This is a genomic window from Paraburkholderia sp. GAS448 (genome assembly GCF_050435685.1).
In the GTDB taxonomy this organism is placed as follows: domain Bacteria; phylum Pseudomonadota; class Gammaproteobacteria; order Burkholderiales; family Burkholderiaceae; genus Paraburkholderia.
The window spans coordinates 1-57,222 of the sequence record NZ_JBNDKT010000037.1; the positions used below are offsets into that span (position 1 = coordinate 1).

The 57,222-nt window shown below is 63.9% G+C and carries 49 protein-coding genes and 1 tRNA gene (1 of these 50 only partly in view); 26 read left to right on the plus strand and 24 right to left on the minus strand.

Annotated elements, in window-relative coordinates; genetic code table 11:
- Positions 1-267: 267 nt before the first annotated feature.
- Entirely contained in the window at positions 268-444 is a 177-nt protein-coding gene (locus P3T23_RS38505) for a hypothetical protein (protein WP_429321290.1), read from the minus strand.
- Between the two features lie 297 nt (positions 445-741).
- Between P3T23_RS38505 and P3T23_RS38510 the strand changes: the two genes are divergently transcribed.
- Together P3T23_RS38510 and P3T23_RS38515 are read left to right on the plus strand one after the other, a co-directional pair.
- On the plus strand, positions 742-1,335 hold the full coding sequence (locus P3T23_RS38510) for a TetR family transcriptional regulator C-terminal domain-containing protein (protein ID WP_429321291.1): 594 nt from the start codon (positions 742-744) through the stop codon (positions 1,333-1,335).
- Complete coding sequence (locus P3T23_RS38515; RefSeq protein ID WP_429321292.1) at positions 1,332-2,261, plus strand: haloalkane dehalogenase; 930 nt, start codon at positions 1,332-1,334, stop codon at positions 2,259-2,261. The genes P3T23_RS38510 and P3T23_RS38515 overlap by 4 nt, the downstream gene beginning before the upstream one ends.
- Before the next feature lie 131 nt (positions 2,262-2,392).
- Here P3T23_RS38515 and P3T23_RS38520 read toward each other — a convergent pair whose 3' ends face one another.
- Both P3T23_RS38520 and P3T23_RS38525 read right to left on the minus strand, forming a co-directional pair.
- Positions 2,393-2,632, minus strand: a complete 240-nt coding sequence (locus tag P3T23_RS38520; RefSeq protein WP_429321293.1) for a hypothetical protein — start codon at positions 2,630-2,632, stop codon at positions 2,393-2,395.
- Positions 2,633-2,890: 258 nt separating this feature from the next.
- The gene (locus P3T23_RS38525; RefSeq protein ID WP_429321294.1) at positions 2,891-3,064 is read right to left on the minus strand and encodes a hypothetical protein; all 174 of its coding nucleotides are present in this window, start codon (positions 3,062-3,064) and stop codon (positions 2,891-2,893) included.
- A 205-nt stretch (positions 3,065-3,269) separates the two neighbouring features.
- Here P3T23_RS38525 and P3T23_RS38530 point away from each other — a divergent pair, with 205 nt between their 5' ends.
- Positions 3,270-3,440: a hypothetical protein gene (locus P3T23_RS38530; protein WP_429321295.1), complete on the plus strand. Its 171-nt coding sequence runs from the start codon at positions 3,270-3,272 to the stop codon at positions 3,438-3,440.
- Positions 3,441-3,490: 50 nt separating this feature from the next.
- Here the strand turns inward: P3T23_RS38530 and P3T23_RS38535 are convergent, their stop codons facing one another.
- The 5 genes from P3T23_RS38535 to P3T23_RS38555 all read right to left on the minus strand — a co-directional run bounded on the left by P3T23_RS38535 (position 3,491) and on the right by P3T23_RS38555 (position 8,003).
- A complete protein-coding gene (locus P3T23_RS38535) occupies positions 3,491-4,837 on the minus strand; it encodes an MATE family efflux transporter (RefSeq protein WP_429321296.1) in 1,347 nt (448 codons plus the stop codon).
- The gene (locus P3T23_RS38540; protein ID WP_429321297.1) at positions 4,834-5,142 is read right to left on the minus strand and encodes a DUF2288 domain-containing protein; all 309 of its coding nucleotides are present in this window, start codon (positions 5,140-5,142) and stop codon (positions 4,834-4,836) included. The genes P3T23_RS38535 and P3T23_RS38540 overlap by 4 nt, the downstream gene beginning before the upstream one ends.
- Before the next feature lie 641 nt (positions 5,143-5,783).
- A complete protein-coding gene (locus P3T23_RS38545) occupies positions 5,784-6,095 on the minus strand; it encodes a hypothetical protein (RefSeq protein ID WP_429321298.1) in 312 nt (103 codons plus the stop codon).
- Between the two features lie 147 nt (positions 6,096-6,242).
- Positions 6,243-6,947 (minus strand): peptidoglycan DD-metalloendopeptidase family protein, encoded by a 705-nt coding sequence (locus tag P3T23_RS38550; protein WP_429321299.1) that lies wholly within the window; start codon positions 6,945-6,947, stop codon positions 6,243-6,245.
- Between the two features lie 147 nt (positions 6,948-7,094).
- A complete protein-coding gene (locus tag P3T23_RS38555) occupies positions 7,095-8,003 on the minus strand; it encodes an aldose epimerase (RefSeq protein WP_429321300.1) in 909 nt (302 codons plus the stop codon).
- A 565-nt stretch (positions 8,004-8,568) separates the two neighbouring features.
- Here P3T23_RS38555 and P3T23_RS38560 point away from each other — a divergent pair.
- Positions 8,569-9,399, plus strand: coding sequence for an undecaprenyl-diphosphate phosphatase (locus P3T23_RS38560; protein WP_429321301.1), 831 nt, complete (start codon positions 8,569-8,571; stop codon positions 9,397-9,399).
- 142 nt (positions 9,400-9,541) lie between these two features.
- A tRNA-Arg gene (locus tag P3T23_RS38565) sits at positions 9,542-9,616 on the plus strand.
- Positions 9,617-9,900: 284 nt separating this feature from the next.
- Here P3T23_RS38565 and P3T23_RS38570 read toward each other — a convergent pair.
- Entirely contained in the window at positions 9,901-11,481 is a 1,581-nt protein-coding gene (locus P3T23_RS38570) for an acid phosphatase (protein WP_429321302.1), read from the minus strand.
- A gap of 235 nt (positions 11,482-11,716) precedes the next feature.
- Here P3T23_RS38570 and P3T23_RS38575 point away from each other — a divergent pair, with 235 nt between their 5' ends.
- The 3 genes from P3T23_RS38575 to P3T23_RS38585 all read left to right on the plus strand — a co-directional run bounded on the left by P3T23_RS38575 (position 11,717) and on the right by P3T23_RS38585 (position 14,186).
- Positions 11,717-13,111 carry a cytochrome-c peroxidase gene (locus tag P3T23_RS38575; protein WP_429321303.1) on the plus strand — a complete coding sequence of 465 codons (1,395 nt, stop codon included), beginning with the start codon at positions 11,717-11,719 and terminating at the stop codon, positions 13,109-13,111.
- Between the two features lie 168 nt (positions 13,112-13,279).
- Entirely contained in the window at positions 13,280-13,666 is a 387-nt protein-coding gene (locus tag P3T23_RS38580) for a hypothetical protein (protein WP_429321304.1), read from the plus strand.
- Positions 13,667-13,736: 70 nt separating this feature from the next.
- Entirely contained in the window at positions 13,737-14,186 is a 450-nt protein-coding gene (locus P3T23_RS38585; RefSeq protein WP_429321305.1) for an NUDIX hydrolase, read from the plus strand.
- 64 nt (positions 14,187-14,250) lie between these two features.
- On the opposite strand, the gene P3T23_RS38590 is transcribed toward P3T23_RS38585, so the two are convergent.
- On the minus strand, positions 14,251-15,150 hold the full coding sequence (locus P3T23_RS38590) for a transporter substrate-binding domain-containing protein (RefSeq protein WP_429321306.1): 900 nt from the start codon (positions 15,148-15,150) through the stop codon (positions 14,251-14,253).
- A gap of 145 nt (positions 15,151-15,295) precedes the next feature.
- Entirely contained in the window at positions 15,296-17,005 is a 1,710-nt protein-coding gene (locus P3T23_RS38595; protein ID WP_429321307.1) for a glutamine--tRNA ligase/YqeY domain fusion protein, read from the minus strand.
- A 631-nt stretch (positions 17,006-17,636) separates the two neighbouring features.
- Here P3T23_RS38595 and ggt point away from each other — a divergent pair.
- Positions 17,637-19,388 carry a gamma-glutamyltransferase gene (gene ggt / locus P3T23_RS38600; protein ID WP_429321308.1) on the plus strand — a complete coding sequence of 584 codons (1,752 nt, stop codon included), beginning with the start codon at positions 17,637-17,639 and terminating at the stop codon, positions 19,386-19,388.
- A gap of 23 nt (positions 19,389-19,411) precedes the next feature.
- Entirely contained in the window at positions 19,412-19,975 is a 564-nt protein-coding gene (locus P3T23_RS38605) for an RBBP9/YdeN family alpha/beta hydrolase (RefSeq protein ID WP_429321309.1), read from the plus strand.
- A 147-nt stretch (positions 19,976-20,122) separates the two neighbouring features.
- Here P3T23_RS38605 and P3T23_RS38610 read toward each other — a convergent pair whose 3' ends face one another.
- Positions 20,123-21,343: a CaiB/BaiF CoA transferase family protein gene (locus tag P3T23_RS38610; protein ID WP_429321310.1), complete on the minus strand. Its 1,221-nt coding sequence runs from the start codon at positions 21,341-21,343 to the stop codon at positions 20,123-20,125.
- Positions 21,344-21,664: 321 nt separating this feature from the next.
- On the opposite strand from P3T23_RS38610, the gene alaS reads away from it, so the two are divergent.
- Entirely contained in the window at positions 21,665-24,289 is a 2,625-nt protein-coding gene (gene alaS, locus P3T23_RS38615; protein WP_429321311.1) for an alanine--tRNA ligase, read from the plus strand.
- Between the two features lie 113 nt (positions 24,290-24,402).
- On the opposite strand, the gene P3T23_RS38620 is transcribed toward alaS, so the two are convergent.
- Positions 24,403-25,326 carry a LysR family transcriptional regulator gene (locus tag P3T23_RS38620; protein WP_429321312.1) on the minus strand — a complete coding sequence of 308 codons (924 nt, stop codon included), beginning with the start codon at positions 25,324-25,326 and terminating at the stop codon, positions 24,403-24,405.
- A 121-nt stretch (positions 25,327-25,447) separates the two neighbouring features.
- Between P3T23_RS38620 and P3T23_RS38625 the strand changes: the two genes are divergently transcribed.
- The 8 genes from P3T23_RS38625 (at position 25,448) to P3T23_RS38660 (ending at position 32,716) form a co-directional block, all read left to right on the plus strand.
- The gene (locus P3T23_RS38625; protein WP_429321351.1) at positions 25,448-26,803 is read left to right on the plus strand and encodes a YbfB/YjiJ family MFS transporter; all 1,356 of its coding nucleotides are present in this window, start codon (positions 25,448-25,450) and stop codon (positions 26,801-26,803) included.
- A 53-nt stretch (positions 26,804-26,856) separates the two neighbouring features.
- A complete protein-coding gene (locus P3T23_RS38630) occupies positions 26,857-27,888 on the plus strand; it encodes a threonine aldolase family protein (protein ID WP_429321313.1) in 1,032 nt (343 codons plus the stop codon).
- A 45-nt stretch (positions 27,889-27,933) separates the two neighbouring features.
- Positions 27,934-28,464, plus strand: coding sequence for an NUDIX domain-containing protein (locus tag P3T23_RS38635; protein WP_429321314.1), 531 nt, complete (start codon positions 27,934-27,936; stop codon positions 28,462-28,464).
- 107 nt (positions 28,465-28,571) lie between these two features.
- Complete coding sequence (locus P3T23_RS38640) at positions 28,572-29,015, plus strand: acyl-CoA thioesterase (protein ID WP_429321315.1); 444 nt, start codon at positions 28,572-28,574, stop codon at positions 29,013-29,015.
- Positions 29,016-29,018: 3 nt separating this feature from the next.
- Positions 29,019-29,957, plus strand: coding sequence for a branched-chain amino acid ABC transporter permease (locus P3T23_RS38645; protein WP_429321316.1), 939 nt, complete (start codon positions 29,019-29,021; stop codon positions 29,955-29,957).
- Positions 29,950-31,257 (plus strand): branched-chain amino acid ABC transporter permease, encoded by a 1,308-nt coding sequence (locus P3T23_RS38650; protein ID WP_429321317.1) that lies wholly within the window; start codon positions 29,950-29,952, stop codon positions 31,255-31,257. The genes P3T23_RS38645 and P3T23_RS38650 overlap by 8 nt, the downstream gene beginning before the upstream one ends.
- Positions 31,254-32,006 carry an ABC transporter ATP-binding protein gene (locus tag P3T23_RS38655; RefSeq protein WP_429321318.1) on the plus strand — a complete coding sequence of 251 codons (753 nt, stop codon included), beginning with the start codon at positions 31,254-31,256 and terminating at the stop codon, positions 32,004-32,006. Before P3T23_RS38650 ends, P3T23_RS38655 begins: the two co-directional genes overlap by 4 nt.
- A complete protein-coding gene (locus tag P3T23_RS38660) occupies positions 32,003-32,716 on the plus strand; it encodes an ABC transporter ATP-binding protein (protein ID WP_429321319.1) in 714 nt (237 codons plus the stop codon). Before P3T23_RS38655 ends, P3T23_RS38660 begins: the two co-directional genes overlap by 4 nt.
- A 45-nt stretch (positions 32,717-32,761) precedes the next feature.
- Here the strand turns inward: P3T23_RS38660 and iolB are convergent, their stop codons facing one another.
- The 7 genes from iolB to P3T23_RS38695 form a co-directional block, all read right to left on the minus strand.
- Positions 32,762-33,568, minus strand: a complete 807-nt coding sequence (iolB, locus tag P3T23_RS38665; RefSeq protein ID WP_429321320.1) for a 5-deoxy-glucuronate isomerase — start codon at positions 33,566-33,568, stop codon at positions 32,762-32,764.
- Positions 33,565-34,479: a myo-inosose-2 dehydratase gene (iolE, locus tag P3T23_RS38670; protein ID WP_429321321.1), complete on the minus strand. Its 915-nt coding sequence runs from the start codon at positions 34,477-34,479 to the stop codon at positions 33,565-33,567. The genes iolB and iolE overlap by 4 nt, the downstream gene beginning before the upstream one ends.
- A 10-nt stretch (positions 34,480-34,489) precedes the next feature.
- Positions 34,490-36,472 (minus strand): 3D-(3,5/4)-trihydroxycyclohexane-1,2-dione acylhydrolase (decyclizing), encoded by a 1,983-nt coding sequence (gene iolD, locus P3T23_RS38675; protein WP_429321322.1) that lies wholly within the window; start codon positions 36,470-36,472, stop codon positions 34,490-34,492.
- Positions 36,469-38,505, minus strand: coding sequence for a bifunctional 5-dehydro-2-deoxygluconokinase/5-dehydro-2-deoxyphosphogluconate aldolase (locus P3T23_RS38680; protein ID WP_429321323.1), 2,037 nt, complete (start codon positions 38,503-38,505; stop codon positions 36,469-36,471). Before P3T23_RS38680 ends, iolD begins: the two co-directional genes overlap by 4 nt.
- Before the next feature lie 47 nt (positions 38,506-38,552).
- Entirely contained in the window at positions 38,553-39,389 is an 837-nt protein-coding gene (locus P3T23_RS38685; RefSeq protein ID WP_429321352.1) for an ATP-binding cassette domain-containing protein, read from the minus strand.
- Between the two features lie 23 nt (positions 39,390-39,412).
- Complete coding sequence (locus tag P3T23_RS38690; RefSeq protein ID WP_429321324.1) at positions 39,413-40,603, minus strand: ABC transporter permease; 1,191 nt, start codon at positions 40,601-40,603, stop codon at positions 39,413-39,415.
- Positions 40,604-40,812: 209 nt separating this feature from the next.
- On the minus strand, positions 40,813-41,859 hold the full coding sequence (locus P3T23_RS38695; RefSeq protein WP_429321325.1) for a sugar ABC transporter substrate-binding protein: 1,047 nt from the start codon (positions 41,857-41,859) through the stop codon (positions 40,813-40,815).
- A gap of 250 nt (positions 41,860-42,109) precedes the next feature.
- Between P3T23_RS38695 and P3T23_RS38700 the strand changes: the two genes are divergently transcribed.
- The 4 genes from P3T23_RS38700 (at position 42,110) to P3T23_RS38715 (ending at position 45,443) form a co-directional block, all read left to right on the plus strand.
- Positions 42,110-42,991, plus strand: coding sequence for a MurR/RpiR family transcriptional regulator (locus P3T23_RS38700; RefSeq protein ID WP_429321326.1), 882 nt, complete (start codon positions 42,110-42,112; stop codon positions 42,989-42,991).
- Complete coding sequence (gene iolG, locus P3T23_RS38705) at positions 42,984-44,006, plus strand: inositol 2-dehydrogenase (protein ID WP_429321327.1); 1,023 nt, start codon at positions 42,984-42,986, stop codon at positions 44,004-44,006. Before P3T23_RS38700 ends, iolG begins: the two co-directional genes overlap by 8 nt.
- Positions 44,007-44,076: 70 nt before the next feature.
- A complete protein-coding gene (locus tag P3T23_RS38710) occupies positions 44,077-45,105 on the plus strand; it encodes a Gfo/Idh/MocA family oxidoreductase (RefSeq protein WP_429321328.1) in 1,029 nt (342 codons plus the stop codon).
- 110 nt (positions 45,106-45,215) lie between these two features.
- Positions 45,216-45,443: a sulfurtransferase TusA family protein gene (locus P3T23_RS38715; protein ID WP_133664118.1), complete on the plus strand. Its 228-nt coding sequence runs from the start codon at positions 45,216-45,218 to the stop codon at positions 45,441-45,443.
- 256 nt (positions 45,444-45,699) lie between these two features.
- Here the strand turns inward: P3T23_RS38715 and galU are convergent, their stop codons facing one another.
- Both galU and P3T23_RS38725 read right to left on the minus strand, forming a co-directional pair.
- Entirely contained in the window at positions 45,700-46,581 is an 882-nt protein-coding gene (gene galU, locus P3T23_RS38720) for a UTP--glucose-1-phosphate uridylyltransferase GalU (RefSeq protein ID WP_429321329.1), read from the minus strand.
- A gap of 68 nt (positions 46,582-46,649) precedes the next feature.
- Positions 46,650-49,517 carry a valine--tRNA ligase gene (locus P3T23_RS38725; protein ID WP_429321330.1) on the minus strand — a complete coding sequence of 956 codons (2,868 nt, stop codon included), beginning with the start codon at positions 49,515-49,517 and terminating at the stop codon, positions 46,650-46,652.
- A gap of 236 nt (positions 49,518-49,753) precedes the next feature.
- Here P3T23_RS38725 and P3T23_RS38730 point away from each other — a divergent pair, with 236 nt between their 5' ends.
- Both P3T23_RS38730 and P3T23_RS38735 read left to right on the plus strand, forming a co-directional pair.
- On the plus strand, positions 49,754-52,111 hold the full coding sequence (locus P3T23_RS38730; RefSeq protein ID WP_429321331.1) for a UvrD-helicase domain-containing protein: 2,358 nt from the start codon (positions 49,754-49,756) through the stop codon (positions 52,109-52,111).
- Positions 52,108-52,893, plus strand: coding sequence for a 5'-methylthioadenosine/adenosylhomocysteine nucleosidase (locus P3T23_RS38735; RefSeq protein WP_429321332.1), 786 nt, complete (start codon positions 52,108-52,110; stop codon positions 52,891-52,893). The genes P3T23_RS38730 and P3T23_RS38735 overlap by 4 nt, the downstream gene beginning before the upstream one ends.
- A gap of 49 nt (positions 52,894-52,942) precedes the next feature.
- Here the strand turns inward: P3T23_RS38735 and P3T23_RS38740 are convergent, their stop codons facing one another.
- Positions 52,943-54,847 carry a propionate--CoA ligase gene (locus P3T23_RS38740; protein ID WP_429321333.1) on the minus strand — a complete coding sequence of 635 codons (1,905 nt, stop codon included), beginning with the start codon at positions 54,845-54,847 and terminating at the stop codon, positions 52,943-52,945.
- 316 nt (positions 54,848-55,163) lie between these two features.
- Positions 55,164-56,423 (minus strand): MFS transporter, encoded by a 1,260-nt coding sequence (locus tag P3T23_RS38745; RefSeq protein ID WP_429321334.1) that lies wholly within the window; start codon positions 56,421-56,423, stop codon positions 55,164-55,166.
- A gap of 449 nt (positions 56,424-56,872) precedes the next feature.
- Between P3T23_RS38745 and P3T23_RS38750 the strand changes: the two genes are divergently transcribed.
- On the plus strand, positions 56,873-57,222 hold the 5' end (the start) of the coding sequence (locus P3T23_RS38750) for a methyl-accepting chemotaxis protein (protein WP_429321335.1). 1,309 nt of this gene lie beyond the right edge of the window; only the first 350 of its 1,659 coding nucleotides appear in the window; the start codon lies at positions 56,873-56,875; its stop codon lies off the right edge, out of view.

Here is a 57,222-nt window from a genome sequence, read left to right on the forward strand (position 1 = left end):
TGCGGATTGCCCGTTGGCAACGTATCGCGAACATGGAAAAGGAATCAACCGGAGCACTCCTAAATGTCGGTTAAAGACTGTCAATTATTCTGCGCCGATGCCTACGTTCGCAGAAACGAAAAGGCGAACCCTCGCGGGCTGGCTTTCGTGCCGCTTTTTCGGCTGTCCCGCAATTGCTGTCGGTGCGTGACCTCGACGGCGGCGCGCTCATTCGTGTTCCCTTGGCGGGCTGATTACGCGAATCGGTTCGGGTCCAGCCGTGCGCCGTCATCCGTAGGTAAAGTCCAGGTCACCGATCTCCAGAAGCTGCCGGTCGACGTGGTCCGCCAGCAGCGCCGTTACGCGGTCGACATCCGTGCCAAGCTCGGCGGCAATGAACGGCGGCGCGACCCTGGCGGGCCAGCGTAACCGGGCATCACGCTGTTCGCGTGTGAGTTGGAACACAACGTCCTCGGCCTGCGAAAGCTCAAGTTTTGAGATGTTTGCGCTGCGGTCTACTCACGCGTCTGCGCAGCCCGCGCACAAATCCAGTCAGGAAGGATCCGCACAGGCTGGCGGTAGGCTTCACGCGGCAATCGGGAAGGCGGATCCGCTATTCATCCAGACGCTCGTCCGCATCGCGCGCGGCCACGCGGGAAAACCTGGGAACCATGCGCGAAAGTCGACGCACCTGAAACGCGTAAATGACCTGAGCGTTTACCCTCATTAGAACGTCAATGCGTACAGTTGTATTCTCTGCGCATGGCGAAACCATCCCTGCGCGAGGATCTTCTCAAAGCCGGCCAGAAAGTGCTCTGGGAGCAGGGCTATGCGGCGGCCGGCGTGCGCGACATCGTCGCGGAAGCCGGGGCGCGACCGGGGTCTTTCACCAATCATTTCGCGTCGAAGGAGGACTTCGCCGGCGAGGTCGTCGACCGTTACTTCGCCTATGTGTCGGGCCTCGTCGAAGCGGCGCTGGCCGAGGATGGCCTCGCGCCCACGCAACGGCTGCGCCGCTATCTGGACGCGATCACCGCGAAGCTCGAAGAGGGCGAGTGGTCGCGCGGTTGCCTGATCGGCAATTTCAGTCTCGAAACCACGCCGCACAGCGAACAGTTGCGTGAGCGACTGTCCGCGATTTTTGTGCGCTGGCGCGCGCCTTTCGCCGCGTGTATCGCGCAGGGCCAGGAAAGCGGCGAGATCACGAGCGCATTCAGTGCCGATGACCTCGCCGATTTCCTGCTCGCCGGATGGCAGGGGGCCATGCTGCGCATGAAAGTCGATCGAAGCCCGGCCCCGCTCGAACGCTTCAAGACCATCATATTCGCTACCGTCTTTGGGGGAAGTCCGTCATGAACGCAGCAAGCCCGTCGTCGACAGAATTCAAACGCCATCACGTCGACGTTCTGGATTCGACGATGTCCTGGATCGAAGCGGGCCAGGATGGCCCCGTCGTGCTGTTTCTTCACGGCAATCCGACGTCATCCTTTATCTGGCGCAACATCATTCCGCGGGTGGCGCCTGTCGCGCGCTGCATCGCGCCCGATCTGATCGGTTTCGGCCAGTCGGGCAAGCCGGACATCGCTTATCGCTTCGTCGATCACGTGCGCTATCTGGATGCGTTCATCGATGCGCTCGGTCTGGAGGAGGTGGTGATCGTCGCGCAGGACTGGGGCACGGCGCTGGCGTTTCACTTCGCCGCGCGGCTGCCTCAGCGGGTCGTCGGGCTTGCGTTCATGGAGTTCATCCAGCCGTTCCCGGGTTGGGACAAATTTCATCAGCGTGCACTCGCGCGCGAACTGTTCAAGGTGTTTCGCACGCCGGGCCAGGGCGAAAAGCTGATCCTCGAAGATAACGTATTCATCGAGCGTGTGTTGCTGGGTTCGGTGTTGAGGGACATGAGCGACGCGGAAAGGGACGCGTACCGCGCACCGTTCCCGACACCCGAGTCGCGCAGGCCCATCCTGCAGCTACCGAGGGAACTGCCGATCGCGGGTGAGCCCGCCGATGTGCACGTCATGATGGAAGAGGCGCACCGCGCGCTGCATGCATCGACGTATCCGAAGCTGCTGTTTTACGCCGAGCCGGGCGCGATCGTATCGCCGGAAGCCGCGCAGGCGCTCGCCGCGCAACTGGTCAACTGCCGCCTCGTCGAACTCGGGCCGGGCGCACACTACCTGCAGGAAGATCATCCGGAACTGATCGGCGATGCCGTGCGCGCGTGGTTGACGACCGAATGTGTGGGCGGCCCGGCGATCCTCGACGAAACCGGTACGGTCTGACAGGGAGATCACGCGAACGGTACTTGCTTCCGGTCTCCTGTGCGGTTCGCCGGATGGCGGCCGTCGATCGGACCGCGAATCCCGGCCCGGCAACGTGCCGGGCGTATGTCCCGGCGTAACGCGCCGACGCTTCAGTGCTGGACCGGGTCGGCCTGCCGTTCTTCCGATATCGAGAGATTGAAGCCTGCGCGCCACAACACCGCTGCAGCGCGCATGAGCGTGCTGCGGTCGCGGGCACTCAGCTCGCGTTGCCGGCGCGCCATGTACTCAGCGAGCGCGACTATCGTGCTGTCGAGCGTCAGGTCGTTGCCTTCGTGAAGCGCGACGCTCCGGATCTCCCACACGATGGACTCCAGTCTGTGCTGCGTCATCTCTTCCCCCGATGCATGTCATTGTGTCGTCACTGTAGTGACAATGTAAGGTTGGCAACGTGCGGTCGGACACACTTCGCCATAGGTCGGCATGACGGTGAATGAATCAGGGGAAAGGTGTGTGAACCTGGCGAATCAGGTATTCAGGCTCGATGGACGAGACGTTTCCGGGCAGTTGCGTCCGCTACCGCCCGCTGTGAGGGGAGAGTGGCCGGTATGCGCGCGGGCGGCGAAATCCACGCCGCCTGCGCGTGCACCTCAATGCCTGTGGCGCATCCAGTCGAGCATGTGGTGCTCGGCCATCCAGTGATGCAGCATGCCTTCTCCGCCATGCTCGCGCCGATAGCTCTTCGACTCGAAAACGGACAACGCGATGAGCACCAGCAAGCCGATTCCAAGACCGATGAAGCCCGCGATTGATTCAGCGTCCATGGCAGCCTCCTTTGCGATTCCGGCCATGCGTACATAGTAGAACAGTCATCGCGCAGCGGGGAAGGGGGGCGTGCGACGTGCGCCTTTCGTCAGGGAAAACGCTTTACAGGTAGACTTTGGGCGCGTCTTGCCGTAAGGCTCGCCACGCACCCTGCCGCACCGCGAATGGCGGGCGGCGCCGTTCTATCTCCCTGTTCGAGCGTTTATGAATCGCATCATCCTGACTGCCTTGCTGCTATCAGCCCTGACGGGCTGTGTGAACGACCCCAATGCCCCGCACCACGGCACGCCGCCGAAAGATCCGCAGGACTATCACGGCGTGCCGACCGATGATCGCCCGCCGTCGATGCTGAATACGCCAGAAGCGCCGAAGTAATCATCGCAGAGCCCAGGCACCGGGACGCCGGGCGCCATCCGCCCGTTTCGTCAGACGTTCGCCGGTGCCACGCTGGCCGCTGCACGCGGCAGATACCACATCAACGTCGCGCCGCGCGCAGCCATGAAGACGAGCAGGGCGCCCCATAGCCCATGATTGCCGTACGGCGTCATCAGGGCCCACGACGCGGCGACGAACACCGTCAGCGACATGGCCATCGCCTTCATCAGTTCATGCGTGCGAGTCGCGCCGATGAAGACGCCATCAAGCAGAAAGCCCCACACTGAAATGACCGGCGACAATGCCGCCCACGGCAGATAGGTCTCGGCCGCGGCGCGCACAGCGGCCTGGTCGGTCAGTCGTTCGACGATCCACGGTCCCGCAGTCCAGTACACCACGGCGAATCCCAGCGCGCCGACGGCGGACCAGAACAGGGTCACCTTGACGGCCTGGCGGAATGCGTCGCGGTCGCGTGCGCCGATTGCGGCGCCCACGAGCGCTTCGGCAGCATGTGCGAAGCCGTCGAGTCCATACGCCATGAAGGTCTGGAAATTGAGCAGCAGCGCATTGGCCGCGAGCGTCGCGTCGCCCTGGCGCGCTCCGAGATGGGCGAACCAGCCGAATGCGCCGAGCAGGCACAACGTGCGTACGAAAATATCGCGGTTAATCGCCACCAGTCGCCGAAGCGCGTCGCGATCGACCAGCGAGGCGCGGTCGAGGGCGCCGAGGCCGCGCGGTCTCAACTGCCAGAGAATCGCCGCGCCGAGCACGAAGCCGAGCGCGTCCGCAGTCGCGGTTGCGGCGCCGATGCCCGCGATGCCCCAGTCGAACACATACACGTAGATCAGCACGGCGATGATGTTCACCAGGTTGATGAACACCTGCGTGGCGAGTGCAAGGCGCACGCGCTGCGTGCCGAGCAGCCAGCCAAGCACGACATAGTTCGCCAGCGCGAGCGGCGCGGCCCAGATGCGCGCATGCGAGTACGCGCGCGCATGCTGCTGGACCGCCTCGCTGCCGCCGATCGCACGCAGCGCGTAGTCGATCAGCGGCGTCTGCAGCAACAACACCGCCGCGCCGATCGCGAAGGCGAGCAGCAGCGCGCGCACGACGTTCATTCGCAGGCCGGCGGGATCGTTGGCGCCGAAAGCCTGTGCGACAAGCCCGGTCGTCCCCATGCGGAGAAAGCCGAAACCCCAGAAGACGAAGCTGAAGAAGAGCCCACCCAGCGCGACGCCACCGAGATAGGACGCGTTGTCGAGATGGCCGGCGACCGCCGTGTCGACCGCGCCGAGAATCGGCTGCGTCAGATTGGCAATGACGATCGGAAAGGCAAGCGTCAGGACCCGCCGATGCCAGCGCGTCGGCACTGTCGCGCCGGGCGCGGTCCCGCTCAACCGCGTTCCTGCACGCAGACCCAGGGTGACACCACGACGGCCCACAGGTCCGGGTCGCGCGCGGCGAAATCGGCTGCGGTCTCAGCCTGCACGCGCTCGACGAGACCTGCCGACAGCCATTGGGTGACCTGCATGGTGTCGTCGCTGGCGATGGCTTCCGCGACGCTCACGAGGTCGAGGTCGCGTGCGACACGCAACAGCATGCCGCGTGCAAAGAAGCGTTCGAGTTCGGGCCAGCCGATCTTCGCGGTCTCCGCGAGAAGTTTGACATAGAGCGGGCTGTGCGAGGCGTCAGGGGAGGTCATGGGGAATAGAGGGAACAGGACTGGCGGGCGTTACTATAAACCATCGCCGGGCGACAGCCCGCGCGATATCGGCTCCGCGAATGTCGCGTCTGACGAATTAAGGCCTGCCTATTATCGACCGATTTAAGCATTCTTGAGGCCGCCGCTTATTTAATATGACTAAAGCAACTCGCCTGCGAATGGTTGCCAGGCACGCCGGATTTAACAATTAAAGCAACGGAATCGTGCGTTTGCGCACCAAGTTTCAAACGGCCGATTATCGCAAAAAAGCCGCGTTGCGCTTCGCACCAATGCCTGCGGCAGGCGCGTTCGACGACTTGACTCGACGGGCTGAAACGTATAGCTGGTGCGGCTTTCGGAAAGGGGCTCGAATCACATAGGGGGCGATTGGGGCCGCTGCGTCGCAGCATTCCGCTTCTTTCGCTTTGCTAACTGGATGGTCCGCGTGACGCATTATGGGTACTCAGTGCGCCGAGTAACACTATTTGCACAATTAATCGATTGCGTGGGTATAGGTGCGTTGCTAGATTTCGTTTCGGCGCATGGTGAACCGGTCCTTTGCCGATATGCGCCGAACCCCCGTTAGCCCGGCCTCGTGCCGGGCTCTTTTTGCCCTGTGCGCGCTTCGTTCCTGTTCGTCGTCACTGCTTGCAGCGGATTACCATCGAACGGTTCTTGACGTTTGCGCCGAGGATTCCGCCCAGGGACCCCCCTGAAGTCCCGCCCTTGTCTACGTCCTTCGAGATGATGTCGTAGCCATATGCGCCGCATGCCTCGCCTGCCTGCCTGTAGCACTCGCCCCAGCTTTCGCTGGCATCGCTGCCGCTGCAGTTGATGGCGAAGCCCGTTTCGCCGCTCGGCAGGTAGGTGAGCTTCGTCGTCGAAGAGCAGCCGGCGAGGCCCGCAAGCGTCAAGGCAGCCAGAGCGGCCGCCACGGCAGATGCGCTTTTCATTGCAGATTTCCTTTTTGCGGACCCGGCTGGTTGCCTGGTGCTGACTCATATCTCAAATGGATCGCTTCCAGGTGGGCAGGGTTCCCCGCCAGCAACGTCGCTGAGCCTGAGCGACCTGCGAGGCGGTGCGGACCCGGCAGCCCGGGCTCAGCGAGGCGGCAGTGCGCGCGATGGATCGATCGAGCGACCCTGATAGCGCAACTCGAAATGGAGCATCACCCGATCGTTGTCGGTGTCGCCCATTTCCGCGATTTTCTGCCCCTGCGAAACCTTCTCGCCTTCCTTGACGAAAATCTCGCGGTTGTGTGCATAGGCCGTCAGATACTCGCTGTTGTGCTTGATGATCAGCAGGTTTCCGTAGCCGCGCAGTCCGTTGCCTGCATAGACCACCGAGCCCGTCGCCGCGGCCACGACGGGCGTGCCCGGGGCGTTGGCGATGTCGATCCCCTTCGAGTTCTTGCCGTCGAAGCTCCGCACGATGTCGCCCTGCGCCGGCCATACCAGTGAAATGGACGACGCCGGCGCCGCCGATGTCGAAGCCGTTTCAGGCGGCGCGCTCCTCGAGCCAGCCGTCGCGCCCGTGCCTGCGCGGGCTTCGGCCGTACTCGCCGTTGCAGCATTGGCCGGCGGCGCGATGCGCAGCACCTGACCGACCTCGATCGCGTCCGGATTGCTCAGGTTGTTCCAGCGCGTGATGTTCTGTGCCGACGTGCGGTTGCTGCGGGCGATCTTCGACAGCGTGTCGCCCCGCTCGACGCGATAGAACCCCGGCCCCACCGGGGCCGCCCCACATGCGGCGAGCGCTGCGATCAACGAAACGCAGGCAAGCCGTCTGATTTCTGTTCCCAACATTGAACCTCGCAAACTCCGCCGCGCGCCGGTCCCGCGTTCTCGCGATCCTGCTCGGGCGGCAGTGGCAAAACGACTGATTCTAACGGGTCTGCATTGCATCATATGAAATGCGGCAGCGTTGCCTGGCAAGACGCGGCCGCGCGCGAATCAATTCGAACCGGTCACGGCGATGCGCAGCGACGCCGTTTCGGTCGCGCCGGGCGCGAGCCAGCGCAGCCCGAGTCCGTTATGGATTGCGTCAGGCAGGCCGAGCCACGGCTCGACGCAATAGAAGTCCGATTCTGGCGTTTCGGTCCACGTCGTCACCGCATACCAGGGAATCGAGCCCGGCCGTTGCAGGTCGATCGCGATCGTGCGGCCGAGGCCCGGCGCGATGAGTCGCACCGGCTGGATCGGCGTACCCTGAAGACAGTGGAAGCGGTCGATGATGCGCGGATCGTCGAGGGTGTAGCGCGGTTCGCCCGGCTCGGCGGGACTGATCGAGCCGTCGGCTTCCTGATGACGGCGTTGCGTCGGCGGCAGTTCGAGCGCGGTCTCGCCTCGCTGCGTGTGCGGCAGGGTGAAATAGAAGTGATGGCCGGCATAGTACGGAAGGGGCGTGTCGCCGGTGTTGGTGGTGGTCAGGTCGACGTCGAGCGTGTGGGCGTCGGCGAGGCGGTAGGCTGCGTCGAAGCGGAAGCCGAATGGGTAAGCGGCGCGGGTCGCGTCGCTGTCTGACAGCGTCATCGTGACGCCCGCGCCCTGTGCGTCGACGCTGGCCGCAAACGGCAGATCGCGCGCAAAGCCGTGCATCGGCAGATCGCGCACGACGCCCGCGCTGTCGCGCCATCGGCCGATCTGCCCATCTACCCGATGCCGGGCTAGAAAGGGGAACAGCAGCGGATTGCCGCCGCGGATTCTTGCGGGCTGGCTCCAGTCGGCCTGATCGGGCCAGTAGATGACCGGCTGGCCGTCGATGTGCCACGACAACAGCCGGCCGCCGGCTTGCGGCGCAATGCGGAGCAGGGCAGTGCCCTGTGCGATTTCGAGAATGTCCTGGTTCTGGAATGTAGGCATGGCAGGCGCTCAGGCGGGCAATGGTTTAAACGACGGTTCCGGTGGACGGCGGACGGGAAAGGACCGGCCGACGTCGCGCGCGGCAAGTGGGCGATTTTGCGCTGCTTTGGTCTACGGGGAAACCCTTTCTCGGGAAATTGCGGGCGTGACCGCACAGACAAGCTTCCCCATAATCCGTTCGAGAGCCGGTGGATTGCCCGGTGCCAGAAATTTCGAACGGAGGGAGCTTGATGGATCTCGCCATGATAATGGGTGTCACCCTGTTCGCCATGTTCACGGGCAGCACCGTCTATTTCCTGTACAAAGTCCCGCGTTGAGGTCGGGTTACCGCCCCAGCGTGGACTGCGTAGCATCCGCCGCATGATCCCCAAGGCCCGCCTTCTGGCGGGCTTTTTCTTTCACTTTCTGTTACGTGTGTTTCAGGTTGTGACGCATTGCGGCAAAATTTCTTCGATATGTGGGGAAAACCCTTGGCGGTCCCATAGTCGCCAGGCATAATCGGGCGGCTTCCTGGCGTTGGAGCGTATCGTCCAATGCATCGTTCACCTATTGAGAGGAGCCCCGAGTGAACCTGTGGTTTCTGATTTTTCTGAGTGTGTTGCAGGGTGTCACTGAACTGTTCCCGGTCAGCAGCCTTGGTCACACGCTGCTCGTGCCGGCGCTGTTTGGCATGCACATCGACAAGCACGCTCCTCAACTGCTGCCGTTTCTCGTCGCGCTGCACCTCGGCACGGCATTCGCGCTGCTGTGGTATTTCCGCAAGCGCTGGATCGCGCTGATCGGCGGGTTCGTCGCTGCGCTGCGCGGTCGCAGCAACGACGATGGCCACATGATGTGGGCGCTCATCATCGGCACGATCCCGGCGGGTCTCGTCGGCCTCCTGCTGGAGAAGCGGCTCGAGCGCGTGTTCCATGATCTGCGGATTGTCGCGATCGCGCTGATCATCAACGGTGTGCTGCTGTGGTTCGGTGACCGTCTGCAGCGCGCGCGCGCACATCGCGCGCCGGAAAAGCTCACGTTCAGGCAGGCGTTTCTGGTCGGGCTCGCGCAGATCGGGGCACTGATTCCCGGTTTCTCGCGCAGCGGTCTTACGATGATTGCCGGTAATGCAGCCGGTCTCACCGCTGAAAAGGCCGCCGAGTTCGCGTTTCTGCTGGGCACACCGATCATTTTCGCGGCGGGTCTGCTGGAAGTGCCGAAGCTCTTTCATGCACCGGACCAGCTCGCCGACGCGCTGTTGGGCGGCGTGCTGACGGCCATCGCCGCGTATCTGAGCGTGCGCTTCCTGATGCGTTATTTCGAAGGACGCGGCCGTCTGGCGTCGTTTGGCATCTACTGTGCCATCGCGGGCGCGTTGTTTCTTGGCTGGTTCCTGCTGCATCCGCAACCGGTGTGAGCCACGCTGGCCGTATCGGCCGGCGGGGACGGCGGTCTGCGGTGATACGGTATAATTTATGGCTTGGCTCTGGATGCGGCTGTAGGGGCGGCAATAAGCGCCTCAACTCATGCCACATTGAGCAGTCAGGTCCGGTCTTAGCCTCCCCATAGTTCAACGGATAGAACACGGGTCTTCTAAACCTGAAATCGAGGTTCGATTCCTCGTGGGGGGGCCACCCAAGCTCCGCGCTACGCCAAAGTGTTTTACAAGAAAACCCCACAAAGCTCCGTGCTGTGGGGTTTTTTGCTTTCAGAGCGCTCAGTTGTCGCCAATTGACGGCCAGAATCTTTGAGGGTGTTTCTGGAGGTAACAGATACTCGAAGCGTCGAATACAGCAAACGGATGCCACTCGTCACGCCACACCCCACGACCTCGCGTCCTTGACTACGCAAAAAAAAGGCAGCCGAAGCTGCCCTAAAGGTCCGGTGCGAGCGGACTGTGCTTACTCAGTGTGACCGGTCACTGCGCGAGGTTGAGCGCATTCGTCAGGTCGCCCATCGGCTTGCCGCCGTTTGCCACCAGTGCCTTGTCGCGCACGGCAATACCGGGCAGCGTCGGCAGTGCGTAGCGGTGCGTGATGAAGCGGAGAATCGAAGTCGTGTCGTACTGGGTGTGGTCGACGTAGCCCTTTTTCGCATACGGCGAAACGATGAGCGCCGGCACACGCGTGCCCGGGCCCCAGCGGTCGCCCTTCGGGGGCGCGACGTGATCCCAGAAGCCCCCGTTTTCGTCGTACGTGACGACCACCACCATATGCTTCCACTGCGGGCTCTTCTGCAGGTGCGCGATTACATCGGCGATGTGCTGGTCGCCCGATGCGACGTCCGTGTAACCCGCGTGTTCGGTCAGGTTGCCCTGCGGCTTGTAGAACGCGACCTGCGGCAGCGCACCCGCGTCGATGGCCTTGATGAACTCTGCGCCGTCCACGCCACCGTCGAGCAGATGCTTCGCACGGTTCTCCGTGCCCGGCGCCAGATCGGCAAAATAGTTGAGTGGCTGATGGTGCGCCTGGAAGTTCGGCGACGACAGGCTCGCGCCGTAGATCACGCCAGGCGTGCGGCTCTGCGATGCGGACCATGCCGCACCCCATGCGCCGCCATACCACGCCCACGACACGCCGGCATCGTTCAGCAGATCGCCGATGTTCTGCTGTGTCTGCGGCGGCAGCGTCGTGGCTTGTGCCGGATCGGCGAAACGAGGGTCACCGCCAGGCGCCGCCTTGTTGCCGCTCGGCTGATAAGGCGGCTGCATCGTGTTGACCGCGTAGAAATCGGGCGTCAGGTTGCCCGAATTGACGAACTTCGGTGGCCCGCTCACAGAGGACGGCGGCGAGTTGGACGCGACGGCCAGCGTCACCCCATCCGGCTGAACCGCCGAGATCGAACGGGCCGCCACGCTCTTGTCCGCATTCGGATAGATCGGTGTGCATGCGCAGACGAGCCACTGGTGATTCAGGAACGAACCGCCAAAGGCGCCCATGAAAAAGTTGTCGGCGAGGGTGTACTGCTGGGCGACCTCCCACAGCGGCAGTTTGTCGGCGTTCAACCTGTAGTAGCCCATCACCAGACCGCCGGAATCGGCCCATGCGGCGAATTTGTCATTCTTGCCACCGTCGATCTGCATCTGGTTCTCGTAGAACCGGTGCCACAGGTCGCGCGTTGTCGCGGTGAGGGGCGTGTTGAAACCATTCGGATCGTCAATCGCGAAGGCGGAATTGGGCAGATTTGCGGTCATCGCCTGGGTCACGACCGGCGTGACGCCCGTCTGCGTCAGGCCGTTCCAGATAGGCGGCAGCGTGGCGAGCACCGACCCGTCGCGGTCGAGTTGCCGCGAGCTTGCCGGCGTGACGTTCTGCAAGCCGTTCGCGCCGGGGAACTGGCCATAGAGATTATCGAAGCTGCGGTTTTCCGCATAGATCACCACCACGTTCTGGACCGCGTCGAGATCCGGGTGCCCCAGTTCGCTGCTGCCGCAGGCGTATAGTCCGATCGCCGCTGCGATAGCGACAGGCATCGCGCAGATCAGTTTTTTCTTGTTCATCAGTTTTTTCTCTCGCGTTATGGCTGGCTGCGGTGGTCTACCTGTTGCGCTTTTGAAGTCGCCTTTTGACGTCCGTAGCCAGCGGCCGAAGTGTCGCAGAACAATTTGACAGAATAGTGTATCGGCTTACTGATTGCCCAAACGGGCTTGCATCGATGCATGCGAAATGTCATCCGACTGTCACGTGTGAGACATAGGCTCGCGCACTTCAATATCATCGAAGAAAATTGCTCATATGTTGCGTGCTCTGGCGCGGGTGCCGCGGGTGCTAAAGGGATGGGTTTCGGCGAGCACGTGGCGCGCGTGTTGTCTGGGCGTCGCATGGCTGTCGTTCGTGCTCGCCGGCTGTGATGCGCACGGTCCGGTCGACGACCCGCTGGCGAACTCAGCGGCGGCGAAACCGGGTACGCAGGCTGGATCGCCGGCGGTGGCGGGAGCATCCGCTACGTCGGCTGCTGTGGTGCGGGTCGCCGCAACCCGTGGCGGGCAGACGCGTGCCGAAGTCTACGAATCGGTCCGCAAGATGACGGCGCTCGGCAATCAGATGTTCTTCGACCCGTCGCTGTCGGGCTCGGGCAAACTCTCGTGCGCGTCGTGCCATAGCCCCGAGCATGCATTCACACCGGCAAACCCGCTGGCGGTGCAACTGGGCGGCAGCGACATGCGCCAGCCGGGCATGCGTGCCGTGCCGACGCTCAAGTATCTTCAGTCGGTGCCGGCCTTCACCGAACACTTTCACGACTCGGAAGACGAAGGCGACGAAAGCGTCGATGCGGGGCCGACCGGCGGTTTGACGTGGGATGGCCGCGTCGACCGAGGTTCGGACCAGGCGCGCATCCCGATCCTGTCGACATTCGAAATGGGCAGCACGCCCGAGCAGGTGACGGCGGCGGTGAAGGCCGCGCCGTACTCGAATGCTTTTCGCGCAGCCTTCGGCGAGCAGATCTTCGACCACCCGGATGCCACCTTCAAGGCCGTGCTGCAATCGCTCGAGACGTTCGAGCAGACGCCCGAAACGTTCTACCCATACACGAGCAAATACGACGCGTTCCTCGCGGGCAAGACACTGTTGACGGCCGCCGAACTGCACGGTCTGCAGCTTTTCAACGATGAGAGCAAGGGCAACTGCGCGAGTTGTCATCTGAGTGAGCGCGCCAAAGACGGCTCGCCTCCCCAGTTCACCGACTTCGGCCTGATCGCGATAGGCGTGCCGCGCAACCGCGCGCTGGCGGTCAACAGGGACCCGCACTTCTTCGATCTCGGCGCATGTGGTCCTGAACGGACCGACCTGAAGGGGCGCGACGAATACTGCGGAATCTTCCGTACCCCGACACTGCGCAACGTCGCGCTGAAAAGGCGCTTCTTCCACAACGGCATCTATCGCTCACTCGACGAGGTGGTGCGCTTCTATGCCGAGCGCGATACGAATCCGGAGAAGTTTTATCCGGTCGTGAAGGGCCGGGTGGCAAAGTTTGACGATCTGCCGAAGCGCTACTGGGCAAACCTGAACACGGATCCGCCGTTCGACCGCAAGCCCGGCGAGCAGCCGGCGCTCAACGAGGCGGAAATCAGGGACGTGGTGGCGTTCCTCAATACACTGACAGATGGGTATGAGCCGCCGGCGCATTGAATGGCGTTCACGACTATCCGACCTGTCGAAACGCGGCAGCAAATCTTGATCTGACGGCCCTCGCACCCGCGAGGACTGCCGCGCTTAAGGGCATGCTATGCTTTTGAGGGTCGGCTCAGGAGCCTGGTAGCGTGGCAGGTCGAACGACTCTTCAAGGAGAAACAATCAATGTCGATGCGAAACCGGGCACTTATCGGTCTGACGGCGGGCGGGCTGCTGCTGGTTGTCACCTGCGGCGCGCAGGCAGCCAATCTGGGCTTTCTCAACGACACGCCGATCAGCTACATGAAGCAGCGCGACATCGACTCGATCAAGAACGCGGTCGGCAGCGCGCTCGACGAGAAGCAGGACGGCGAGACGGCCAACTGGCTCAACGAGGGAACCGGCAACAGTGTGAAGATCGACGCGACGATTACGCTGGACAAAACCACGAAGGACGGCGATCGCACCTGCCGTTCGACGGGCGTTGTGCTGTCCGCGAAGGGGCAGTCGATGAATCTGCGCCCGGTGTTTTGCCGGCAAGGTAGCGGCGCGTGGCAGTTGCAGAAGAGGTGATGAACGCGTCGCCTGACGCAGCCGGCATCGCCGCATTGGCGAGCGTGCCGTTACAGGACCTCGCGCGTTCGTGAGCGCGCGGGTGATCTCCTGCGGCGTCGTGCTGCTCGACGCCGATGGCCGTGTGCTGCTCGCGCACGCCACCGAAACCACGCACTGGGACATTCCGAAAGGGCATGGCGAAGTGGGGGAGGCGCCGCACATCACCGCGTTGCGCGAACTGGTCGAAGAGACCGGCATCGCGCTCGCGCCAGAGCGGCTGAAGGATCTCGGCCTCTTCGTCTATCGCCGCGACAAGGACCTGCATCTATTCGCCGCGCGTGCCGGCGACGGCGAGATCGACCTCGCGCAATGCATCTGCACGTCGATGTTTCCGCGCCGCTTCGACGGCACGCCGATTCCCGAGATGGATGACTATCGCTGGTGTGCGCCGGATGAAGTCGAGCGCTATGCAAGCCGCAGCCTCACGCGGCTCTTTCAGACCACGCTATCGCTCGCTGAACTGCATCGCACGCTGTGAATACGCGGGGGACAGTGCGCTGCCTGGTTGCCGCATCGTGCAGCCGGTTAAGCCGTCAAGCCGGTTAATCCAGCGCCTTGTCGTTTGGATGCGCAAACAGCTCACGCATTTCATCCGACAGCGGGAAATTCAGGTTCGTTCCGTGCGGAGGAATCGGCTGCGTGAACCAGACGTTGTAGAGCCGCTCTGCCTCGCCGGACGTTTGCATGTGCGAAATCACCCCGTTGACGAGGTCGCGAAACGGCGCGTCTCCCTTGCGGAACATGCACGCGTAAGCCTCGTAGCCGAGCGGCGTGCCGGTGATCACGTAGTCCTCGGGATGGGGCTCCGTCGCCTTCAGGCCGTGTAACAGCGGCTCATCCATGACGAACGCGACGGCGCGGTCCGCTCGCACTGCGGCGAATGCTTCCGGGTGATCTCTGGTCGCCGTGATGCGCATGTTGAGCTGCTTGTCGCTATTGAGCCGCCGCAGCAGCCGCTCGTCCGAGGTGCCCGCGGTGGTCACGACCGGCTTGCCGGCCAGATCCGGAAAGTCCGTGATACCCGACTTCTTGCGCGCGATCATCCGCACCGCGTACTGGAAAAAGCTGTCCGAGAACGCGACCTGGCTTTCGCGCTCAAAGGTGTGCGTTGTGGAGCCGCATTCGAAGTCGATCTGGGTGTTGAGCAGCATCGGAATGCGGTTGCTCGAGTTGATCGTTATCTCGCGTACCTTGAGATCGTGCATGCCGAGCGCCTTCTTGATCTCATCGACGATGCGCAGCGCGATCGTGTACGAATAGCCGACCGTGTGCGTGCCGTCCGAGTAGGCAAACGGGACCGACGCCTCGCGCACGCCGAGCGTGACGACGCCCTCGTCGTGGATTTTCTTCAGGGTGCCGATTAGTTCATCAGCATGGGCGCCGCACGCGAGCGTCGCCGCAGCGGCACATGCGATCAGCCGGAATCGGGCTGCGAACTTCATTGCTCCTCCGGGAAGGGCGCGTTGATGACTGCGGCGCCGCAGCGTTCTGCCGATGAGTCGTACTGGAATATGTCGACGCATGCCCCCGGCGGGAACATGCCCCTCGTCCCGCATCAGGCGTTCGACGGCGCGGGGAAGTTCCAGCTTACGCCGGCTTGCCCCAACTGTCCCGCAAACTGACGATACGGTTGAAGACGGGCTTACCCGGCTTCGAATCGATGCGATCTGCGACGAAATAGCCGTGCCGTTCGAACTGGTAACGCTGCTCGGGCATCGCGTCCTGCGCGCCGGGCTCGAGGTACGCGTTGACGACACGCTTCGAATCCGGATTCAGCGCTTCGAGGAAATCCCGGCCGCCCGCGTCGGGTTGCGGCTCACGGAACAGGCGGTCGTAAATGCGCACTTCAGCCGGGCACGCGCCTGCGGCGCTTACCCAGTGAATGTTGCCCTTGACCTTGTAGTTGTTCGCGCCTTCGGTGCCCGACCGGCTGTCCGGGAAGTAGTTGCAGTGGACGGCGGTCACGTTGCCGTTCTCGTCCTTGTCCGCGCCCGTGCATTCGATCACGTAGCCATAACGCAGACGCACCTTGTTGCCCGGGAAGAGGCGGAAATAGCCCTTCGGCGGCGTCTCGGTGAAGTCTTCACGCTCGATCCACAGCTCGCGCGAAATCGGGAATGTGCGCAGGCCGCGCTCCGGATGATGCGGATGGACCGGAGCGGTGCATTCCTCGCCGGCGCCCTCGGGGAAGTTGTCGATGATCAGCTTCAGCGGATCGAGCACGGCGGCGATGCGAGGTGCCTTGTCGTCGAGATCGTCGCGCAGCGCGCCTTCGAACACGCTCATGTCGATCCACGAATCGACCTTGGTCACGCCGATGCGATCACACAGCAACTGGATGCTCTCCGGCGTGAAGCCGCGACGACGGATGCCGACGATGGTGGGCATGCGCGGGTCGTCCCAGCCCTCGACATGGCCTTCGGTGACCAGTTGAAGGAGCTTGCGCTTGCTGGTGATGGCATACGTCAGATTCAGGCGCGAAAACTCGATTTGTTGCGGCAGCGGACGCGTAAACACGCCAGCATCGGCCAGTTCATCGAGGATCCAGTCGTAGAGCGGCCGGTGATCCTCGAATTCGAGCGTGCACAACGAGTGCGTGATGTTTTCAAGCGCGTCGGAAATGCAGTGCGTGTAGTCGTACATCGGATACACGCACCACTTGTCGCCGGTGCGGTAATGATGCGCAAAGCGGATCCGGTAGATCACCGGGTCGCGCATGTTGAAGTTCGGCGACGCCATGTCGATCTTCGCGCGCAGCACGTGCTCGCCTTCCTTGAACTCGCCCGCTTTCATGCGACGGAACAGGTCGAGGTTCTCCTGCGGCGTGCGCTCACGGAACGGCGACGGCGTGCCCGCCTCGGTGGCGGAGCCGCGGTTCGCGCGCATCTCTTCAGCGGACTGGCTGTCCACATACGCCTTGCCGCGCTCGATCAGCAGTTCGGCGAATTCGTAGAGCTTGTCGTAGTAGTCGCTGGCGAAATAGAGGTGTTCGTTGCCGTCTTTCTTCCATTCGAAGCCGAGCCAGCTGACCGCATCGATAATCGAATCGACGTACTCGACGCTTTCCTTTTCCGGGTTCGTATCGTCGAAACGCAGGTGGCACACGCCGCCGTAGCTGCGGGCAATACCGAAATTCAGACAGATACTCTTCGCGTGGCCTATGTGCAGATAGCCGTTCGGCTCAGGCGGGAAGCGTGTTTCCACGCGCTGGCCCCACTTTCCGGAGCGGTTGTCGTCATCGATGATGTTGCGGATGAAATTGGATGCCGCAGGCGCGTCGTTGCGTTCGGTATTCATGCGTGATGGAGAAAGTCGGTCGGGGACGCGCGATGCGCCCGCTTATCTGACAATTCTACCTGACCGGTCAACGAGCGCCAGGGTTGATGCGGCGGAGGGCCGGAGTGAGGACTTCGGTGGGGCGCTGTTACAACGTGCAACAGGAGGTAAAACGCGTTGTTTGCGAGGATGCCGGGCGTCCAGAATGCGACCGCCGCAGCGCGTGCCGCCGTGACGGGCCAGTATTCCGGGTGATGAGAATAACGATGGGCCGGCACGAATCCACGCTGAAACTTATGACAGGCCTCATGCTGGCGGGAGTCTGCCCGCGCGTAACTCAATGATGCGTTCGCGGAAGCACGCCGCTATCGGCGCGGGCGCTGGCGGCGAGATGGGTTATTTGTTGACGGGCGGCCCGCCCGGCAAGGTTGACAGCGCGGCGACCGGGGGCTTGATCGGCGCGGGCCACTGGCCGGTCTGTCTTTTTGGTGTTTTGCGGAGCCGGGCACTATTGGCCCAGACTTAACCCTTCGCCCTGCCTGCTGCCGACATGCCTGTTAGCGGTCAGGGTGACGGGGCGCAGCCGATCCGGCACCCTGCGTGACGGTATGCCGTTCGGCAAGATGGCGCCCTCTTATACGGAGCTTCCTGGATGTCCCAATCGACGCACGATGCGCACCGCGCGCCTTTTGCCAGCCTGACCCATTTCGTCGCGGCGGCGACGTTCGTCGGCGCGCTTGCCGGGTGTTTCATCCCGGCCGGACCGGCCGCCGCCCGCACGACGCCGCCGCCGAAGGCCGTTCTGGACGCGTCGGCGGTTGCCGTTCCCGACCGCTACAGCGCCGACACCGCGCAGCAGATCTTCGCCGAGGGCGGCAATGCCGTCGATGCGGCGGTCGCGATCGCCTTCACGCTCGCCGTCACCTATCCAGACGCGGGCAATATCGGCGGCGGCGGCTTCATGACGCTTTACGTCGATGGCAAGCCGTACTTCCTCGACTATCGCGAGCGCGCGCCGCAACGCGCCACGCGCGACATGTATCTCGACGACAAGGGCAACGTGGTTCCCGGCATGAGCCTTGTCGGCTACCGTGCGGTGGGCGTGCCGGGCACCGTCGACGGCATGTGGCAGGCGCAGCAGCGCTTCGGCAAGCTGAAGTGGAAACAGGTGCTCGCGCCGGCGATTCACTACGCGACGGACGGTTTCACCGTCGAACCCTGGCTGCAGCAGCGCGCCGACTACGCAGCGAAGAGCTTTGCGGGCAAGACCAACTTCAACGCCTACTTCTCGAACCTGAAGACAGGCGTCACATTTCGCCAGCCGGAACTGGCGCAGACTCTGTCGCGTATCGCAAGCGACGGTGGCCGGGAGTTTTATGAAGGCCGGACCGCGGACCTGCTCTCGTCGCAGATGGTCGGCCATGGTCTCGTGTCGAAGTCGGACCTCCAGCAATACAAGGCAGTCTGGCGCCAGCCGGTGACCGCCGACTGGAACGGCTACCAGATCGTGACGGCGCCGCCGCCGAGTTCTGGCGGCGTGGGCCTGATCCAGATGCTGAAAATGAAGGCCGATCTGAAGCCCGCATTCGAGGGCGTGGAGCTTAACTCGGCACCGTATATCGATCTGGTCGCGCAGATCGAAGACCGCGTGTTCGCCGACCGGCAGCAGTACATGGGCGACCCGGATTCGTACCGCGTGCCGGTCGACAGACTGATAGCCGACACTTACCTTGCCCGTCGCGCCGACGAAGTGAAGCCCGACGCCGTGCCCGGCGCCACGCCGGTCAAGCCGGGCCTTGGCGATTCGATGCCGGAACGCGCCGAAACGACGCATTTCTCGGTGATCGACAAGTGGGGCAACGCGGTGTCCAACACCTATACGTTGAATGGCCCCTTCGGCTCAGGCGTGGTGGTGGATAACGCGGGCTTTGCGCTCAACGACGAAATGGACGACTTCGAGGCGAAGGCCGGCGTGCAGAACCAGTTTGGCGTGACGAGCGGAGACGTCAACACGATTGCACCGGGGCGCCGTCCGCTGTCCTCGATGACGCCGACGATCCTCCTCAAAGACGGCAAGGTTTCGCTCGTGATCGGCACGCCGGGAGGCTCGCGGATTTTCACGTCGATTTTCCAGGTGATGACGAATCTCTATGATTTCGACATGTCGGCCACCGATGCGCTGGCCGCGATGCGTTTTCATCATCAATTGCTGCCGCCGAAGACGATCTACTGGGAACCGTATCATCCGATTACGGGCGAACTGGCGGAGCAGTTGCAGGCAAAGGGTTATTCGCTCGAAGGACAGGTGTTCAACGGCGACGTCCAGTTGATCCGCGTCGATGGCACAACGCCGCTGCCGGCAGCCGATCCACGCGGCGTGGGTGTGGGACGGGTATTTCATTAATCACGGAAAAACGGGGAAATGCGATGGATGCAAAGGTACTGGTGCTGCCGGGCTATCAGAACTCGGGCGAAGGTCACTGGCAGACCCTGTGGGAGCAGTCGCAGCCGACATGTTCGCGCGTGCAGATGCCGGACTGGGATCACCCGGTGCGCGACGCCTGGTGCCGGACGCTCGATGATGCGGTAGCGGCCGCTGACGCTCCGATCGTGTTCGCGGCCCACAGCCTCGGCTGTCTGACGGTGGCGTTCTGGGCGGCGCAGTATGCGAGTCCGGCGCAGGCGGCGAAGGTGGCCGGCGCATTGCTTGTCGCCGTGCCTGATCCGACGGGTGATCAATTCCCGACGGACGCGAGTGGCTATGCGCCGGTACCGCTCGCGCACCTGCCGTTTCCGTCGATCGTTGTGGCGAGCACCGACGATGCCTACGGCAGCGTCCCGTTTTCACAGGCCTGTGCAAGGGCGTGGGGCAGTAGCTGGTTCGAGATCGGTGCACGCGGGCACATCAATTCCGATAGTGGCCTCGGCGACTGGGACGAAGGACAGCGCTGGCTGGCAACGCTTGCCGGCGGACGGCGCAGTAGCGTCTGAACCTCGAAGACCCGCCAGCTGGCGGCCGGCCGGTCGGTATGCGCGATACCCGAGGTTCCGGTATCGCGCGTGAGGTCCATCAGGTCATTGCGCATTGCATGTCGTGCTGCGCCGCTCCACGTTCGCTTCGGGTCGGGGCGGGGCGCGTCAGATCACCGAGCGCGCCCGCAGCTCCGCAATCCGGGCGTCGTTCAGTCCGAGCACGCTGCGCAGAATGTCGTCGGTGTGTTCGCCTAGTGTCGGCGGATGGGTGACGGCCTGCGGCGGCGTCACACTCATGTTGACGGGATTACGCACCAGCTTGACGGTCCCGCCTGACGGATGCGGCAGATCGACCTGGAGTCCGCGTGCCACCACCTGCTCATTCTCGAACACTTCGCCAAGGTCGTTGATCGGTCCGCACGGCACCCCAGCCGCTTCGAGCGCGGCGATCCATTCCTGCTTGGTGCGCCGCCGGACCATGTCGGCGAGGAGCGGTACCAGTGTTTCGCGATTGCGCACGCGCGCCGGATTGACCGAGAAGCGTTCGTCGTCGGCGAGTTCCGCGCGTCCTCCCACTTCGACAAACTTGCGAAACTGCCCGTCATTGCCGACCGCGACGATGATCCAGCTGTCGCTGGTCTGGAAGGTCTGGTAGGGGACGATGTTGGCATGCGCGTTACCCCAGCGTACGGGCGGTTTGCCGCTCGCAAGGAAATTGGAGTTCATGTTCGCCAGCATTGCGACCTGCACGTCGAGCAGCGCCATGTCGATGTATTGACCTTCGCCCGTACGGTCACGGTGCGCGAGCGCCGCGAGTACGGCCACGGTGGAGTACATGCCCGTCATCAGGTCCGCGATCGCGACGCCGGCCTTTTGCGGACCACCGCCGGGCAGCGCATCGCGCTCGCCGGTGATGCTCATGAAACCGCCAATGCCCTGGATGATGAAGTCGTAGCCGGCGCGCTGTGCATACGGGCCAGTCTGCCCGAAGCCCGTCACCGAGCAGTAGACGAGGTCGGGCTTCACTTCTTTCAGCGACGCGTAGTCGAGCCCGTACTTCTTCAACTGGCCGACCTTGTAGTTTTCCAGCACGACGTCACTCTGTGCCGCAAGGTCGCGAATGATCTGCTGGCCTTCAGGCGAGGCGATATCAACCGTGACTGAGCGCTTGTTGCGGTTCGCGGCGAGATAGTACGCGGCCTCGCGGGTGTCTTCGCCGTCGGGCGTCTTGAGGTACGGCGGCCCCCAGTGGCGGGTGTCGTCGCCGATTTCGGGCCGTTCGATCTTGATGACGTCCGCGCCGAAGTCGGCAAGGGTTTGAGCGCACCAGGGACCTGCGAGTACGCGGGTGAGATCCAGCACGCGGATATGACTAAGAGCGCCCATATTGTGTCCGTGTCTCCTTGAAGCGGGGCTTTGGAGCCTGCGCGCCCGGAGGCACACAGGCACAGTATCGATGTCCCGAATCTTAAGCGATTCCCGCGCGCCGGCCCATCCGGCCGCTCGGCATAGGACGGATCGCAGGCCGCTTCGGGCCGCCACTGGCGATTCGCGCGGAAAACCCGGCCAGATGGCCAACGCTCGTTCCAGACGGGCTCAGGCTGCTCTGCAAGGGCGCTGATCCCGTATAATCAGCCGTTCAGAAACAATCAGTTGGCGCATCCCAGGATGCCGCCGGACATAGCCAGGACCGCCCCCAAGCACGCCATGAAAGCCGCCGAAATCCGCGAGAAATTCCTCAAGTTCTTCGAATCGAAGGGCCATACGATCGTCCGCTCGTCGAGCCTTGTGCCCGGCAACGACCCGACGCTGCTCTTCACCAATTCGGGGATGGTGCAGTTCAAAGACGTTTTCCTCGGCGCGGAATCGCGTCCGTACTCGCGGGCTACCACCGCGCAGCGCAGCGTGCGGGCCGGCGGCAAGCACAACGATCTGGAAAACGTCGGCTACACGGCGCGTCACCACACGTTCTTCGAAATGCTCGGCAACTTCTCGTTTGGCGACTATTTCAAGCGCGATGCGATTCACTACGCGTGGGAACTGCTGACGGGCGTGTATCAGCTACCCAAGGACAAGCTCTGGGTCACCGTCTATCACGAGGACGATGAAGCGCACGACATCTGGGCGAAGGAAGTCGGCGTGCCGGTCGAGCGCATCATCCGCATCGGCGACAACAAGGGTGCGCGTTACGCGTCGGACAACTTCTGGCAGATGGCGGACACCGGCCCATGCGGCCCATGCTCCGAAATCTTCTATGACCACGGTCCGGACGTATGGGGCGGCCCGCCGGGATCGCCTGAAGAAGACGGCGACCGTTACATCGAGATCTGGAATCTGGTGTTCATGCAGTTCAACCGCGACGCGCAGGGCAACATGACGCCGCTGCCGAAGCAATGCGTCGATACCGGCATGGGCCTCGAGCGTATCGCCGCGGTGCTGCAGCATGTGCATAGCAACTACGAAATCGACCTGTTCCAGGCGCTCATCAAGGCTGCTGGCCGTGAAACCGGTGTGGCCGATCTCACGAACAACTCGCTGAAGGTGATCGCCGACCATATTCGCGCATGCTCGTTCCTGATCGTCGACGGCGTGATCCCGGGCAACGAAGGGCGCGGCTATGTGCTGCGCCGGATCGTGCGCCGCGCGATCCGCCACGGCTACAAGCTCGGTCGCAAGGGCGCGTTCTTCAATCGTCTGGTCACTGATCTTGTGGAACAGATGGGCGGCGCCTATCCGGAACTGAAGGACGCCGAGCAACGCGTGACCAATGTGCTGCGCCAGGAAGAGGAACGCTTCTTCGAGACGATCGAGCACGGCATGTCGATTCTCGAAGGCGCGTTGACCGATCTCGAAGCGAAGGGCGGCAAGACGCTCGACGGCGAACTCGCATTCAAGCTGCACGACACCTACGGCTTCCCGCTGGACCTCACGGCGGACGTCTGCCGCGAGCGCGGCGTGACGGTCGACGAACCGGCTTTCGACGAGGCGATGGCGCGTCAGCGTGAACAGGCGCGCGCGGCCGGCAAGTTCAAGATGGCGCAGGGCCTCGAGTACACGGGCGCCAAGACGACGTTCCACGGCTACGAAGAGATCGTCTTCGATGACGCGAAGATTGTCGCGCTGTATGTCGACGGAGCGTCGGTGAATGAGGTGGCGAAGGGCCAGCAGGCAGTCGTCGTGCTGGATCACACGCCGTTCTACGCGGAGTCGGGTGGTCAGGTCGGCGATCAGGGGCTGCTCGGCAACGCGAGCGTGCGCTTCGCCGTCGCCGACACGCTGAAGGTGCAGGCCGATGTGGTTGGTCACCATGGCACGCTGGAGCAAGGCACGCTGAAGGTCGGCGACGTCGTGAAGGCGGAGATCGACGCGGTGCGCCGTGCCCGCACGGCCCGCAACCACTCGGCAACCCACCTGATGCACAAGGCGCTGCGCGACGTGCTGGGCTCGCACGTGCAGCAGAAGGGCTCGCTCGTCGACGCGGACAAGACCCGCTTCGACTTTGCGCACAACGCACCGATGACGGACGAGCAGATCCGTCGCGTCGAAGAAATCGTCAACGCCGAGGTGCTGGCCAATGCGCCGGGAATCGTGCGCGTCATGCCGTTCGACGAAGCAGTGAAGGGCGGTGCGATGGCGCTCTTCGGCGAGAAGTACGGCGACGAAGTGCGCGTCCTCGACCTCGGTTTCTCGCGCGAGCTGTGCGGCGGTACCCACGTGCATCGTACGGGTGATATCGGTTTGTTCAAGATCGTGATGGAAGGCGGCGTGGCGGCGGGTATCCGCCGCGTGGAAGCGATCACGGGTGACAACGCCGTGCGCTACGTGCAGGAACTCGACATGCGCATCAATGCGGCCGCGGCGGCACTGAAGGCGCAACCGTCGGAGCTGACGCAGCGGATCGTGCAGGTTCAGGACCAGGTGAAGTCGCTGGAGAAGGAACTCGGCGCACTCAAGTCGAAGCTCGCTTCGAGCCAGGGCGATGAGCTTGCCGGTCAGGCGATCGAAGTGTCGGGTGTGCATGTGCTGGCCGCGACGCTCGAAGGGGCGGACGTCAAGACGTTGCGTGAAACCGTCGACAAGCTGAAGGACAAGCTGAAGAGTGCGGCGATCGTGCTGGCGTCGGTCGAAGGCGGCAAGGTCAGCCTGATCGCCGGTGTGACGCCGGAGGCCAGCAAGAAGGTGAAGGCGGGCGAACTGGTGAACTTCGTCGCGCAGCAGGTTGGCGGCAAGGGCGGCGGGCGTCCGGATATGGCGCAGGCCGGCGGCACGGAACCGGCGAATCTGCCGGCGGCGCTCGCCGGCGTAAAGGGCTGGATCGAAGCCCAGCTGTAAGCTCCTGCCGTCAGGAGCAGCATCCGATCCGACGCGCAAAGCGAGCCACCGTTCAAGCGGCGGCCATCGAAAGCAAAAAGCCGCGGGCCGAAACGCTCGCGGCTTTTTGCGTTTCAGGCGGGCTGCATCGTCGTTTTGCCGCCCTGCGGCGCGGCTATTCCGGCCACATTGCTCGCCGCGAGCAATTCCTCACGCAGTGCATTCAACGCCGACGAAAAGTGTCCGCGGCGCCAGATCAGCAGCGTATCGATCGCGCCGAGTTCGCCGAGCGAGTGAACCGCAATATCGTCCACGTTTTGCTGCAGGTTCAGCACCGAGCGCGGCGCCACCGCAACGCCCGCACCGGCCGCCACGCAGGCGACGACAGCGTGGTACGAGCCGAGTTCGAGCACCCGTGCCGGCCGGATGCCGTGCTCCAGATACCACTTTTCGATGTAGCTTCGATAGACGCAGCCGCGCTCGAATGCAATGAGCGTCGATAGCGCGACGTCGCGGGCCTGATGGATCGGCCGGTGGCCGCGTGGCGTCAGCATCACGAGTTCTTCGCGGAATACCGGAACGGATTCGAAGACATCGCTCAGCGTGTCCGCATCGAGTGGCGTCGCGATCAAGGCGGCGTCGACCTCGAATTCGCGCACGCGCTCGACCAGGCGCCCGGTTGTGCCGGTTTCCAGTTCCAGCGCGACGTCGGGCCAACGCTGGTGATATTGCGCGAGCAGGCCCGGCAGGCGGCTTGCGGCGACGCTTTCCATCGTGCCGAGCCGCAGCCGTCCGCTCGGACGGTTTTCGCGCACCGCGTGACGCGCCTCGTCGGCGAGCGCAAGCAGCCGTTCGGCGTACGGCAGCAAGGTCTCGCCGGCGGGCGTCAGCACGAGCCGGCGCCCGTCGCGGATGAAGAGATCGGTGCCGAGCTGTTCCTCGAGCTGCTTGATACGCGTCGTGACATTCGACTGCACCCGGTTCAGCTTCGCGGCGGCGCGCGTGACGCCGTTCTCGCGCACGACCGCACGAAAAATGGTCAAGGCGGCCAGATCCATGATTCTCTCCAGGTGATCGTATCAATCATGATTATTCATTTTTAGAGATTGAAACGTCAAGCTAGTATCAAGGAAACGGATGGTGATCGCGTTGCCGTCCTCCAATCATCTGACTACGCTCATGACCGATCTCGTTTCCCGTGCGCTTGCACCGTCCGCGGGAGCTCACGAAGCCCGTCAGGCCGCGCTGGCCTGCATGGTGACCCTTGCTGTGGCACTCGGTGTCGGGCGCTTCGCGTTCACCCCGTTGTTGCCGCTGATGCTGCATGGCGGTTCCCTGGATATCCGGCAGGGCGGATGGCTCGCGTCGTGGAACTACGCGGGCTACTTTGTCGGCGCCGTCGCTTGCGCTGCATTGCGCGTCGACCCGGCGCGGATGGTTCGGGCGGGACTGGCCGCCACTGTCGTGCTGACGCTCGCCATGGGCTTCACGCATTCATTCTGGCTCTGGGCGATCATCCGCTTTGTCGGCGGTGCGGTCAGCGCGTGGACGTTCGTTTTCGCCTCGCAATGGGGGCTGCGCAGGCTCGCCGAGCTTGGAGCCAACGCATGGGGCGGGGTGATCTACACCGGGCCGGGCGTGGGGATCGTCGGGACGGGGCTGCTGGTGAGCGCGGCGGGCGGCTTCGGCGCGACTGCAGGCTGGATTGGCTTCGGTCTCATTTCAGCGGTGCTGACGGCGCTCGTCTGGGGCGCATTCAGGGCGAGTCCGTTGCATCAGGCGAAGGTTGCGGCCACGCCTCGTCACGCGAGCGGCCGCCAGGGGCCGCATATCGGGGCAACCGGGCAGGTGCACGCCGACTCCACGAGGCGCGCGTCCGCTGCACAGCCTGTCCGGTCAAGCGAGCCCGCCAACTTGCCCCAGCGCGCCGCCGAGTTGCCCCACCGGAGCCACATCCACCGCGCCGACGCCTTTTGGCTCGTCGTGCTCTACGGCGTGCCCGGTTTCGGCTACATCATCACGGCGACCTTCCTGCCCGTCATCGCGCGTGCTGCGCTGCCTGGTTCCGCGTGGCCCGACCTGTTCTGGCCGATGTTTGGCGCGGCGCTGATCGTCGGGGCGCTGCTCGGCGCGCGCCTGCCGTTGCACTGGGACAACCGCACGCTGCTCGCCGGCTGCTATGTGCTGCAGGCGGCCGGAATCGCTTCGGGCATCATCTGGCCGACGGCGGGCGGCTTTGCGATCGGCAGCATCCTGATCGGTCTGCCGTTTACGGCGATCACGCTGTTTGCCATGCGCGAAGCGCGTCGTCTGCATGGCGAACATGCGGCCGGACTGATGGGATATGCGACCGCGGCCTACGGCATCGGTCAGATCGCCGGCCCGCTCGTGGCCGCCCCGATCGCGGCGCACACCGGATCGTTCTCGCCCGCCCTGTGGCTGGCAGTGGGGGCGTTGATGCTGGGCGCGCTGGGTCTCGTCGCCGTGACGTATGTGCCGAAGCGCGAACCGGACAATAACGGGATGGCGCACTAGAATGTCGGCTTTCCCGTCACTTTCGCGCGCCGTTGCACGGCGCGCCGCCAGCCATGCAACATTTCGCATCGGACAATTACGCCGGCATCTGCCCCGAGGCGCTCGGCGCGCTCGTCGAAGCTAACAACAGCGGTCACGAGCCCGCCTATGGCGACGACTCCTGGACGCAGCGCGTGTGCGACCGTCTGCGCGACCTGTTCCAGACCGATTGCGAGGTGTTCTTCGTCTTCAACGGGACGGCCGCGAATTCGCTCGCGCTGGCCTCGCTGTGCCAGTCGTATCACTCGGTGATCTGCCATGAACTTGCCCACATCGAAACGGACGAGTGCGGCGGCCCGGAATTCTTTTCGAACGGCTCGAAGTTGCTGACCGCGCCCGGCGTGCACGGCAAGCTGACGCCGGACGCGATCGAAGCCGTCGTTACGCGCCGCGCCGATATCCATTACCCGAAGCCCAAGGTCGTTACGCTTACGCAATCGACGGAAGTCGGCAGCGTCTACAGCGTCGAGGAAGTGCGGGCGATTGCGGCGATTGCGAAGCGCCGTCACCTGAAAGTCCACATGGACGGCGCGCGGTTTGCGAACGCCGTCGCGGCGCTCGACGTGCATCCTTCCGAGATCACGTGGCGCGCGGGAGTCGACGTGCTGTGTTTCGGCGGCACGAAGAATGGCTTGCCGGTGGGTGAGGCGGTGGTGTTTTTCGATCGCGCGCTCGCTGACGATTTCGCTTACCGCCTCAAGCAGGCCGGTCAGCTCGCGTCGAAGATGCGCTTCATCTCCGCACCGTGGCTGGGTCTGCTCGACGATGACGTGTGGCTGCGCAATGCGCGGCACGCGAACGCCATGGCGCAACTGATGAAAACGCGTCTCGAAGCGATCCCCGGCGTCAGCATCATGTTCCCCGTCGAATCCAACGCGGTGTTTGCGCAATTGCCCGCCCACGCGGCAAAGGCGATGCGCGCGAAGGGGTGGAAGTTCTACGAATTCATCGGCGCGGGCGGCTGCCGGCTGATGTGCGCGTGGGACACACAACCCGAGACCGTCGAGCGCTTCGCCGCCGAAGTCCGCGAACTCTGCACGGCCTGAGGGCCGGGGCTGGGCGCGTCCTCACTACTCACATTCCGGTTGAGCATGTCCGACTATCAATTCTGTCCGCGTTGCGCGACGCCGCTCGTCGAACGCAGCGATCCCGAGCACGAGGGCGCCCGTGTCCGCCTGGCCTGTCCCGACAAATCCTGCGGCTACGTGCACTGGAACAACCCGTTGCCCGTTGTCGCGGCGGTCGTCGAATACGAAGGGAAAATCCTGCTTGCGCGCAACGCGGCCTGGCCTGAGGGCATGTTCGCGCTGATTACCGGCTTTCTCGAGAACGGCGAGACGCCGGAGCAAGGCATCGCGCGCGAGGTGCACGAAGAAACTTCGCTGCATGCCAAGACTGTCGAGCTGATCGGCGTCTATGAGTTCATCCGCAAGAACGAACTGATCATCGCGTATCACGTCAAGGCGCACGGCACGATTTCGTTGTCGCCGGAACTGCTCGAGTACCGGCTTGTCGAGCCGGCGAAGCTGCGTCCGTGGCGGGCAGGCACGGGGCAGGCGCTGGGCGAATGGATGCGCCGGCGCGGCTTGCCGTTCGAGTTCGTCGAGCGGCCGGGGCAGTGAGCGGCGGCAGCGCATCGCCGGATGACTAGCCAGACGGCCGATGGCGGGCAAGGGGAAACCGTTGTTACAGTGACCGTAGTCCGCCTTTCATCACCGAAGAAAAATCGATGAACAAACCGATCGCAACGCCGCGCACCGCCTACCCGCACTTCCTGCCGATCACCACGCGCTGGATGGATAACGACGTCTACGGCCACGTCAACAACACCGTCTACTACAGTTACTTCGACACCGTGGTCAACGAATACCTGATCCGCACGGGTGTGCTCGATTTCGAGCATGGCGCGACGATCGGCCTCGTCGTCGAAACGCACTGCAACTACTTCGCGCCGTTCGTCTTTCCGGAGCGGGTGGATGCGGGCCTGCGTGTGGCACGCCTCGGCTCGACGAGCGTGCGTTACGAAGTGGGTCTCTTCAAGGAAGGCGACGCGCAGGCGGCGGCGCAAGGGCATTTCGTGCACGTGTACGTCGACCGGATCACGCGCCGTCCGGTCGCGCTGCCCGATGCGTTGCAGGCGGCGCTTGCGCCGCTCGTCGTCGCCGGGCAATAGCGCGTGCAGTCGTTCGTCATCAACCTGCTGAACGGGGTGAGCTACGGCTTGCTTCTGTTCATGCTGTCGGCGGGTTTGACGCTGATTTTCAGCATGCTCGGCGTGCTCAATTTCGCGCATGCGAGTTTCTACATGCTCGGCGCGTACGTCGGCTTTTCAGTCGCGGCGCGCGTGGGCTTCTGGAGCGCGCTCGTCATTGCGCCGCTTGTCGTCGGGCTAATCGGCGCGGCGATGGAGCGCTGGTTGCTGCGGCGCGTGCGGCCACACGGCCATCTTGCTGAACTGCTGCTGACGTTTGGCGCCGCTTATCTGATCGGTGAAGCGGTCAAGCTCGTCTGGGGGCTTCCGGCGCTGGCGGCGCACGTGCCGCCAGCGCTCGATGGGCCGCTCTTCACGGTCTATGGCGCTGCGTTCTCGCGCTATCGGGCGTTCACGATGGCGATATCGATCGCGATGCTGGCGGCGCTCTACACGCTGTTGCGCACTTCGAAAACCGGCTTGATTATCCGTGCTGCGCTGACCCATGCGAGTGCGGTCGAAGCGCTTGGCCACAACGTGCCGCGCGTCTTCACGCAGGTCTTTGCTGCTGGCACGGCGCTCGCGGCGCTCGCCGGCGTAATCGGCGCGCCGCTCTTTGTGATCGAACCGGCGATGGCGGAGTCTGTCGGGTCGATCGTGTTTGTCGTGGTCGTGATCGGCGGGCTGGGCTCGCTGGGCGGTGCGCTTGTCGCCTCGCTCGTCGTCGGGTGCGTACAGACGCTGGCGGTCGCGAGCGACGCGTCGCTCGGCGCGCTCGCCGCATGGATCGGTCAGCCATTGCCGCCTGAATGGGCAGCGTTGAGCGTCGCGCAACTCGCGCCGCTCGTGCCGTATCTGCTGCTGGTGGCGATGCTCGCGCTGCGGCCGCGCGGACTCTTCGGACAACGCGAAGACGATGCGTAAGGCTCACGACGTGCATCGGCCGCGCGCATGGCGCGACCCCGAGACCGGATCGCGACGCGGTGTGCCTTGCTGGCGCATCGCTGTGCCATGGCTCGCCCTCATCGCGCTCTTTGCCGTACCGCCGTTCCTGTCGTCGCAAAGCTGGCTGCTCGCCTACCTCGCGCAGACCGCGACGATGATCGTGTTCGCGCTGTCGTACAACCTGCTGCTTGGAGAGACAGGCCTGCTCTCATTCGGGCACGCAGCGTATGCGGGACTGGGTGCGCTCGTCGCGGCACATGTGTTCAATCGTTACGCCATCGCGTTGCCGTGGCTGCCGCTCGCCGGAGGTGTCGGCGGAGCGCTGGCGGGTGTGATATCCGGCGCAGTGGCAACCCGACGCGCCGGCACCGCGTTCGCGATGATCACGCTGGGTATCGGCGAACTCGTCGCCGCGGCAGCGTGGACGCTGCCGGACTGGTTCGGCGGCGAGGCGGGTATACCGATCGATCGTGCGAGCGGTCCGATGTGGGGCAGCTGGACGTTTGGCCCTGCGCGCGAGGCCTATACGGTGATTGCCCTCTGGTGCCTGCTTGCGAGCGCCGCGATATGGGCGTTATCGCGCACGCCGTTTGTCCGTCTTGCCAATGCCGTGCGGGACAACCCCGTGCGTGCGGCGGCCATCGGTTGCAATCCGCGGCAGGTCCGTTGTGCGATGTTTGTGTTGTCGTCGTTCTTTGCGGGCGTCGCGGGTACGCTCGGGCTCGTGAATGTCGAACTGGTCTCGACGGAAAGCGTCGGCATGTTACGCTCCGGCGCCGCGTTGCTGGCGACGGTGATCGGCGGGACCGGCGCGTTTTTTGGGCCGGTTATCGGGGCGGTGGCGCTGGTGTTCTTCAGCGTCGGGCTGGCGAGCGTCACGCAGGCGTGGCTCTTTTATCTTGGCCTCTTCTTTATCGTGGTTGTTGCCGGTTCGCCAGATGGCCTCGCCGGTTTCGCGGCGTGTGCCGCAACGACGCTGTCGCGGTTCGGCTGGCGTGCGTGGTCGCGTCTATATCTCCTGCATGTCTGCACGGTGTTGTGCTGGACGATGGCCCTCGTGCTCGCCGTTCAGTGGGCGTACGCGACACACGCGTCGGACGACGTGGCGGGCAACCCAGTTCGGCTCGGCAATGCTCAGATCGGCTCGATGACATCCGTGACGGCTCTGCTGGCGACGATCTGTGCGCTGATTGCGCTCGGCCGGTTCGCGCGGCGTTACGCACGGCAGATGCAGATGCAACTCGAGCGTGGTACCGAAGACGCGGGAGATGCGCGATGACGGCCGCACTCGCGCTGCACGGCATCGAGAAACGCTTCGGCGCGACGCAGATTCTGCGTGGCGTCGATCTGACCATCGAGGCAGGCGAACGTCATGCGTTGATCGGCCCCAACGGCGCGGGCAAGTCGACGTTGTTCAATCTGATCTCAGGCATGGGACGCGCGAGTGCGGGCCGCGTTGAGCTGAACGGCATCGACATCAGCCGCTTCGCGCCGGCTGCGATCAGCCGGCTCGGGCTCGCGCGCAGCTTTCAGACGACCAGTGTCTTCGGCCGTCTCACCGTGTTCGACAACCTGCGCTGTGCGGTTCTCGCAGCGAATCGGGATGATCTGCGCTGGTGGCATCGCTGGACCGGCTCGCAGGCGGTAGACGCACGCGCGGCACAGGTTCTCGACGCGGTTGGCCTGTCTCCGCGCCGGCACGAGCGGGCAGGCACGCTGAGTTACGCGGAGCAGCGTGCGCTCGATCTCGGGCTTGCGCTCGCCGGCGGCGCGCACACGCTTTTGCTTGACGAGCCGACGGCCGGCATGAACCGGGCAGAAGCCGCGCGCGCGATCGACCTGATCCGCGAGACCACCGAGGGCCGCACGCTCCTGATGATCGAACACGACATGGACGCCGTCTTCAGCCTCGCCGATCGCGTTTCCGTGCTGGTGCAGGGCAGGCTGATCGCGACCGGCACGCCGTCGGCGATCCGTGCGGACGAGCGTGTGCGCGCAGCCTACCTCGGCGAGGGCCTGGCCCGATGAGCGCGCTGCTCGAAATCGGCGGATTGCGTGCATGGCATGGCGCGAGCCAGGCGTTGTTCGGCGTCGACCTGCGGATCGACGCGGGTGAGATCGTCGCGCTTACGGGACGTAATGGCTCGGGCCGTTCGACGCTCGCGCGAGCCGTCATGGGCCTGGTGCACGCCGAAGGTCGGATGCGTTTCGCCGGCCGGTCACTGTCCGGTTTGCGCACCTTCGAGATCGCGCGGCTCGGCATCGGTTACGTGCCGGAGCATCGCGATGTATTCCCGACGCTGACCGTGCATGAAAACCTGCAGCTTGGCATCGCGCCGCACCATCGCGGACGTGCACCGCGCTTCACGTTCGAGGATGCCTACGCGCTCTTTCCCGCGCTTCGCGAACGTCGGGCCACCCGCGCAGGTGCACTCTCCGGCGGCGAGCAGCAGATGTTGTCGCTCGCCCGCGCGCTGGCCGGCGACCCGGAACTGCTGATCGTCGATGAACCCGCCGAAGGACTCGCCGGGCAGGTCGCGGCTCAGGTCGCGGCGTGTCTGCGCATGTTGCATGAACGCGGCGTCGCGGTGCTGTTGATCGAGCAGCGGCTTGCGATCGCACACGACATCGCGAGCCGGATCGCGGTCATGGGGCACGGCGAGATCGTGTTCGACGCTTCCCCTGGCGCCTTCCTGCAGCGCGACGATATTGTGCGGGAGTGGCTGGGCGTCGGCTGATGCGGTACGTGAAAGACCCGGCGAGTGACACCGCGTAGTGGCGCGTCAGCTGCGTGAATCCCGCTCGATGATCCACTCATGCGCGGGATCGTTTCTGAAGTGCCAGGTTCTCTGTTTTCCCGCCATGACATTCAGATAGTACGAGTCGTATCCATACGGCACCACGACCGGATGATAGCCACGCGGCACCATCACGATGTCATGGTCCTCGACGGCCATCGATTCGTCGATATCGCGCGAGTCGGTATAGACCCGCTGGAAGGCAAAGCCCTGCGGCGGATTCAGCCGATGGTAGTACGTCTCTTCCAGCGAGCTTTCCTGCGGCACGTTGTCGGTGTCGTGCTTGTGCGGCGGGTAGCTTGAAGCGTGTCCGCCGGGCGTACGGACTTCCACGACGAGCAGCGACTCCGCCAGTTCGGTCTGCGGAAGAATGTCGCACACGTAGCGCGTATTGAGCCCCTTGCCGCGGGTCGAGCGCTTCATCTGCGAAGGTTCGATCAGGCGGGCCGGATGCAGGCCGCTTGCCGGCGCGCTGGCGACGCCTATTTCGGCGCGCCGCACGGCACGCACCGTTGTACGCACGCCTGGCGGCAGATAAACCGCATACGGGGCGGCGTCTTCGAAGACGCTGTCGCGCGAACCGAGGCTGCTCCATTTCGTGTCGGCGGTCTCGACATCCACGGCTCCCGACAGCACGACGATGCAGGCTTCGCGCTTCGCGTCGTGCACATAGACGATTTCGTCCGGTTCCAGACGGTAGGCCGCGAAGCCCACGTACCGCCAGGCCGCGGATTCGGGTGTCACGCGCGCGATTGTCTGGCCTTCGCGCTGTGCCTTGACGAGCAGACTCATGCTGCCTCCCTGGATAAATCAAGCGGCGCATCGACGAGCGACCGCAATGTCTGGTAACCCTTCTGGGCATACGCGTACGAAGGCGCGATCACCGGATCCTGTTCCGCCTCGACGACCAGCCAGCCGCGATAGCCGTGCTTTTTCAGGCGCTGGATGATGGAGGCGAAATCGACCGTGCCATCGCCCGGCACGCTGAAGGCGCCGTTGATCACCGCGTCCAGAAAGCTCCAGTTGCGGTTGCGCGCGAGCTTGATGACGGCGGGCCGCACGTCCTTGCAGTGCACGTGGCAGACGCGCGCGATGTGCCGGTCCAGCACCGCAACGGGGTCGCCGCCTGCGAACGTGATATGTCCGGCGTCGAAGAGCAGACCGACCGCATCGCTCGTGAGCGACATCAGACGATCGACGTCGGCGGGCGTTTCGACGTACGCGCCCATATGGTGGTGATACGCAAGGCGTACACCGCGGCTTAGCATATAACGCGCGAATTCATCGACGCGCTTCGCATACGTTTCCCATTGCGCGTCGGAAAAGAAGCGCGGTCGCTGGTAGAGCGGCTGCGGCGCGCCCTGGATCGAATCGGCGACTTCGCCGTAGACCATGACCGTTGCGCCGTTCTGTGCGAGCAGATCGAGATGCGGGCCGACTGACGCGATTTCCTCTTCGACGCTGCGTCGCGCGAGCCGTCCCGAATACCATCCGGAGACAAGCGCGAGATCGTATTGCGCGAGCAGCGTCTTCAAGGCCTGTGGCTCTCGCGGAAACTTGTTGCCAAGCTCGAACCCCTCGTAGCCGATCTCGCGACCTTCGGTCAGCGCGACTTCAAGTGGCGTTTCACCGCCCAGCGAGGGCAGGTCGTCATTCATCCACGAAAGCGGGTTGATGCCGATGCGTACTTCGAACTGAGTCATGCGGAGGTCCTCAATCGTTGGCTGTGTCGTCGGGCGTGCGGGTGCCGGACGCGGTCGTTCCGCCTGCGGTATGGTCGCGCGCGGCGATCTGCACTTCGTATTTCGCGCGGGCGTCACGAACCGCGGGGCGCGTCGAAACCTCCGGCACGGCGACTTCCCACCACCAGCCGCCGTCGTCGGTCGTGCGGGCGGCGTCGGTGTCGATGCTGATCATGTAGGTGCGGTCAGCGGCGCGCGCGCGTTGCAGCGCGGCTTCGAGTTCGTTCACGCTCGCGACGTGTTCCGCCTGCGCGCCGAGTGAACGCGCATGCGCGGCAAAGTCGACCGCGGGTGCGCCGAGCGGGCCCTGCGCGCAGTCGTCGAACATATTGTTGAACGGTGCGCCGCCGCAGGCCTGCTGCAAACGGTTGATGCAGCCATAACCGCGGTTGTCGAGCACGACGATGATCAGCTTCGCGCCCAGCATCACCGACGTCGCGATCTCGCTGTTCATCATCAGATAGCTGCCGTCGCCGACCATGACGATGACTTCACGCTCAGGCCGCGCGAGTTTCGCGCCGAGCCCGCCGGCGATCTCGTAACCCATGCACGAATAGCCGTACTCGACGTGATAGCCGCCAGGACGCCCCGTGCGCCACAACTTGTGCAGTTCGGCGGGCAGCGTGCCGGCCGCGCAGACGACGATGTCGTCAGTGGTCGAGCGCTCGCTCGAGCGCTGCACGGCGCCGATGACGTCGGCGTCGTAGGGCAGCACGCCTTCGCGTTGCGGTGCATGGGTGAGCCTGCCGAGCGTGTCGCGCCATTCCGACGCGAGTGTTTGCGCCCGCGTGGTCCACGACGCGTCCGCATGCCAGCCTTCGAGGCGCCCGGACAGCATATCGAGCGTCAGACGTGCATCCGCCTGCACGACCAGGCCGCGATGTTTGAGGCCGTCGAACGCGTTCGCGTTGATGCCGATCACGTCGGCCTGCGTGAAGAGTGTGTTGGAACCCGTCGTGAAGTCCTGCAGACGTGTGCCCACGGCGAGCACACAGTCGGCGTCGTGGGCGAGCGCGTTTGCCGCGGGCGAACCGGTCACGCCGAGCGCGCCCGTGTTCAGCGGGTCGTCCCATGCCAGCGAGCCTTTGCCGGCTTGCGTTTCGGCGACGGGAATGCCATAGGCCGTTGCAAACGACCGCAGCGCATCGGTTGCGCGGCCGTACAGCACGCCGCCGCCGGCAACGATCATCGGTCGCTTCGCGCTGCGCAGCCGTTCGAGCGCGGCATCGATTTCATGTTCGACCGGCGCGGGCGAGTGGAACGTCACCACGCGCGGGGCAAAGAAGTCCGCCGGAAAATCCCACGCCGTAGCCTGCACGTCCTGCGGCAGGGCGAGTGTGACCGGGCCGCATAGCGCGGCATCGGTCAGCACACGCAGCGCGCGCGGCAACGCGCTCAGCAGTTGCGCCGGATGAACGATGCGGTCGAAATAGCGCGACACGGGCTTGAATACATCGTTTGCGGAGATGCCGCCGTCATGAAAATCCTCGACCTGCTGAAGCACGGGATCCGGCGCGCGCGACACGAAGATGTCGCCCGGCAGCAGCAGGACCGGCAGACGGTTCACGTGCGCCAGCGCCGCCGCGGTGACGAGATTCGTCGCGCCCGGGCCGATCGAGGTGGTCACCGCCATCATCCGGCGACGGAAATGCGCTTTCGCGTAGGCAATCGCGCTGTGCGCCATCGCCTGCTCGTTATGGGCACGCAGCGTCGGCAGTTCGTGACGGTTCTGATACAGCGCCTCGCCAAGACCTGCGACGTTGCCGTGTCCGAAGATCGCAAACACGCCGCCGAACAATGGTTCGGTCCCGCTGCCGTCTTCCGTGACGACGCGCTGGGCAGCGAGATAGCGCACGAGCGCCTGCGCGGCCGTCAGGCGCACGGTGCCGCCGGCCTGGATCGGCGTTGCTTCGGCTGCCGGCGCGGTATCCTGATGCAACACGCGTTGGTTCATGCCGCCTGCTCCTGATGGACATTGTGCGAGTGGCTGACCGGCTCTGCCGGCTGGCCGCGCGCTGCGCGCCACGAGGCGATCAGCGTCTCGAACGTGCGTCGAACACGCGCGATGAGTTCATCGTCGCCGATTTCGCCCGCGAGCCACGCATAGCTCGGCTCGTGGAAGATCGTCCGGCCGACGGTAAAGCCGCGGCAGGTCGCCGATGCGGCCGCCGCACGGAACCCGTCGTTCAGCTGTTCGACGGCCGCCGACAAACCCAGCAGCACCACACCGCGACAGTATGGATCGCGTTCGGCGATCAGCGCATCGATGGCCTGCCACTGGCTCGCTTCCATGGGTTCGAGCTTCCACCACTCCGGATAGATGCCGATGTTGTACAGCCGCTTCAGCGCGCGGTACACGGTATCCGGGGCGGCGGGCAGATGCTTCGGCGGGATCACTTCGAGCAGCAGTTCGTGGCCGCTTGCCTGTGTCGCGTCGTACAGCGCGCGCAATTGCGCCTCCTGTTCCAGCCGCTGTTCGATCGGCTCGTCAGGATGAAACTGCACGAGGCACTTGGCCACATGTTCGCGCGGCCAGCTGGTCAACGTCGTACCGATCGAGCGGCCGTGATCGAAGACGAGCGGCACCGAGCCTGGCAATTCGACCGGGCGGCCGATCCACCAGCCGCGTCCCGTCGCTGCGTTCAGTGCGTCCTGTCCGTAGCGGTCGTCGATCAGCACGCCGATACGGCCTTGGAGCCCGAGCGCCGCTTCGGTCTGCGACACGGCTTCGACGAACAGTCCCTTGAGATGCGAGATACGCGATTCGTCAGCGCCCGTTTGCTGGGCGAGATCGAAGAACTGGTTGCGATGATCGAACGCAAAGCCGAGCACTTCGTTCCGACGCGTGCGCGCAGGCGTCACGCGATGCAGGCGCGCGAGCGTCGCGTCGCGATCCGGACGGCGCATGCGCTGCGGGTCCGCCTTTGCTTCGCGCAGGAAGTAGTCGAGTTCGGTGGGCGTGGGCATCGCCGGCGCACAGCCGTGCCGCGATACCACCAGCGCGCCGCTCGCGTTTGCGGCGCGCGCACAGGCTTCGAGCGGCTCATCGCGCAGCCAGCCGGAGAGAAAGCCCGACGCGAACGCATCGCCCGCACCGAGCACGTTCAGCACTTCGACTTCGACGCCGCCCTGGACCGGCAGATCATCGAGCGAGGCGGGTACCTTGCCGTCGATGATCTGACAGCCCAGCGGCCCGCGCTTGACGACGAGTGTCGCTGGCGTCACGGCGCGCACCGCGGCGAGCGCATCGATCAATTCCGTCTTGCCGCCCGCAATGCGGAATTCTTCTTCGGTGCCGATGATCAGATCGAAGAGCGGCAGGATGCGCTGCAAATGCGCGGTGACGCCTTCGCTGGCGACGAAGCGCGTCTCGCCATCCGCCTTGCCCGTCAGACCCCACAGCACCGGCCGGTAGTCGATATCGAGGACCGTGCGAACCTGGTTGCGCCGCGCGTAATCGAGGGCGCGAAGGCTCGTGCGGTTCACCTGTTCGGTCGAGAAGTGCGTACCGGTGATCAGCAGCGCCTTCGACGACGCGATGAACGCCTCATCGAAATCGGCTTCATCGACGGCCATGTCGGCGCAGTTCTCGCGATAGAAGACGAGCGGGAACGTGTCGCGGTCCTTGAGGCCGAGCAGCACGAGCGCGGTCAGGCGGTCCTGATCGATGCGCACATGGCTGATGTCGCAGCCTTCGCTGGCGAGCGTTTCCGTGAGAAAGCGCCCCATATGGTCATTGCCGACGCGCGTGAGCATCGCGGCTTCGAGCCCGAGCCGGGCGCAGCCGAACGCGATATTCGCCGACGACCCGCCCAGATACTTCGCGAATGTCGAGACATCTTCGAGGCGCGAGCCGACCTGCTGCGCATACAGGTCGGCGCCGAGCCGGCCGAGGCAGATGACATCGCGGCTACGGCCGGACGCGAACCGGCTCGCGGTCGACAGACCGCTTGCTGCCGGGGCAACGGGATTGCTGGAGATAGCCATGGAATTTCCTGATTGTCGAAGCACCGGATGCACGCGCAGACGATCGCTCAGATCGTCGCGCCTTCGAGTTCGCCCATCATCTTCTGCATCTCGGCGCCGCCGGCCATCATGTCGAGCACCTCGTCCTTCGTGATGGTGTCCTTCGTGAACGTGCCGAGCGATTTGCCGCGATTGAGCAGCGTGAACGAATCGCCGATCGGGTAGGCGTGGTGCACGTTGTGCGTGATGAAAATCACCGAGATGCCTTTCGCGCGCGCCTTGTGGATCAGCCTCAGCACATTGAAGCTCTGCTTGACGCCGAGCGCCGCGGTCGGTTCGTCGAGGATCAGCACGCGTGCGCCGAAGTGAATCGCCCGCGCGATCGCGAGGCATTGCTTTTCGCCGCCGGACATCGTGCCGATCGGCTGATGCGGGTCGCGCACGTTGATGCCCATTTCCGCGAGCTTTTCGCGTGAGGCGGTTGCGCAATGGTCGAGGTCCATCACGTTGATCAGGCCGAACAGCTTCTTCTGCGGCTCGCGTCCCATGAAGAAGTTGCGCGCCACCGATAGCAGCGGCACCAGCGCCAGATCCTGATAGACGGTCGCAATGCCGAGATCGAGCGCGTCTCTCGGCGACGTGAAGTGGACCGGATTGCCGTCCACGCGGTAGACGCCTTTGCTCGGCGTGTATACGCCCGCGAGCGTCTTGATCAGCGTCGACTTGCCGGCGCCGTTGTCACCCAGAAGGCAATGCACTTCGCCGCGTTTCAGTTTGATCGTGACGTCGTTCAGCGCAATGATGTTGCCGAAATAGCGGCTGACGTTTTCGAGCGCCAGGATGTAGTCCTCGCCGGCTTCCTGCTGCGGCTGCGACTGTTGCTGCTGCGACTGTTGCTGTTGCATGGCGGTCATCATCAACTCCTTGTCTAGCGGGACGCCGACACGCGGCTGCGCACGTAGTGGTTAAAGAGCACGGCGAACAGCAGCATCACGCCAAGGAACACGCGGAACCAGTCGGAATCGATATTCGTGTAGGTGATGCCGATCTGCACGACGCCGAAGATCAGTGCGCCGAAGCTGGCGCCGACCACCGAACCGTAGCCGCCCGTCAGCAGCGTGCCGCCGATCACCGCGGCGATGATCGCTTCGAATTCGGCCTGCAGACCGCGGTCGGCGGCCGCTGAACCGATGTCGCACACCTGCAGCACGGAATACAGGCACGCGCAGAACGCGGTCAGCACGAAGAGCGAAATCTTGACGCGCCGCACCGGCACGCCGACGTTCTTGGCGGCGTTGGCGTCGCCGCCCACCGCGAAGATCCAGTTGCCAAAGCGCGTTCTCGCCAGCACGAAAGCACAGACGATGGCAAGCGCGAGCCACCACAGCAGCACTTTCGGAATGCCCGGAACGAGCGGCACGCCGGTGTCCAGCATCTTCACAAGACCAATATGGCCGAGCCACAGGAAGAAGCCCTTGAATGCAACGCCCTGGAAAAACGTGTGCGCGAACCAGTCCTGCCTGGCGACGTCGCCGACACCCGAGATGATCGTGCGATCGGCGAACATGACCGACAGCGCCAGCGTAAGCCCGCGCAGAATGAACAGGAAGGCCAGCGTCACGATGAACGACGGCAGGCGCGTGCGCATCACCAGATAGCCGTTGAGCGCGCCAAGCAGCATCGAACCGACGAAGGCGAACAGGATGGCAAGGGCGATCGGCCAATGGAAATACATCGTCGGCAGCGCGACCATCATTCCGGAGAAGCCGATCATCGAACCGATCGACAGATCGAATTCGCCAGCGATCATCAGGAGACATGCGCCAACCGAGATCAGTCCCAGATAGGCGGCGACCTGCGACCAGTTCATCACGCCATCGAGGTTGAACATCCCCGAGTTTCCGGCCGACAGGCCGAACACGAGGAACACCATCACCGTGCCGGCCAGCGCTGCAAATTCAGGCCGGTTCAGCAGATGCCGGAACCACGATTCCTTGCGAACCCGCTCATCGGTTGCTCCGGCAGGCGCCGCGGAAGTCGCGTTCGCATTTGACGGATCCTGCGGGTCGGTCGGGGGATGCTTGCGGGGATTGGCGTGGAAAAGATTGGCTACGCCCATTGACGCTCTCCTTGGTACACCGTTAAGCACCCGGTGTGGCGGGGGCCCGTACGGCGCTTAAAGCCCGTTCGATGCACGTGAATGCATCGGGATCGTTGCGAAAGGGCGAGTGCCGGCCAGACCAGCTGCCGCCGGCCGGAACCCGCTTTCCTGATGTCTGCCGCGACGGGGGGGGGGGCCGCGCGCGGCGTTCCTGCACGATGCGTTCCTCAGCGGTACTGACCGGCGTACTTCAGCACCTTGTCGACGTTGGCCTTTGTAATGAAGCCAGGGCCCGAACCGATATTGCGCGGTCCATAGGAGGGTTCCAGCCCGTAGGTGGCGAGGCGCTCCTTGAACTTCGGATTGGCCTGGAGGATCTGGCGAATCTTCGCCGGGTCGGTGGTGTGCTCCTTCTTCACGATGGCCAGCACCGCGACCGGGATATAACCCTGCAAATACGGCTGCTGGTCGATGGCGAACTGGATCGTGCCGTCCTGGATGCCCTTGGCGATGTCATCGTCGAAGTCGAACGTGGCGAACCAGATCTTGCCGGCGAGGCCCATCTGTTGCAGCGCCTTGATCGTCGGATCGGCTGACAGCGGCCCGAGCGTCAGCACGGCCTGGGTGTTCGGGTGATTGCGCAGGAACGCACTCACTTTCGACTGGACACCGGTCGGGTCCTGGCCGGTATCGAGCGTCGAGTTCTTGAAGTTGACGCCGATCGCATCCGCAAAGCCGCGGCAGCGTTCGAACGAGGCCGGGTTGGTTGCATAGTGGTTGACGCACAGGAACGACTTGATGCCCGCTGCTTTCGCCTTTTCACCCGCCGCCTTGCCGGCCGCGTATTCAGGCTGGCCGACGTGCATGATCGCGCCGAGCTGGGCACTCTGTTCTTCCGTGCCGGAGTTGATCGTGACGAGCGGAATCTTCTTGGCTGTCACCTTGCCGATCGAGCTTTTCAGCACGTCGAAGTCGGCGATCGTCACGACCACGCCGTCGTAGTTGCGTGCCGCGGCCTGTTCGATCAGGCGGGCCATGTCGGCGATGTCGCCGTTCGGCGGGTTGCGATAGTCGGTCTCGACGTTGAAGTCCTCGTCGGCCTGCTTGATCGCGTTCTTGATGGTGTTCCACCACGAGTCAGAATCCGGCGCGTGACTGACCAGCACGAAGTGCCCATCCGCCGCCTGCGCGGACGATGCCGCCCCAAAGCCGGCGGCCAGCGCGAGTGCCGCAACCAGAATCCTGAGCGAAGCCTTGCCCTTGCAAAGTCTCATTGTCTCCACCTTTCTCGGTCTGTCGTTATTAAAGGGAGCGTGAGGTCTGCCGTCTTGGCACAGCACACCGCCGCTCACGACCAAGATTAGGACATCTTCAGGGCGTGTGCAATGAAAATTTCAACATTGAGAAAAATAGAAAATACGTTCCATTTGTTCGTTTGCCTGCCTATAATCGGCAGCGTCGACGCAGTGTTCAGGGCGGTTCCAAACCCTTGATGCAGCGCGGAAAATGCACAAAGGAATACCCATGGCGGAAGACAACACGGAAGAGCTGCCCAGCGTCGAAGAATTGATGCAGCGCATCGCGGAAAACTACGAATCGCTGCCCCGGCAGCTGAAGAGTGTGGCGACGTATCTCGAGCAGCATCGATCGAGCGTGATGGTCGATCGCACCAGCGATATTGCCGCGAGTTGCGGCGTGCATCCGTCGGCGGTGGTGCGTTTCGCGCAGCGTTTCGGCTTTTCGGGTTTCTCCGATCTGCAGGCGGTGTTCAGGCAGGCTTATACGGGGCAGGGCACGTCGTCCCCCAGCTATCAACAGCGCATCCGCAAGCTGATCGACGAAAAGCCGGGTGCGCTGTCGGGCGGCGCGGTGGCACGCGAGTTTGTGGCGGCGTGTCGCGGCGGGCTCGATGAACTCGAACAAAGTCTCGACGACACTCAGTTCGAAGCCGCCGTGAAGATGCTCCAGCAGGCCGAGAACATCTACGTGGTCGGCGTGCGCCGGTCGTTTCCGGTGGCGAGCTACATCGTGTACGCGTTGCAGCATACGCCAAAGCGCGTGCATCTCGTGTCGGGGTTCGGGGGCATGTATCGCGAACAGATTCGCAGCGTGAAGAAGGGCGATGTCGTGATTGCGATCAGTTTCGCGCCGTACGGGAAGGAAACGCAGTATTGCCTGCGCATTGCGCATCACCACCAGGCGAAGACGCTCGTCATCACCGACAGCCAGCTTTCGCCGCTGCTCCGTTACGCGAGCGCGCAACTTTATGTGAAGGAAGGGAGCGCGTTCGCGTTCCGTTCGCTCACGAGCACCATCTGCCTGTGCCAGGCGCTGTTCATCGCGCTCGCGTACAAGCTTGAGCTAAACGTCGAAGAATCGAAGGATATTGGAGGCTACGATGACTGATGCGGTAAAGACAGGCGACACGATGATCGAAGTTGCGGTGTTCGGCGCGGGCCGGATCGGCCGGATTCATGCGGCGAATCTCGCGCGGCAGCCGGGCGTGCGGCTCAAGTACGTGATCGACGTGAACCGCGAGGCGGCAGCGGCGCTTGCCGGAATGCACGGCGCGCAGGTCGCGGATGTCGACGCTGCGATGGGCGACCCGTCGATCGGCGCGACGGTGATCTGTTCGAGCACTGATACGCACGCCGATCTGATCCTGCAATCGGCCGCGCAGAAGAAGCATGTGTTTTGCGAAAAACCGGTCGATCTCACGCTCGAACGTGCGCGGGCGTGCGCGACGGCGGTGGAGAAGGCGGGTGTCGTCTGCATGATCGGCTTTCAGCGACGCTTCGATCCGACTTTTTCCGCAGTGAAAGCGCGCATCGACGCGGGCGAAATCGGCACGCCGGAAATGCTCGTGGTGACGAGCCGCGATCCGGGGGCGCCGCCCGTCGAGTACATCAGGCATTCGGGCGGTATCTTCAAGGACATGCTGATCCACGATTTCGATATCTTCCGCTGGATACTCGACGACGAAGCCGATACGTTGCACGCGACCGGCAGTTGTCTCTCCGATCCGGCGATTGCCGATGCGGGCGATATCGATTCGACGGCTGTCACGATCCGCACCCGACGCGGCCGGCTGTGCCAGATCAATACGGCCCGTCGAGCGGCCTATGGCTACGACCAGCGCTTCGAGGTGCTGGGCAGCGACGGCATGCTGCAGGCGGGCAATGTGCGTCCGACCGAAGTCGTCGCCTACTCGAAGAGCGCCGTTTCGAGCGACGTCCCCGAGGCGTTCTTCCTCGAGCGTTATCGCACAGCCTACGCGCTGGAGATCGCGCATTTCTTCGACGCCGTGACGAACGGCAAGCCGGTGCGTACGACGGTCGCCGACGGCCTGAAGGCGCTCGAACTGGCCGAAGCCGCGACACGCTCATGGCGTGAAGGTCGCGCGGTCAAGATCGGCGAATGAATGGCTGCGCCGGCTGGGACGGCCCAGCGGGTGCACAGGGCAACCAGGCAACAGGTAAGGAGACATCCTGATGACGACAACGGTATCGAACGTGCGGGTGGGTGTGGTCGGCCTTGGCCGGCTCGGCAAACGGCACGCACAGAATCTGGCCTGGCGCGTGCCGGGCGCATCGCTTGCAGCCGCATGCAGTCCGCTCGAAGATGAGCTCGAATGGGCACGCGGCGCGCTGCCTGCGCCACGGCTCTTTCGCGACTATGCCGCGCTGCTCGACGATCGCGACGTCGATGCGGTGTGGCTTGTGACGCCGTCGGCGCTTCACGCGCAACAGATCGTCGATGCGCTGCGCGCGGGCAAGCATGTGTTTTGCGAGAAGCCGTTGTCGCTCGACGTCGCGGAATGCGAACGCGTGCTGGAAGAGGCGGCGCGCTATCCGCATCTGCGTGTGACCATCGGCTTCATGCGACGCTTCGATCCGAGCTACCGCGATGCATTCGAGCGTATCGAGGCAGGCGGCATCGGCCGGCCGTTCATGGTTCGCTCGCAGACCTGCGACAAGAATGATCCCGAGGGTTTCTTCGTGCGCTTCGCGCCCACGTCGGGCGGGATTTTTCTGGATTGCAGCGTGCACGATATCGATGTCGCGCGCTGGCTGCTCGGCAATCCACGCGCAACGCGCGTATTCGCAAGCGGCACGATCGCGCTGCACGAAGGGTTGCGCGAATTCGGCGATGTCGACAACGGCGTCGCGATCTGCGAATTCGAAGGCGGACAACTGGCGATGTTCTACGCGTCGCGGACGATGGCACATGGCAACGACACCGGCAGCGAGGTGATCGGCACGGCAGGCTCGCTCGCGATCGGGCGCATTCCGAGGCTGAACCGTGTCGAGATCGCCGATGCCGGCGGCGTGCGCACCGAATGTACACCGACTTTCTTTGAGCGTTTCGAAGACGCCTTTCTGTGCGAGGCGCAGGCGTTCGTGGCGGCTGTGCAGGGCGGCGCGCAGGCGGGCGCGAGTCTCGCGGATGCACTTGAAGCGACGCGTATCGGCAGCGCCATGCGGGCGTCGCTCGCGAGCGGGCAACCTGTGCTTCTGTGAGGCGGGCGGTGTGTACGCGGGCAGAGCGTATCCGGGGTGGCTGCGGTAGAATTTGACGCTCTCATGGCGTCTTGCTGACGCCGCCACCCGAAGGTCGATACCCGATGCAGATCCAGGTTCACAAGGAAGTCGATGCGCGCGGGCTGAACTGCCCGTTGCCCATCCTGCGCGCCAAGAAGGCGCTTGCCGATATGGAAAGCGGCCAGATTCTGAAGGTGCTCGCCACCGATCCGGGCTCGCAACGCGATTTCGCAGCGTTCGCCAAACAGACCGGCAATGAAATCGTCGAAGTTTCGACGCAGGACAAGACCTTCGTGTTCTTGATGCGGCGGCGGTAGCGCGCCGTCCGCGCCATGCATCTGGCTCGCTGGCGGTGTGATAGTCCCGGGCTTGACCAGTGCAGTGCCGGATAGAGGGGGATCGGCAGGGTTGAGCAGGAGAGGCGTGCGTCGGCCTTGCCCGGTTGATGCCTGGCTGGTGCCGGCTGGTGCCAGAGCGTCCAGCAAAAAAGAAAGGCGCTGTGTCCGCATCGAGCGGTTCGCACAGCGCCTTGCGCCAGCTACTGCTGGAGTAGCCGATGCCGATACGTTGCGATCAACCCGCGAGCACCGGCGAGCGCGTGCGCAGATATTCTTCGAAATCAGCGGCCACTTCCGGGTGACGCAGCGCAAACTCCACCGTCGCCTTCAGATACCCGAGCTTGCTGCCGCAATCGAAACGCGTGCCGTGATACTTGTACGCGAGCACCTGCTCGTCGGCGAGCAGTGACTGGATCGCATCCGTCAACTGCAACTCGCCGCCCGCGCCCGGCTTGATCGCGCGAATATGGTCGAAGATGCGCGGCTTCAGCACATAACGTCCCACCACGCCGAGATTAGACGGCGCGACTTCGGGCGCCGGCTTTTCGACGATGCCCGACATCTTGATGATCGAATCCTCCCACTCCTTGCCTTCGACGATGCCGTAAGACTTTGTCTCTTCGTGCGGGATCTCTTCGACGCCGATCACCGAGCTGTGATAGTGGTCGAACACCTCGATCATCTGCTGCATGACTGGTGGCTTGCCGTACAGCAGGTCGTCCGCAAGGATGACGGCAAACGGGTTGTCGCCGACCAGCTTCTCCGCGCACAGCACCGCATGGCCCAGACCGAGTGCTTCCGGCTGACGCACATAGAAGCAGTCGACATGGCTCGGCTTGATGCTGCGCACGAGTTCCAGCAACTTGGTCTTGCCGCGCGCCTCGAGTTCCGCCTCGATCTCATACGACTTGTCGAAGTGATCTTCGATCGCGCGCTTGCTGCGACCGGTGACGAAGATCATTTCCGTGATGCCGGCCGCCATCGCCTCTTCCACTGCGTACTGGATCAGCGGCTTGTCGACGATGGGCAGCATCTCCTTCGGGCTCGCCTTGGTGGCGGGGAGGAACCGGGTACCCAGACCTGCTACCGGAAAGACTGCTTTTGTAACTTTTAGCATGTGATTACCCTGATCCTCTGGTTACGGCGCGTGCGTCTATGGCCAGTTATCGAACACATGGCGCGGTTTCAGGCGGGCAGACGCGCGAGTTGCGCGGTCAGCTTGCCGATGGTGGTCTCGTATTCTGCCAGCCTTTTCTGCTCCTGCCCAACGACCGCAGGCGGGGCTTTTGCAACAAAACTCTCATTCTGCAGCTTGGCGTTACATTTCGACACTTCAGCCGTCAATCGTGCGATCTCTTTCGACAGACGCTCCCGTTCGGCGGCGACATCGATCTCGACCTTCAGCACCAGCTTGTCATGACCAACGATAGCAATCGGCGCGCCAGCTGCCTGCGCATCGAGCGTTGCTTCGTCGGCGATGATCTGGACCTCTGACAGACGGGCCAGCGCCTGGGCATAAGGCGCGAACGTTCGCAGACGCTCGGCATTGCCGGTTGCCAGCAGCGGCACTTTCGTTGCCGGCGACAGGTTCATCTCGCCGCGCAGGTTCCGCGCCGCATCGATCACGGCCTTCAGGTCGGCTACCCACTGCTCGGCGGCTTCGTCGATCTTTTTCGGCTCGGCCACCGGGTAGCGCTGCACCATGAGCGAGGCTTCGCCTTCCGCCTTGCCTTCCGGATAGCTTGCCGCGAGCGGCGCCACCTTCTGCCAGAGCGCTTCGGTGATGAACGGAATCACCGGGTGCGCCAGGCGCAGCACGGTTTCCAGCACACGTAACAGGGTGCGGCGCGTGGCACGCTGCTGCTCCGGCGTACCCGTCTGGATCTGGACCTTCGCGAGTTCGAGATACCAGTCACAGTATTCGTCCCACACGAATTTGTATATGGCGTTCGCCACATTGTCGAAACGGTAGTCGGCGAAGCCTTTTGCGACTTCGGCTTCGACGCGCTGCAGGTGCGACACGATCCAGCGGTCCGCCTGCGAGAAATCGAGGTAAGCGCCCGGGCCACATGGGCTTGTTGAGCATTCTTCCGGCTTGCCGAAGCCGCAGTCGTGGCCTTCGCAGTTCATCAGCACGAAGCGCGTGGCGTTCCACAGCTTGTTGCAGAAGTTGCGATACCCCTCGCAGCGCGCGAGGTCGAAGTTGACATTGCGCCCGAGCGTCGCCAACGAGGCCATCGTGAATCGCAGCGCGTCGGTGCCGAACGCCGGAATGCCTTCGGGGAATTCCTTGCGCGTCTTCTTTTCGATACTGGCGGCCTGCTTCGGATTCATCAGGCCGGTGGTGCGCTTCGCGACCAGCGCATCGAGATCGATGCCGTCGACGATATCGATCGGGTCGAGCGTGTTGCCCTTGCTTTTCGACATCTTCTGACCCTCGTGATCGCGCACGAGCCCGTGCACGTACACGGTGTCAAATGGCACCTTGCCGGTGAAGTGCGTGGTCATCATGACCATGCGCGCGACCCAGAAGAAGATGATGTCGAAGCCCGTCACCAGCACGGACGAAGGCAGGAAATGCTTCAGTTCTTCGGTCTCGTTGGGCCATCCCAGCGACGAGAAGGGCACGAGCGCCGACGAGAACCACGTGTCGAGCACGTCTTCGTCGCGCTTGAGCTGGCCGGTGTAGCCTCTCGCGACCGCCCGTGCCTTCGCTTCTTCTTCGGTCTTCGCCACGAAGATTTCGCCGTTCTCGCCATACCAGGCGGGAATCTGATGGCCCCACCACAGCTGGCGCGAGATACACCAGTCCTGGATGTTTTCGAGCCACTGGTAATACGTGGTGGTCCAGTTTTCCGGAACGAACCTGATTTCGCCGCTGCGCACGACATCGAGCGCCGTTTGCGCAATCGACTTGCCCGGATTGAACGTGCCTTCGGGCGCAGGCTTGCTCATCGCGACGAACCACTGATCGGTCAGCATCGGCTCGATGACGACACCGGTGCGGTCGCCACGCGGCACCATCAGCTTGTGTGGCTTCACCGACTCGAGCAGGCCCAGCGCTTCCAGATCGGCCACGACATGCTTGCGGGCCTCGAAGCGGTCCATGCCGCGATACTTTTCGGGCGCGTTGTCGTTGATCTTCGCGTCCAGCGTGAGGATTTCGATCTGCGGCAGCTTGTGGCGCTGGCCGACCTGGTAGTCGTTGAAATCGTGCGCGGGTGTCACTTTCACCACGCCCGTGCCGAATTCGCGGTCGACGTAGTCGTCGGCGATGATCGGAATTTCGCGGTCGGCCAGCGGCAGCTTGACGGTCTTGCCGATCAGGTGCGCGTAGCGTTCGTCCTCCGGGTGGACCATGGCCGCGACGTCGCCCAGCATCGTCTCGGGACGCGTCGTGGCGACGGTCAGGTGGCCCGAGCCGTCGGCCAGCGGGTAATGGATATGCCACAGGTGGCCGTTTTCTTCCTCGCTGACGACTTCCAGATCGGACACGGCGGTGAGCAGCACCGGGTCCCAGTTGACGAGGCGCTTGCCGCGATAGATCAGACCCTGTTCATACAGGCGGACGAAAACATCGCGCACGGCGGCCGACATCCTGTCGTCCATCGTAAAGTACTCGCGCGACCAGTCGACCGATGCGCCGAGCCGCCGCACCTGCTTCGTGATGCTCGAGCCGGACTCCTGCTTCCATTCCCACACGCGCTCGACGAACTTCTCGCGGCCGAGGTCGTGGCGCGAGATTTTCTGCGCATCCAGCTGCCGTTCGACGACGATCTGTGTGGCGATCCCCGCGTGATCGGTGCCCGGCAGCCACAGCGTATTTTCGCCAAGCATGCGGTGATAGCGCGTGAGGCCGTCCATGATGGTCTGGTTGAACGCGTGGCCCATGTGCAGCGTGCCCGTGACGTTCGGCGGCGGCAGTTGGATCGAGAAATCCTCGCGCTCGGGAGCCATGGTCGGCGCGGCATAGCCGCGTTTTTCCCACTCGGGACCCCAGTAGCTCTCGATGGTATCGGGCTCGAAACTCTTGGCCAGCGTGCTGTCGCTCATTGTTGGAAGTCTGCTGAAAAATTCGTGAAAAGGCGGGAATGTCCCAATTATAAAGGCTGGCGGCGGCCAGGCGGCGCGCAGCCCCGACGGTTGGCCATGCGGCCAGGGGCGGCACGAGGGATGCGGCCTCTGCATCGGCCGTTCGGCCAGCGCTTGCCGGCACATTCAGCGCCGGGACTTATAATGTCGGACGACCCGCCATAAGGCTGCACGACCCGCTGTTTTCCCCATCTCACATGCCCGATCTGCTCGCGAACCTGAACCCCGAACAACACGCTGCCGTCACGTTACCGAACGAGCCGGCACTCATTCTGGCAGGCGCCGGTAGTGGCAAAACGCGCGTCCTCATCACACGGATCGCGTGGCTGATCCAGCACGGCTTCGCCTCGCCGGTGACGATCCTCGCCGTCACGTTCACGAACAAGGCCGCCCGCGAGATGATGTCGCGCCTGTCGGCGCTCTTGCCCATCGACACGCGCGGGATGTGGATCGGCACGTTTCACGGCCTGTGCAACCGGATGCTGCGCGCGCATCACCGCGATGCCGGGCTGCCGGCCACTTTCCAGATTCTCGACACGGCCGACCAGCTCTCGGCAATCAAGCGTCTGATGAAGGGCCTTAACATCGACGACGAGAAATATCCGGCGAAGAACCTGCAGTACTTCATCAACAACGCGAAAGAGCAGGGGCTGCGTCCGAAAGACGTCGATGCGACCGACAATTTCAACCGGAAATTCGTCGAACTGTACGAAGCGTACGACCAGCAGTGCCAGCGCGAAGGCGTGGTGGATTTTCCGGAGCTGCTGCTGCGCTGTTACGAATTGCTCGCGCACAATCCGCCGCTGCGCGCGCACTATCAGGCGCGTTTCAGGCACATCCTCGTCGACGAGTTTCAGGACACCAACAAGCTCCAGTACGCGTGGCTCAAGCTTCTCGCCGGCCAGACGAATTCGATCTTCGCCGTCGGCGACGACGACCAGTCGATCTATGCCTTCCGGGGCGCGAACGTCGGCAACATGCGCGACTTCGAGCACGAATTCAACGTGCGGCACCTCATCAAGCTGGAGCAGAACTACCGTTCGCACGGCCACATCCTGGATGCGGCGAATCAGCTGATTGCGAACAACTCGCGGCGTCTCGGCAAGAACCTGCGCACCGACGCGGGCCATGGCGAACCCGTGCGCGTCTACGAGGCCGCCACCGATACCCAGGAGGCGGGCTGGATCGTCGAAGAGATCAAGGCGCTGATCAACACCGGCCTGTCGCGCAGCGAAATCGCCGTGCTGTACCGGAGCAACGCGCAGTCGCGCACGATCGAACATACGCTCGTGAACGTGGGCATTCCCTATCGCGTGTATGGCGGCCTGCGCTTTTTCGAGCGGCAGGAAGTGAAGCATGCGCTCGCCTACCTGCGCCTGATCGACAACCCGAACGACGACACCGCGTTCGCGCGCGTCGTCAATTTTCCGACGCGCGGAATCGGCGCGCGGTCGATCGAACAGCTGGCGGATTCGGCCCGGCTCTACAACGTGTCGATGGCTGCGGCCATTCCGTATGTCACCGGCAAGGCCGGCTCGAGCCTCGGCAGCTTTGCGAACCTGATCGCGAAGATGCGCGCGGAAACGCAGCAGATGAGCCTGCCGGAAACGGTCGAGTACGTGGTTCGCGTGAGTGGTCTCGCCGAGTTCTACCAGAACGAGCGCGAAGGTCAGGACCGGCTCGAAAATCTGCAGGAACTGGTCAACGCGGCGGCGGCGTTTGTCAGCGAAGAAGGCTACGGTCTCGACACGCCTGCGCGTTCGATCCCCTTGCGTCCGGGTGCGACTGCCGCGCCAGAGCTGGTTGCCGCCACCGACGATCCGAACACCGTGGTGCTCGATGCGGTGTCGCCCACCGACCCCGCGCAAAACCCCGACACGATGACGCCGCTGGCGGGCTTCCTGTCGCACGCATCGCTCGAAGCCGGCGACAACCAGGCGCAGGCCGGCCAGGAAGCCGTTCAGCTGATGACGGTGCATGCGGCGAAGGGACTCGAATTCACGGCCGTGTTCATCACCGGTCTCGAGGAGGGCCTCTTCCCGCACGAGAACAGCGCGATGGAAACGGATGGTCTGGAGGAGGAGCGGCGCCTCGCTTATGTCGCCATCACCCGGGCCAAGGAACGGCTCTATCTGTCGTTCGCGCAGAGCCGCATGCTGCACGGCCAGACGCGCTACAACATCCGCTCGCGCTTTTTCGACGAACTGCCGCAGGAAACGTTGAAGTGGCTCACACCGAAGGTCGAGGCAGGGGCGCGTTGGGGCGGCCGTTCGGACAATGCCGGCTACGGGCGCGACTGGTTCGCGCGCCCGGACCGTCAGCAGGGCTATGGCGGGGCGGCAACATCCGCGCCGCTGCCGGCCTTTGCGAACGAGCAGCGTGCGGCGGAAACCGGCTTCCGCATCGGTCAGCAGGTGTTCCACACGAAGTTTGGTGAAGGTACGATTACCGCCCTCGAAGGGAGCGGCGGCGATGCGAAGGCGCAGGTCAAGTTCAAGCGGCACGGCGAGAAGTGGCTGGCGCTCGCGGTGGCCAAGCTGCAGGCTGTCGAATGAGCGCGCCTGTCGAAATGGGTGTCGCGGGCCGTCGCGTGCTGGGTGTGCTGGCGGCATTGCCGCAGGAACTGGGCGATCTGGTCGAGGCGATGCGTGCGGAGTCAGGTGTGCGCACGGTCACGCATGGCCGTCGTGACTATCACGTTGGCACGGTGCATGGCACGCCATGCGTGGTGACACTTGCGCGGGTCGGCAAGGTCGCCGCGGCGGCGACGGTCAGCGCGTTGATTCACGCATTCGACGTCGAAGCAGTCGTGTTCACCGGGGTTGCCGGCGGTGTCGGGCGCGACGTGCGGATCGGCGATATCGTCGTCGCCGATGCGTTGATGCAGCACGACCTCGACGCGTCGCCGCTTTTCCCGCGCTTCGAAGTGCCGCTACTGGGTGTGACGCGCTTTGTTGCCGATCAGTCGTTGTCGGCGCAGCTTGCCGATGCGTGTGAGCGCTTCGTCACGGAAGAGGGTGTCACGCTTGCAGCGCGCTTTGCGACGGCGATGCCGCGGGTGCATCGCGGGCTCGTGATCAGTGGCGACCAGTTTGTCGCGAGTGCCGCGGCCGTCGAGGCGCTGCGTGACGCGCTGCCAGATGCGCTTGCGGTCGAAATGGAAGGCGCGGCGATTGCGCAGGTGTGTTTCGAATATGGAGTGCCGTGCGCGATCGTGCGCACGGTTTCCGATACCGCCAACGCCCACGCGCCGACCTCGTTCGCAACGTTCCTGACGGATATCGCCGGCACGTACTCGAACGGCATCCTTTCGCGGTTTCTGCGGGCGCGGGTTTGATGGAGTGAACGTCACGCCGGTGGGTGAGCCGGTCGGCGTGGCTGGCTCGCTAACCGCCCCCCGCCTGATCCAGCGCCGCGCGCAACTGCGCGAGCGCGGCGGGATCTTCGATCGTCGGCAGATCGCCCGGGTCGCGGCCCTCGGCCAGCGCCGCAATCGCACGACGCAGCAGCTTGCCCGAACGCGTCTTCGGCAGCATCGACACTACGTGCACGCGCGCAGGCCGAGCAATCGCGCCGAGTTGCCGGTCCACGGTGCCTGCCAGATCCGCTTCGAGCTTGCCTCGCGCCTCAGCCTTTGCATACCGGTCCGGGTCGCGCAACACGACGAACGCGAGCGCCACCTGCCCCTTGAGCGGATCCGCGACACCCACCACCGCCACCTCCGCCACGGCAGCATGGCTCGACAATGCTTCCTCGATTTCGCGCGTGCCCAGCCGGTGGCCGGCGACGTTGATCACGTCGTCGGTGCGGCCGAGGATCGTCACGTAGCCATCGTCGTCCTGCACGCCCCAGTCGAATGTCGAGTAAAGCTGCTGACCCGGCAGGCTCGACCAGTACGTTTTCACGAAGCGTGCGTCGTCGCCCCAGACCGTCGACATGCATCCCGGCGGCAGCGGATAGCCAAGCGTGATCACGCCCTTTTCGCCGGGCGCACATTGCTCGCCGGTGAGTTCGTTGCGTATCGACAGGTCGTAGCCGTAACACGGCACCCCTGGCGAGCCGAGTTTGGGGGGCAATGCTTCAATGCCGCGCTGGATCGCAAGGATCGGCCAGCCGGTTTCGGTCTGCCAGAAGTTGTCGACGACCGGCTTGCCGAGCGCGTCCGAAATCCATGAAGCGGTCGGCTCGTCGAGCGGCTCGCCGGCCAGAAACAGGGTGCGCAGGCTCGACAGGTCGGACTTCTTCATCAGCGCCGGATCCTGCTTCTTCAGCACGCGCAGCGCGGTCGGCGCGGTGAACATCAGGTTGATGCGGTACTGCTCGACGAGGCGCCACCAGATGCCGCCATCCGGACGGATCGGCGTGCCTTCGTACATGACCGTCGTCAGGCCCGCGATCAGCGGCGCGTAGATGATGTAGCTGTGCCCGACCACCCAGCCGATGTCCGACGCCGTGAACATCGTGTCGCCGGCGCGGCCTTCGAAGATATATTCCATCGACGCCGCCAGCGCGACCGCATAGCCGCCGACGTCGCGCTGTACGCCTTTCGGCCGGCCGGTCGTGCCGGACGTGTAGAGCACGTAGGACGGCTCGTTCGACTCGAGCCATTCGCACGGCACGTGGGCATCGAAATATTGTTCCCGCAGCGGCTCGTAGGCGACCAGGTAGCTGGCGGAGAGCCGCTGGGGCGCCAGTTGCCGGTCGATCAGCAGGACATGCGGCGGCTTGTGGGTGGCGCGTGCAAGCGCTTCGTCGACGAGCGGCGTGTAGTCGATCACTTTTCCGCCGCGCGCGCCGGCGTCGGCAGTGACGATCAACGCGGGTTTCGCGTCATCGATGCGGGCCGCGAGGTTGAACGCTGCGAACCCGCCGAACACGACCGAGTGAATCGCGCCGAGCCGCGCGCAGGCGAGCACCGCAAACACGGCTTCGGCAATCATCGGCAGATAGATCAGCACGCGGTCGCCGCGCTTCACGCCAAGCGAGCGCATGACGGCGGCCATCCGGTTGATTTCCGCGTACAGCTCGGCGTAGGTGTAGCGCCGCTCGATGCCGGTTTCCGTCGAGACGTAGATGAGCGCGTTCTGTTGAGCGCGCTCGATGAGATGCCGGTCGACCGCGTTGTGACACAGGTTCGTCCGGCCGCCTGTGAACCAGCGTGCGAACGGCGGGTTCGAGCGGTCGAGCACGCGCTCGAACGGCGTTTCCCAGTGGATGCGTTGCGCTTCGTTCGCCCAGAACGATTCGGGGTCTTCAATCGAGCGGCGGTGGAAATCGCGGTAGCGGGTCATCGGCGGCGGTCCTTCTGTCATGCGTTGAGCGGAGAACAGCAAGCGAACCACGCGCGGGCGTGCGAAGCGGGCGGCAGGTGCAGCGCGTGCGCACAGGATAGAGCACCGCGGTACGGTCGAACAACGCGGGTTCACCATGACGCTGGCGTGTGCGCGAGGACGGGCGGCACACGTACGGATCGGAGTGGGGAACAGGCGGGCACGAGGCGCAGAGAGCGGCGCGGACGTGCGCAGTCCGGCGACCCACGAAAAAAAGGCGCCGCAACGCAGCGCCTTTCTCCGTTTCCGTTTGCCTCTTACGTGAGGCGCGGGACGTTCAAGTTTTGGCCTTCCTGCCTTCCACGTTCGGCAGGAACACGGTCAGCACGCCGATCAGCGGCAGGAACGAGCAGACCTTGTAGACGAATGCAATGCTCGTTGCGTCGGCCAGTTGCCCGAGCACCGCCGCACCGACGCCCCCCAGGCCAAACGCGAAGCCGAAGAAGAGCCCTGAAACCATTCCCAACTTGCCGGGAATCAGTTCCTGCGCATACACGAGGATGGCCGAGAACGCCGACGCCAGCACGATACCGATCACCACGGTCAGCACGCCGGTCCAGAACAGGTTGGCGTAGGGCAGCAGCAGCGTGAACGGCGCGACGCCGAGGATCGACACCCAGATCACATACTTGCGGCCGATCCTGTCGCCGATCGGGCCGCCGATCATCGTGCCCGCGGCAACGGCCGCAAGGAACACGAATAGGTGGATCTGCGCGGCCTGAACCGGCAGGTGGAACTTGTCGATCAGATAGAACGTGAAGTAGCTGTTGATGCTCGCGAGATAGAAGTACTTCGAGAACACCAGCAGCACGAGCACGCTCATTGCAAGCATCACCTTGCTGCGCGGGAGCGTCGGATGTCCGGCCTGTGCACCGCGCGCCTTCTTCGTTGCCGGATGCTGTTTGTACCAGCGGCCGATCTGCGTGAGTACGACGATTGCCACGAGCGCCGCTACCGAGAACCACGCAATGCTGCGCTGGCCATGCGGAATGACGATCAGTGCCGCGAGCAGCGGCCCGAGCGACGAGCCCGCATTGCCGCCGACCTGAAACAGCGACTGCGCGAAACCGTGCCGGCCGCCGGACGCCATTCGCGCGACCCGCGACGATTCCGGGTGAAACACCGACGAGCCGCAGCCCACCAGCGCCGCCGCGACCAGCAGCACGCCGAAGTTCGGCGCAACTGACATCAGCACCAGTCCGGACAGCGTGAAGCCCATGCCGACCGGCAGCGAATACGGCTTCGGATGCCTGTCCGTATAGATGCCGACGAGCGGTTGCAGCAGGGATGCCGTGATCTGGTAGACCAGCGTGATGAGGCCAATCTGGCCGAACGACAGCGAGAAGTTGTCCTTCAGCATCGGATAAATGGCGAGGATCAACGACTGGATCATGTCGTTGAGCAGGTGCGAGAAGCTGATTGCACCCAGCACGGAGTACACCGTGCGCTGGACTTTGCCCGCGGCGGCGGCCGGCGTGGCCGCGGCGCTGGTTGCGCCAGCGGTGGCGATGGCGCTTTTGTTGAGGCTCGTTTCCATAAGGTTGAAAAGGGCTGGGAGAAATTGTCGAGCGGACCGGCTGGAATGGGCTGCAACACCGGCTGCGACACCGGAACGCAGCCTTTGCACTTTATTCGCCGGGCTTATTTGTTAGTTCAGGGAGTTTAGTGTGGCTTGGAGTAATTGTCCCGCCAAGTTTTGTCGCGAATCGGACATCGCGGCATGCCATATTTGCATCATTCCGGTGCATTGGGATTGTCCCGGATACTGGGTTTGGGTGGTCTGAAATGCTTCTGAATGGTTTTTTGGACGTGTATAAACCGACTCGCAGGCGCGTGGCCCACGAAGCGGCGCGTCACGGGGCCCGGGACTGCGCCGCGCGCGCGAGATTAAAGATTGACGGCGTAGTGCCGTTGACCGGGAAAGACAGGCGGTAATGCCGGGACAGACCTTTCCGGCAGTTCGGTTCTAAATGTGGGGGCAGAAAAATGAAAGCAGCAACGCTGGGCAAGCGCCCGGACGCGGGGTTCGTTCCGGAGGGCGCAGTGTCGCAATCGCGTGTGCCGGCAGGCCGGCTCAAGGGCCTGTCGGTGAAGGCAACGCTGCGTCTGGCGTTTGCGCTGTTGTTGATCGGCACGATGGCGATCGGGGTATTTTCGCTGACGCAGATCAGCCGCCTGAACGAGTCGACCCAGTCGATCTACGACCAGGGCCATGTTGCGAGCCGTGCGGTCGAGGAAGCGCGTGGGTACGTCCTGCGCGCAAGTCGCGCCCAGAAGATGCTGCTGACCGCCACGACCGCGAAGGAGCGCGACGACCTCGGTAACGACATCGAGGC

What these genes read in the sequence shown, in the direction of transcription:
- P3T23_RS38510 (WP_429321291.1), top strand. Translation starts at nt 742, where the DNA reads ATGGCGAAACCATCCCTGCGCGAGGATCTTCTCAAAGCCGGCCAGAAA.
- P3T23_RS38515 (WP_429321292.1), top strand. Translation starts at nt 1,332, where the DNA reads ATGAACGCAGCAAGCCCGTCGTCGACAGAATTCAAACGCCATCACGTC.
- P3T23_RS38520 (WP_429321293.1), bottom strand. Translation starts at nt 2,632, where the DNA reads ATGACGCAGCACAGACTGGAGTCCATCGTGTGGGAGATCCGGAGCGTC.
- P3T23_RS38525 (WP_429321294.1), bottom strand. Translation starts at nt 3,064, where the DNA reads ATGGACGCTGAATCAATCGCGGGCTTCATCGGTCTTGGAATCGGCTTG.
- P3T23_RS38530 (WP_429321295.1), top strand. Translation starts at nt 3,270, where the DNA reads ATGAATCGCATCATCCTGACTGCCTTGCTGCTATCAGCCCTGACGGGC.
- P3T23_RS38540 (WP_429321297.1), bottom strand. Translation starts at nt 5,142, where the DNA reads ATGACCTCCCCTGACGCCTCGCACAGCCCGCTCTATGTCAAACTTCTC.
- P3T23_RS38545 (WP_429321298.1), bottom strand. Translation starts at nt 6,095, where the DNA reads ATGAAAAGCGCATCTGCCGTGGCGGCCGCTCTGGCTGCCTTGACGCTT.
- P3T23_RS38550 (WP_429321299.1), bottom strand. Translation starts at nt 6,947, where the DNA reads ATGTTGGGAACAGAAATCAGACGGCTTGCCTGCGTTTCGTTGATCGCA.
- P3T23_RS38555 (WP_429321300.1), bottom strand. Translation starts at nt 8,003, where the DNA reads ATGCCTACATTCCAGAACCAGGACATTCTCGAAATCGCACAGGGCACT.
- P3T23_RS38570 (WP_429321302.1), bottom strand. Translation starts at nt 11,481, where the DNA reads ATGAACAAGAAAAAACTGATCTGCGCGATGCCTGTCGCTATCGCAGCG.
- P3T23_RS38575 (WP_429321303.1), top strand. Translation starts at nt 11,717, where the DNA reads ATGTTGCGTGCTCTGGCGCGGGTGCCGCGGGTGCTAAAGGGATGGGTT.
- P3T23_RS38580 (WP_429321304.1), top strand. Translation starts at nt 13,280, where the DNA reads ATGTCGATGCGAAACCGGGCACTTATCGGTCTGACGGCGGGCGGGCTG.
- P3T23_RS38590 (WP_429321306.1), bottom strand. Translation starts at nt 15,150, where the DNA reads ATGAAGTTCGCAGCCCGATTCCGGCTGATCGCATGTGCCGCTGCGGCG.
- P3T23_RS38595 (WP_429321307.1), bottom strand. Translation starts at nt 17,005, where the DNA reads ATGAATACCGAACGCAACGACGCGCCTGCGGCATCCAATTTCATCCGC.
- ggt (WP_429321308.1), top strand. Translation starts at nt 17,637, where the DNA reads ATGTCCCAATCGACGCACGATGCGCACCGCGCGCCTTTTGCCAGCCTG.
- P3T23_RS38605 (WP_429321309.1), top strand. Translation starts at nt 19,412, where the DNA reads ATGGATGCAAAGGTACTGGTGCTGCCGGGCTATCAGAACTCGGGCGAA.
- P3T23_RS38610 (WP_429321310.1), bottom strand. Translation starts at nt 21,343, where the DNA reads ATGGGCGCTCTTAGTCATATCCGCGTGCTGGATCTCACCCGCGTACTC.
- alaS (WP_429321311.1), top strand. Translation starts at nt 21,665, where the DNA reads ATGAAAGCCGCCGAAATCCGCGAGAAATTCCTCAAGTTCTTCGAATCG.
- P3T23_RS38620 (WP_429321312.1), bottom strand. Translation starts at nt 25,326, where the DNA reads ATGGATCTGGCCGCCTTGACCATTTTTCGTGCGGTCGTGCGCGAGAAC.
- P3T23_RS38625 (WP_429321351.1), top strand. Translation starts at nt 25,448, where the DNA reads ATGACCGATCTCGTTTCCCGTGCGCTTGCACCGTCCGCGGGAGCTCAC.
- P3T23_RS38630 (WP_429321313.1), top strand. Translation starts at nt 26,857, where the DNA reads ATGCAACATTTCGCATCGGACAATTACGCCGGCATCTGCCCCGAGGCG.
- P3T23_RS38635 (WP_429321314.1), top strand. Translation starts at nt 27,934, where the DNA reads ATGTCCGACTATCAATTCTGTCCGCGTTGCGCGACGCCGCTCGTCGAA.
- P3T23_RS38640 (WP_429321315.1), top strand. Translation starts at nt 28,572, where the DNA reads ATGAACAAACCGATCGCAACGCCGCGCACCGCCTACCCGCACTTCCTG.
- P3T23_RS38650 (WP_429321317.1), top strand. Translation starts at nt 29,950, where the DNA reads ATGCGTAAGGCTCACGACGTGCATCGGCCGCGCGCATGGCGCGACCCC.
- P3T23_RS38655 (WP_429321318.1), top strand. Translation starts at nt 31,254, where the DNA reads ATGACGGCCGCACTCGCGCTGCACGGCATCGAGAAACGCTTCGGCGCG.
- P3T23_RS38660 (WP_429321319.1), top strand. Translation starts at nt 32,003, where the DNA reads ATGAGCGCGCTGCTCGAAATCGGCGGATTGCGTGCATGGCATGGCGCG.
- iolB (WP_429321320.1), bottom strand. Translation starts at nt 33,568, where the DNA reads ATGAGTCTGCTCGTCAAGGCACAGCGCGAAGGCCAGACAATCGCGCGC.
- iolE (WP_429321321.1), bottom strand. Translation starts at nt 34,479, where the DNA reads ATGACTCAGTTCGAAGTACGCATCGGCATCAACCCGCTTTCGTGGATG.
- iolD (WP_429321322.1), bottom strand. Translation starts at nt 36,472, where the DNA reads ATGAACCAACGCGTGTTGCATCAGGATACCGCGCCGGCAGCCGAAGCA.
- P3T23_RS38680 (WP_429321323.1), bottom strand. Translation starts at nt 38,505, where the DNA reads ATGGCTATCTCCAGCAATCCCGTTGCCCCGGCAGCAAGCGGTCTGTCG.
- P3T23_RS38685 (WP_429321352.1), bottom strand. Translation starts at nt 39,389, where the DNA reads ATGCAACAGCAACAGTCGCAGCAGCAACAGTCGCAGCCGCAGCAGGAA.
- P3T23_RS38690 (WP_429321324.1), bottom strand. Translation starts at nt 40,603, where the DNA reads ATGGGCGTAGCCAATCTTTTCCACGCCAATCCCCGCAAGCATCCCCCG.
- P3T23_RS38695 (WP_429321325.1), bottom strand. Translation starts at nt 41,859, where the DNA reads ATGAGACTTTGCAAGGGCAAGGCTTCGCTCAGGATTCTGGTTGCGGCA.
- P3T23_RS38700 (WP_429321326.1), top strand. Translation starts at nt 42,110, where the DNA reads ATGGCGGAAGACAACACGGAAGAGCTGCCCAGCGTCGAAGAATTGATG.
- iolG (WP_429321327.1), top strand. Translation starts at nt 42,984, where the DNA reads ATGACTGATGCGGTAAAGACAGGCGACACGATGATCGAAGTTGCGGTG.
- P3T23_RS38710 (WP_429321328.1), top strand. Translation starts at nt 44,077, where the DNA reads ATGACGACAACGGTATCGAACGTGCGGGTGGGTGTGGTCGGCCTTGGC.
- galU (WP_429321329.1), bottom strand. Translation starts at nt 46,581, where the DNA reads ATGCTAAAAGTTACAAAAGCAGTCTTTCCGGTAGCAGGTCTGGGTACC.
- P3T23_RS38725 (WP_429321330.1), bottom strand. Translation starts at nt 49,517, where the DNA reads ATGAGCGACAGCACGCTGGCCAAGAGTTTCGAGCCCGATACCATCGAG.
- P3T23_RS38730 (WP_429321331.1), top strand. Translation starts at nt 49,754, where the DNA reads ATGCCCGATCTGCTCGCGAACCTGAACCCCGAACAACACGCTGCCGTC.
- P3T23_RS38735 (WP_429321332.1), top strand. Translation starts at nt 52,108, where the DNA reads ATGAGCGCGCCTGTCGAAATGGGTGTCGCGGGCCGTCGCGTGCTGGGT.
- P3T23_RS38740 (WP_429321333.1), bottom strand. Translation starts at nt 54,847, where the DNA reads ATGACCCGCTACCGCGATTTCCACCGCCGCTCGATTGAAGACCCCGAA.
- P3T23_RS38745 (WP_429321334.1), bottom strand. Translation starts at nt 56,423, where the DNA reads ATGGAAACGAGCCTCAACAAAAGCGCCATCGCCACCGCTGGCGCAACC.